This is a genomic window from Kitasatospora sp. NPDC034023 (assembly GCF_055575795.1).
Genome location: NZ_JBVIRY010000020.1, coordinates 56,622 through 111,680, shown reverse-complemented (window position 1 = coordinate 111,680; position 55,059 = coordinate 56,622). Strand labels below are relative to the sequence as shown.

General features: G+C 73.4%; 55 protein-coding genes (2 of these 55 running past the window's edge). 32 read left to right on the top strand and 23 right to left on the bottom strand.

Going from position 1 to position 55,059, the window contains the following annotated elements; all coding sequences use genetic code 11:
• Positions 1–1,363: the 5' portion of a phosphoribosyltransferase family protein gene (locus tag ACZ52R_RS25585; protein ID WP_465754219.1), read on the bottom strand. 104 nt of this gene lie to the left of the window's left edge; 1,363 of the gene's 1,467 nt are visible here — the first part of the coding sequence; it begins with the start codon at positions 1,361–1,363; its stop codon lies off the left edge, out of view.
• Positions 1,364–1,742: 379 nt separating this feature from the next.
• Between ACZ52R_RS25585 and ACZ52R_RS25580 the strand changes: the two genes are divergently transcribed.
• Genes ACZ52R_RS25580 through ACZ52R_RS25565 form a run of 4 tightly spaced genes read left to right on the top strand, consistent with a single transcriptional unit; the run spans position 1,743 to position 3,542 of the window.
• Entirely contained in the window at positions 1,743–2,165 is a 423-nt protein-coding gene (locus ACZ52R_RS25580) for a hypothetical protein (RefSeq protein ID WP_465620757.1), read from the top strand.
• Positions 2,162–2,572, top strand: a complete 411-nt coding sequence (locus ACZ52R_RS25575) for a hypothetical protein (protein WP_465620755.1) — start codon at positions 2,162–2,164, stop codon at positions 2,570–2,572. The genes ACZ52R_RS25580 and ACZ52R_RS25575 overlap by 4 nt, the downstream gene beginning before the upstream one ends.
• A 31-nt stretch (positions 2,573–2,603) precedes the next feature.
• On the top strand, positions 2,604–3,269 hold the full coding sequence (locus ACZ52R_RS25570; RefSeq protein WP_465754218.1) for a cupin domain-containing protein: 666 nt from the start codon (positions 2,604–2,606) through the stop codon (positions 3,267–3,269).
• A gap of 3 nt (positions 3,270–3,272) precedes the next feature.
• Positions 3,273–3,542 carry a hypothetical protein gene (locus ACZ52R_RS25565; protein ID WP_465620751.1) on the top strand — a complete coding sequence of 90 codons (270 nt, stop codon included), beginning with the start codon at positions 3,273–3,275 and terminating at the stop codon, positions 3,540–3,542.
• Between the two features lie 107 nt (positions 3,543–3,649).
• On the opposite strand, the gene ACZ52R_RS25560 is transcribed toward ACZ52R_RS25565, so the two are convergent.
• Positions 3,650–5,746 (bottom strand): sensor histidine kinase, encoded by a 2,097-nt coding sequence (locus ACZ52R_RS25560; RefSeq protein WP_465754217.1) that lies wholly within the window; start codon positions 5,744–5,746, stop codon positions 3,650–3,652.
• A gap of 283 nt (positions 5,747–6,029) precedes the next feature.
• On the opposite strand from ACZ52R_RS25560, the gene ACZ52R_RS25555 reads away from it, so the two are divergent.
• The gene (locus tag ACZ52R_RS25555) at positions 6,030–6,722 is read left to right on the top strand and encodes a response regulator transcription factor (protein WP_360490274.1); all 693 of its coding nucleotides are present in this window, start codon (positions 6,030–6,032) and stop codon (positions 6,720–6,722) included.
• 144 nt (positions 6,723–6,866) lie between these two features.
• Here the strand turns inward: ACZ52R_RS25555 and ACZ52R_RS25550 are convergent, their stop codons facing one another.
• Together ACZ52R_RS25550 and ACZ52R_RS25545 are read right to left on the bottom strand one after the other, a co-directional pair.
• The gene (locus ACZ52R_RS25550; protein WP_465620748.1) at positions 6,867–8,582 is read right to left on the bottom strand and encodes an acyl-CoA dehydrogenase family protein; all 1,716 of its coding nucleotides are present in this window, start codon (positions 8,580–8,582) and stop codon (positions 6,867–6,869) included.
• An 84-nt stretch (positions 8,583–8,666) separates the two neighbouring features.
• Positions 8,667–9,221 carry a PadR family transcriptional regulator gene (locus ACZ52R_RS25545; protein ID WP_465620747.1) on the bottom strand — a complete coding sequence of 185 codons (555 nt, stop codon included), beginning with the start codon at positions 9,219–9,221 and terminating at the stop codon, positions 8,667–8,669.
• 203 nt (positions 9,222–9,424) lie between these two features.
• On the opposite strand from ACZ52R_RS25545, the gene ACZ52R_RS25540 reads away from it, so the two are divergent.
• A complete protein-coding gene (locus ACZ52R_RS25540) occupies positions 9,425–9,895 on the top strand; it encodes an SPW repeat protein (RefSeq protein ID WP_360490268.1) in 471 nt (156 codons plus the stop codon).
• Positions 9,896–10,046: 151 nt separating this feature from the next.
• Here ACZ52R_RS25540 and ACZ52R_RS25535 read toward each other — a convergent pair whose 3' ends face one another.
• Both ACZ52R_RS25535 and ACZ52R_RS25530 read right to left on the bottom strand, forming a co-directional pair.
• Complete coding sequence (locus ACZ52R_RS25535; protein ID WP_465754216.1) at positions 10,047–11,453, bottom strand: class II fumarate hydratase; 1,407 nt, start codon at positions 11,451–11,453, stop codon at positions 10,047–10,049.
• A 204-nt stretch (positions 11,454–11,657) separates the two neighbouring features.
• Complete coding sequence (locus tag ACZ52R_RS25530) at positions 11,658–12,425, bottom strand: carbon-nitrogen hydrolase family protein (RefSeq protein WP_465754215.1); 768 nt, start codon at positions 12,423–12,425, stop codon at positions 11,658–11,660.
• Positions 12,426–12,675: 250 nt separating this feature from the next.
• On the opposite strand from ACZ52R_RS25530, the gene ACZ52R_RS25525 reads away from it, so the two are divergent.
• Positions 12,676–14,607, top strand: coding sequence for a cholesterol oxidase substrate-binding domain-containing protein (locus ACZ52R_RS25525; RefSeq protein ID WP_465754214.1), 1,932 nt, complete (start codon positions 12,676–12,678; stop codon positions 14,605–14,607).
• Positions 14,608–14,655: 48 nt separating this feature from the next.
• Here ACZ52R_RS25525 and ACZ52R_RS25520 read toward each other — a convergent pair whose 3' ends face one another.
• Entirely contained in the window at positions 14,656–15,246 is a 591-nt protein-coding gene (locus ACZ52R_RS25520) for a helix-turn-helix domain-containing protein (RefSeq protein ID WP_465620893.1), read from the bottom strand.
• Between the two features lie 204 nt (positions 15,247–15,450).
• Here ACZ52R_RS25520 and ACZ52R_RS25515 point away from each other — a divergent pair, with 204 nt between their 5' ends.
• The 8 genes from ACZ52R_RS25515 to ACZ52R_RS25480 all read left to right on the top strand — a co-directional run bounded on the left by ACZ52R_RS25515 (position 15,451) and on the right by ACZ52R_RS25480 (position 22,686).
• The gene (locus ACZ52R_RS25515; protein ID WP_465620743.1) at positions 15,451–16,233 is read left to right on the top strand and encodes an AzlC family ABC transporter permease; all 783 of its coding nucleotides are present in this window, start codon (positions 15,451–15,453) and stop codon (positions 16,231–16,233) included.
• Complete coding sequence (locus ACZ52R_RS25510) at positions 16,233–16,541, top strand: AzlD domain-containing protein (RefSeq protein ID WP_396287678.1); 309 nt, start codon at positions 16,233–16,235, stop codon at positions 16,539–16,541. The genes ACZ52R_RS25515 and ACZ52R_RS25510 overlap by 1 nt, the downstream gene beginning before the upstream one ends.
• Before the next feature lie 123 nt (positions 16,542–16,664).
• Positions 16,665–17,852: an acyl-CoA dehydrogenase family protein gene (locus ACZ52R_RS25505; protein ID WP_360490256.1), complete on the top strand. Its 1,188-nt coding sequence runs from the start codon at positions 16,665–16,667 to the stop codon at positions 17,850–17,852.
• A 73-nt stretch (positions 17,853–17,925) separates the two neighbouring features.
• Positions 17,926–18,300, top strand: coding sequence for an ADP-ribosylation/crystallin J1 (locus tag ACZ52R_RS25500; RefSeq protein WP_465620742.1), 375 nt, complete (start codon positions 17,926–17,928; stop codon positions 18,298–18,300).
• 50 nt (positions 18,301–18,350) lie between these two features.
• Positions 18,351–19,121: an ATP-grasp domain-containing protein gene (locus tag ACZ52R_RS25495; protein WP_465754238.1), complete on the top strand. Its 771-nt coding sequence runs from the start codon at positions 18,351–18,353 to the stop codon at positions 19,119–19,121.
• A 225-nt stretch (positions 19,122–19,346) separates the two neighbouring features.
• Positions 19,347–20,225 (top strand): alkaline phosphatase family protein, encoded by an 879-nt coding sequence (locus tag ACZ52R_RS25490; RefSeq protein ID WP_465620739.1) that lies wholly within the window; start codon positions 19,347–19,349, stop codon positions 20,223–20,225.
• 428 nt (positions 20,226–20,653) lie between these two features.
• Positions 20,654–21,136, top strand: a complete 483-nt coding sequence (locus tag ACZ52R_RS25485) for a hypothetical protein (protein ID WP_465754213.1) — start codon at positions 20,654–20,656, stop codon at positions 21,134–21,136.
• 266 nt (positions 21,137–21,402) lie between these two features.
• Complete coding sequence (locus ACZ52R_RS25480; RefSeq protein ID WP_465754212.1) at positions 21,403–22,686, top strand: multidrug effflux MFS transporter; 1,284 nt, start codon at positions 21,403–21,405, stop codon at positions 22,684–22,686.
• A 94-nt stretch (positions 22,687–22,780) separates the two neighbouring features.
• On the opposite strand, the gene ACZ52R_RS25475 is transcribed toward ACZ52R_RS25480, so the two are convergent.
• From ACZ52R_RS25475 to ACZ52R_RS25435, 9 genes are all read right to left on the bottom strand, one after another.
• A complete protein-coding gene (locus ACZ52R_RS25475) occupies positions 22,781–24,523 on the bottom strand; it encodes a glycosyl hydrolase family 18 protein (RefSeq protein ID WP_465754211.1) in 1,743 nt (580 codons plus the stop codon).
• A gap of 554 nt (positions 24,524–25,077) precedes the next feature.
• Positions 25,078–25,656, bottom strand: a complete 579-nt coding sequence (locus ACZ52R_RS25470; protein WP_465754210.1) for a hypothetical protein — start codon at positions 25,654–25,656, stop codon at positions 25,078–25,080.
• 212 nt (positions 25,657–25,868) lie between these two features.
• Positions 25,869–26,822, bottom strand: a complete 954-nt coding sequence (locus ACZ52R_RS25465) for an ABC transporter substrate-binding protein (RefSeq protein ID WP_465620730.1) — start codon at positions 26,820–26,822, stop codon at positions 25,869–25,871.
• Positions 26,823–26,872: 50 nt separating this feature from the next.
• Complete coding sequence (locus ACZ52R_RS25460; RefSeq protein ID WP_465754209.1) at positions 26,873–27,559, bottom strand: ABC transporter permease; 687 nt, start codon at positions 27,557–27,559, stop codon at positions 26,873–26,875.
• Entirely contained in the window at positions 27,556–28,224 is a 669-nt protein-coding gene (locus ACZ52R_RS25455; RefSeq protein ID WP_360490236.1) for an ABC transporter permease, read from the bottom strand. The genes ACZ52R_RS25460 and ACZ52R_RS25455 overlap by 4 nt, the downstream gene beginning before the upstream one ends.
• Positions 28,214–29,425 (bottom strand): ABC transporter ATP-binding protein, encoded by a 1,212-nt coding sequence (locus ACZ52R_RS25450; protein WP_465754208.1) that lies wholly within the window; start codon positions 29,423–29,425, stop codon positions 28,214–28,216. The genes ACZ52R_RS25455 and ACZ52R_RS25450 overlap by 11 nt, the downstream gene beginning before the upstream one ends.
• A gap of 363 nt (positions 29,426–29,788) precedes the next feature.
• On the bottom strand, positions 29,789–30,175 hold the full coding sequence (locus tag ACZ52R_RS25445; protein ID WP_465620724.1) for a rhodanese-like domain-containing protein: 387 nt from the start codon (positions 30,173–30,175) through the stop codon (positions 29,789–29,791).
• Positions 30,169–30,750: a cysteine dioxygenase gene (locus ACZ52R_RS25440; RefSeq protein ID WP_465620722.1), complete on the bottom strand. Its 582-nt coding sequence runs from the start codon at positions 30,748–30,750 to the stop codon at positions 30,169–30,171. Before ACZ52R_RS25440 ends, ACZ52R_RS25445 begins: the two co-directional genes overlap by 7 nt.
• 209 nt (positions 30,751–30,959) lie before the next feature.
• A complete protein-coding gene (locus ACZ52R_RS25435; protein WP_107054354.1) occupies positions 30,960–31,037 on the bottom strand; it encodes a putative leader peptide in 78 nt (25 codons plus the stop codon).
• Positions 31,038–31,449: 412 nt separating this feature from the next.
• Here ACZ52R_RS25435 and ACZ52R_RS25430 point away from each other — a divergent pair, with 412 nt between their 5' ends.
• The 4 genes from ACZ52R_RS25430 (at position 31,450) to ACZ52R_RS25415 (ending at position 36,508) form a co-directional block, all read left to right on the top strand.
• Entirely contained in the window at positions 31,450–32,292 is an 843-nt protein-coding gene (locus tag ACZ52R_RS25430) for a nitrilase-related carbon-nitrogen hydrolase (RefSeq protein ID WP_360490228.1), read from the top strand.
• Between the two features lie 11 nt (positions 32,293–32,303).
• Complete coding sequence (gene hydA / locus ACZ52R_RS25425; protein ID WP_465620720.1) at positions 32,304–33,734, top strand: dihydropyrimidinase; 1,431 nt, start codon at positions 32,304–32,306, stop codon at positions 33,732–33,734.
• A 173-nt stretch (positions 33,735–33,907) separates the two neighbouring features.
• Positions 33,908–34,921 (top strand): TIGR03842 family LLM class F420-dependent oxidoreductase, encoded by a 1,014-nt coding sequence (locus tag ACZ52R_RS25420; protein ID WP_360490224.1) that lies wholly within the window; start codon positions 33,908–33,910, stop codon positions 34,919–34,921.
• A 39-nt stretch (positions 34,922–34,960) separates the two neighbouring features.
• Complete coding sequence (locus ACZ52R_RS25415; RefSeq protein WP_465620718.1) at positions 34,961–36,508, top strand: NCS1 family nucleobase:cation symporter-1; 1,548 nt, start codon at positions 34,961–34,963, stop codon at positions 36,506–36,508.
• Positions 36,509–36,654: 146 nt separating this feature from the next.
• On the opposite strand, the gene ACZ52R_RS25410 is transcribed toward ACZ52R_RS25415, so the two are convergent.
• Positions 36,655–37,896 carry a glycosyltransferase gene (locus ACZ52R_RS25410; protein ID WP_465754207.1) on the bottom strand — a complete coding sequence of 414 codons (1,242 nt, stop codon included), beginning with the start codon at positions 37,894–37,896 and terminating at the stop codon, positions 36,655–36,657.
• A 199-nt stretch (positions 37,897–38,095) separates the two neighbouring features.
• On the opposite strand from ACZ52R_RS25410, the gene ACZ52R_RS25405 reads away from it, so the two are divergent.
• Complete coding sequence (locus ACZ52R_RS25405; RefSeq protein ID WP_360490218.1) at positions 38,096–38,362, top strand: GlsB/YeaQ/YmgE family stress response membrane protein; 267 nt, start codon at positions 38,096–38,098, stop codon at positions 38,360–38,362.
• Positions 38,363–38,539: 177 nt separating this feature from the next.
• Positions 38,540–38,806, top strand: a complete 267-nt coding sequence (locus ACZ52R_RS25400) for a GlsB/YeaQ/YmgE family stress response membrane protein (protein WP_360490216.1) — start codon at positions 38,540–38,542, stop codon at positions 38,804–38,806.
• A 101-nt stretch (positions 38,807–38,907) separates the two neighbouring features.
• On the opposite strand, the gene ACZ52R_RS25395 is transcribed toward ACZ52R_RS25400, so the two are convergent.
• The 4 genes from ACZ52R_RS25395 to ACZ52R_RS25380 all read right to left on the bottom strand — a co-directional run bounded on the left by ACZ52R_RS25395 (position 38,908) and on the right by ACZ52R_RS25380 (position 42,582).
• A complete protein-coding gene (locus ACZ52R_RS25395) occupies positions 38,908–39,828 on the bottom strand; it encodes an ADP-ribosylglycohydrolase family protein (RefSeq protein WP_465754206.1) in 921 nt (306 codons plus the stop codon).
• Between the two features lie 110 nt (positions 39,829–39,938).
• Positions 39,939–40,526 carry a TetR/AcrR family transcriptional regulator gene (locus ACZ52R_RS25390; RefSeq protein ID WP_465620712.1) on the bottom strand — a complete coding sequence of 196 codons (588 nt, stop codon included), beginning with the start codon at positions 40,524–40,526 and terminating at the stop codon, positions 39,939–39,941.
• A gap of 93 nt (positions 40,527–40,619) precedes the next feature.
• Positions 40,620–41,633 (bottom strand): aldo/keto reductase, encoded by a 1,014-nt coding sequence (locus ACZ52R_RS25385; protein ID WP_465754205.1) that lies wholly within the window; start codon positions 41,631–41,633, stop codon positions 40,620–40,622.
• A 118-nt stretch (positions 41,634–41,751) separates the two neighbouring features.
• Positions 41,752–42,582 (bottom strand): class I SAM-dependent methyltransferase, encoded by an 831-nt coding sequence (locus ACZ52R_RS25380; protein ID WP_465754204.1) that lies wholly within the window; start codon positions 42,580–42,582, stop codon positions 41,752–41,754.
• 260 nt (positions 42,583–42,842) lie between these two features.
• Between ACZ52R_RS25380 and ACZ52R_RS25375 the strand changes: the two genes are divergently transcribed.
• From ACZ52R_RS25375 to paaE, 8 genes are all read left to right on the top strand, one after another.
• A complete protein-coding gene (locus ACZ52R_RS25375) occupies positions 42,843–44,087 on the top strand; it encodes a sensor histidine kinase (protein WP_465754203.1) in 1,245 nt (414 codons plus the stop codon).
• A gap of 116 nt (positions 44,088–44,203) precedes the next feature.
• Positions 44,204–44,860 carry a response regulator gene (locus ACZ52R_RS25370; protein ID WP_465754202.1) on the top strand — a complete coding sequence of 219 codons (657 nt, stop codon included), beginning with the start codon at positions 44,204–44,206 and terminating at the stop codon, positions 44,858–44,860.
• Between the two features lie 757 nt (positions 44,861–45,617).
• Positions 45,618–47,042: a M20 family metallopeptidase gene (locus tag ACZ52R_RS25365; RefSeq protein WP_465620703.1), complete on the top strand. Its 1,425-nt coding sequence runs from the start codon at positions 45,618–45,620 to the stop codon at positions 47,040–47,042.
• A 312-nt stretch (positions 47,043–47,354) separates the two neighbouring features.
• Positions 47,355–48,371, top strand: coding sequence for a 1,2-phenylacetyl-CoA epoxidase subunit PaaA (paaA, locus tag ACZ52R_RS25360; RefSeq protein ID WP_360490200.1), 1,017 nt, complete (start codon positions 47,355–47,357; stop codon positions 48,369–48,371).
• On the top strand, positions 48,368–48,685 hold the full coding sequence (gene paaB, locus ACZ52R_RS25355; RefSeq protein ID WP_465662213.1) for a 1,2-phenylacetyl-CoA epoxidase subunit PaaB: 318 nt from the start codon (positions 48,368–48,370) through the stop codon (positions 48,683–48,685). The genes paaA and paaB overlap by 4 nt, the downstream gene beginning before the upstream one ends.
• A 13-nt stretch (positions 48,686–48,698) precedes the next feature.
• Positions 48,699–49,625, top strand: a complete 927-nt coding sequence (paaC, locus tag ACZ52R_RS25350; protein WP_465754201.1) for a 1,2-phenylacetyl-CoA epoxidase subunit PaaC — start codon at positions 48,699–48,701, stop codon at positions 49,623–49,625.
• A 176-nt stretch (positions 49,626–49,801) separates the two neighbouring features.
• Entirely contained in the window at positions 49,802–50,350 is a 549-nt protein-coding gene (locus ACZ52R_RS25345) for a PaaD-like zinc ribbon domain-containing protein (protein ID WP_396287677.1), read from the top strand.
• Positions 50,351–51,493: a 1,2-phenylacetyl-CoA epoxidase subunit PaaE gene (paaE, locus tag ACZ52R_RS25340; protein ID WP_360490194.1), complete on the top strand. Its 1,143-nt coding sequence runs from the start codon at positions 50,351–50,353 to the stop codon at positions 51,491–51,493.
• A gap of 68 nt (positions 51,494–51,561) precedes the next feature.
• On the opposite strand, the gene ACZ52R_RS25335 is transcribed toward paaE, so the two are convergent.
• Positions 51,562–52,773 (bottom strand): NAD(P)-binding domain-containing protein, encoded by a 1,212-nt coding sequence (locus ACZ52R_RS25335; RefSeq protein ID WP_465620697.1) that lies wholly within the window; start codon positions 52,771–52,773, stop codon positions 51,562–51,564.
• A gap of 84 nt (positions 52,774–52,857) precedes the next feature.
• Positions 52,858–53,229, bottom strand: a complete 372-nt coding sequence (locus ACZ52R_RS25330; protein WP_465620695.1) for a YbjQ family protein — start codon at positions 53,227–53,229, stop codon at positions 52,858–52,860.
• A gap of 124 nt (positions 53,230–53,353) precedes the next feature.
• Between ACZ52R_RS25330 and ACZ52R_RS25325 the strand changes: the two genes are divergently transcribed.
• The 3 genes from ACZ52R_RS25325 to ACZ52R_RS25315 all read left to right on the top strand — a co-directional run.
• The gene (locus tag ACZ52R_RS25325) at positions 53,354–54,283 is read left to right on the top strand and encodes a hypothetical protein (protein ID WP_360490188.1); all 930 of its coding nucleotides are present in this window, start codon (positions 53,354–53,356) and stop codon (positions 54,281–54,283) included.
• A gap of 98 nt (positions 54,284–54,381) precedes the next feature.
• Entirely contained in the window at positions 54,382–54,906 is a 525-nt protein-coding gene (locus ACZ52R_RS25320) for a hypothetical protein (RefSeq protein ID WP_465620693.1), read from the top strand.
• Between the two features lie 101 nt (positions 54,907–55,007).
• On the top strand, positions 55,008–55,059 hold the beginning of the coding sequence (locus ACZ52R_RS25315) for an aminoacyl-tRNA hydrolase (RefSeq protein WP_465754200.1). Its footprint extends 749 nt past the window's final position; only the first 52 of its 801 coding nucleotides appear in the window; the start codon lies at positions 55,008–55,010; its stop codon lies off the right edge, out of view.

Sequence of the window (55,059 nt, the reverse complement as noted above, 5' to 3'; positions counted from 1 at the left end):
CGGGCTCCTCGAACAGGTGGGTTGCGCGCGGCACCACCGCCAGTTCACTCTCGCAGCGCAGTCGGCGTCCGGCCTGCCGGTTGAGGTCGAGCACGGTGGTGTCCAGGGAGCCGACGACGAGCAGCGTCGGGGCGCTCACCCGGCCCAGGACCTCGGCGCTGGCGAGGTCCGGGCGGCCGCCCCGGGAGACCACGGCGCGCACGACCCGGCCCAGCTCGGCGGCGGTGTGCAGCGCGGCGGCGGCGCCGGTGCTGGCGCCGAACAGGCCCAGCGGCAGGCCCCGGGTCTCGGGCACGGCGCCGCTCTCGGGTGCCGCACTGCTCTCGGACGGGGTGCGGGACCCGGATGCGGGGCCGTCCTCGGTGTGCAGCTGCCGGGCGACGGCGGTCAGGCGGGAGCCCAGCAGTCCCACGTCGAAGACGTTGTGGCGGTCCGGCTCCTCGGCCTCGGTGAGCAGGTCGAACAGCAGCGTGGCCAGCCCGGCGCGGTTCAGGAACTCGGCGACGTACCGGTTGCGCGGGCTGTGCCGGCCGCTGCCGCTGCCGTGCGCGAAGACCACGACACCGCGCGCGCCGACCGGGACGGTCAGTCGGCCCGCGAGGCGGACCCCGCCGGCGGGCAGGACCAGCTCGCGGTCCACGCCGACGGCGGGCGGGGCGTCGCGGTCCCGGTCCTGCTCCTGCTCCTGCCCCCGGTCTCGTTCTCGGCTCCGGGCCTCGGCGAGCAGTCGCAGCACCTCCTCGTCCTCGGTCTGCGAGAAGTCGGCGTAGAACTCGCCGATCGCGAAGAACGGGGACGGCGTGTCGACGCAGACCAGCTCGTCGGCGACCTCCTCGAGACGGTCCGTCCAGTCCCGGGGCGCCACCGGCACCGCGAGCACCACCCGGGCCGCGCCGCGCGCCCGGACGATCCGGCAGGCCGCCCGGGCGGTGGACCCGGTGGCGATGCCGTCGTCCACCACGACCACCGTCCGCCCCCGCACGTCCGCGGGCGGACGGTCGCCCCGGTAGCGGCGGGCCCGGCGCTCCAACTCGGTGCGCTCGCGCCGCTCCACTGCGGCCAGCTGGTCGTCGGTGACCGAGGCGAGCCGGATGACCTGCTCGTTCAGCACCCGGACGCCGTCCTCGCCGATCGCCCCCATGCCCAGCTCGGGCTGGTAGGGCACCCCGAGCTTGCGGATCACACAGATGTCCAGCGGCGCTCCGAGCGCCAGGGCCACCACGGCGGCCACCGGCACCCCGCCCCTCGGCAGCGCCACGACGACGGTCTCGGGGCCGCCGACGTGAGCGAGGCGCGCGGCCAGCCGCCGACCCGCGTCGGTGCGGTCGGCGAAGTGGGTGAAGTGGGTTCCGGTGACGTGCATGACACGGCCTCCGGTTCCACCGTACGTCGTTCCCGGCGATTCGGGTGCGGTGGCGGACGGGGGCGTCCCGGGGCGGGACGGGGAGTGCCGCAGCGAGCCGGGAGGGGCGGTGCAGGGCCGGGAGAGGCCCCTGACCAGGGCGGGTTCGGCCCGGGACGGCCCGGGACGGGTCGGGATCCAACCGGGTTCGGCCCGGGATCCAACCGGGTTCGGCCCGGGACCCGGCCGGGAGCGGGACGGGAGGGGATCGGGATCGGGCCGGGATCCGGCCGGGAGCGGGACGGGACGGAACCCCCGTGTGGGCGGGACAGCGGGCGGCGCACCGTGGATCGCAGAGGCGGACCGGAGGGCCCGCCGACGACCGGAAGGAGCGCCCGACATGCCGGGCACCGTTATCACCGACCTGCGTCGACGCGGCGCTGTCGACCCCGGCCGTCTGCTCGCGGGACCGCTGCGCGGCGTCGGCCTGCAGCGGCTCGAACCGGGTCACAGCACCGAGGTGGCCGCCGACGGCGTCGAGCACGCGCTCTACATCACGGCCGGCTCCGGCCTCGCCGAACCGCCCGAGAACGCGGTACGGCGGGACGCCCCGCCGGCCGACGCAGAGTCGTACGACGCCGAGCCGCGTGATGCCGAGCCGCGTGACTCCGGCATCCCCCTCGTCGAGGGCACCGCCGTCGTCCTCCCGCTCGGCACCCGGACCGTCCTCACCGCCGGCACCGCCGGGATGGAGTACTTCCACGCCGTCCTGACCGTCCCCGCCGGCCGCCCCACCTCCTCGACCGGAGATGAACCCGCATGATCGTCACCACCGACACCGGCGCCGCCATGGTCGTCCTCGGCCCGAACGGCGAACGCGTACGGATCCGCTCCCTGGCCAGGCGCTCGATGCTCACCAGCGCCTGCGAGGCCTTCGACCACCTGCGGCTGAGCCCGGGCGCCCACCACGAGCTGACCGGTCGGCCCGACGCCGAGACCGTGCTGCACGTACTGCGCGGCGCCACCGTGGTCGGCCAACTGTCGGACGAGCCCGACCACCTGGCCTCCGAAGGCGATCTGCTGCTGGCCCGCCGGGGCCGCACGCTGCACCTCGAAGCCGGGCCGCTCGGCGCCGAACTGCTCTGCCTCACGCTCGCCGTCCCCCGGCACAGCGCCGGCACCCGGGCCGCCCTGGCCCGGCGCCGCGCCGCCCGCCGCGACCGGCCCTGAACCCCCACCCCTCCGTCTCAGGAGACCCCTCGTGATCGTCGTACCCGCCGCCCTCCCCTGCACCGCACCCGTCTTCCGGCGGCTGATCGACCCGGAGCAGCGGCCTTCCGTCCGCGCCGGACTGACCGTCGAGACCCTCCCGCCCGGCGTCCGGACCGACCAGCTTCCCTACGAGTCGGCGGAGTCGGTCAGCGTGGTGCTCTCCGGCCGACTGGCCGCGGCCGGCCGGACCCTCTCCCCGGGCGAGGCCCTGCACCACCGGCCCGGCAGCAGCTGCCGGCTCACCGCCGTCCGGGGCGCGCCGACCACCGTGCTCACCGTCCGGCCGACCCCGTCCCGGGGCGGCATCCCGGCCCAGCGCTGCGGCCCGGAGTCCGCCCGGGCCTGGCGGCAGGTCGAGGTGAGCACCGTCGACCTCGACCCCGGCGGCCTCTGCGGACCGTACGAGGACCGGGCGGCCGACGCCTTCCTGCTGGTCCTCTCCGGGGTCGGCGTCTTCCTCGGCGACCTCGGCGAAGTGCCGGTGTACCCCGGAGACTTGGTCTACGTCAGGGCCAAGGAGCGGTACGGCCTCCGGGCCGGGTCGCGCAAGCCGGTCACCGCCGTGCTGGGCCGGATCGGTGCCCCGGGCGCCGAACCGGGACCGGAATGGGACGCCGAGCCCATGCGCTCGGGGCGTATCCGTCCGCAGAGTTGAGACGTGACCGATCGGCCTTGGTCGGTCACCTGGAAGAACCAGGAGTACCACCTCATGGCAACGAACCCGATCACCACGGCGATCTGTGCGGCAGGCGTACTGGCGGGCGTGATCGCGGCGGCCACGGCTGTGCGCCATGCCTGCTCGTCGCCGACGCCGGCGACGGGCGGAAGCAATGCGCTGTCGCCCGGGCCGACACCGACACCGGACAGCGGCGGAGGCATCGGCTGCCAGCCCGGTACCTGCGCGCAGCCGCCCATTCCCGGTGCCTGACCGACTCCCAATGGCTGATCACAGCTGACACATGACAGCGAACAGCTGACAGATTTCAGCTTTCGAAATCTGTCAGCTGTTCGCTGTCGTCCGTCCCCTGTCCCCTGTCATCTGTGATCCGTCGCCGCCGAGCGCGGCAGCACCGCCAGGACCTGCGTGCCCCGGTCCGACGGCAGCGGCCGGATCGAGCAGTGTCCGCCGATCTCCGCCGCACGGTCCGCCATCGACCGCAGCCCCACCCCGCTGCCGTCCGCCGGCGAGTCGCCGTCCGGCCGGTACCCCACCCCGTCGTCCCGCACCGTCAACGTCAGCGCCTCGTCGTCCACCCGCACCGTCACCAGCGCCGTCCGCGCCCGGGCGTGCCGCAGCACGTTGTTGAGCGCCTCCGCCGTGATCCGGTACGCCGCGACCTCCACGGCGGCCGACAGCTCCGGCAGCGGCTCCGGCGACAGCTCCGCCGTCACGGTCAGCCCGGTCCCGCCGAAGGTGTCCGCCAACTGCCGGACCGCCCGGGTCAGCCCGAACTCGCCGAGCGGCGCCGGCCCGAGCCGGTCGGTGATCCGCCGGACCTCCTTGATCGTCATGCCCAGGCCGTCCGAGACCCCGCGCAGCGTGTCCGCGAGCCCCTCGTCCGCCGACGTGGCCGCGTTGTCCACCCGCAGCCGCAACCCGGCCAGCGCCGGTCCGAGCCCGTCGTGGATGTCCCGCCGCAGCCACCGCCGCTCCTCCTCCCGCGCGGCGACGATCTGCTCCCGGCTGGCCTGCAGGTCCTCCTGGAGCCGCAGCGAGGCGACGGCCGGGGAGGCCTGGTCGGCGAGCGAGCGCAGGATGTCGATGTCGCTGGCTTCCAGCCGCTCCTCGCCCGCCCGCAGCCCGACGGTCAACTCGCCGATCGGCAGCCCGTTGTGGACCAGCGCGAAGTCCTGGCTGCGCCCGTCCAGCCGTCCGGCCGTGGCCAGGGTGCGCAGCCCCGCCCGGGTGGTGACGGCGAGGGTGACCCCGGGCAGCCGAAGTTCCTCGGCGACCGTCGCGCACAGCGCCTCTGGCAACTGCGCCGGGTCGACCACCTGGCGCACCCGCCCAGCGAGCGTCCGCAGTACCTGGTACGGCTGCGCGCGCTCGCCGTAGTACAGCCGGTCCACCAGGGCGACGGCCCGCCGCGCCGCTCGTGGCAGGGTCGCGCCGAGCGCGTACATCAGGGCGATCAGCAGCAGGGCCGCCCCGCCGCGCCCCGGCAGCAGCCAGGTGGAGAGGACGGCGGCGGCCACCACGAACAGTCCGGTGACCCCGGTGCCCAGCAGGAGTCCGATCAGCACGCTGCGGGCCGCCCGGTCGAGCCGCCAGCCGTGGTCCCGGACGACCAGGAAGGCCACCGCGACCGCCCACACCAGACCCGAGGCGGCGAACAGCGAATAGCTGATCCAGTAGTGCTCGGTGAAGGTCCGCGAGTACATGTCCTGCATCCCGGCCCAGAGCAGGTAGGCCCCGAGCATCGCCGCCACCCGCAGCCGGTGCCGTCGCAGCTCGCCCTCGTCACCCACCCGGCGGGGTGGACGCAGCAGGCGGGTCAGCAGGACGACGGTCACGATCCCGATCAGGCATTCGCTGACCAGCAGGTCGTGTCCGCCCAGCAGGTCGGTGGCGTCGCCGAAGAAGCGCGCCGGCGGGTTGCCGGCGAGCGGGTTGGGGCGCCCGAAGGCCTTCGGCTGGGCGAGCCGCTGGGACATCTCCGGGACCACGAACAGCGCCACGGCCGCGATGTACCACCACCAGCGCCGGGTCGTCAGCCGGCCTTCGGGCAGCCAGAGCGGGAGCACGTAGAAGAGCGTCACGTTGATCGATCTGCAGAGCGCGTCGAGGGCGGCCGCGGCGCCGACGATGCCCGGGTCGGTGACCTCGACCCAGACGGGCGCGGCCGCCGTGAACTGCAGGATGTCGGTCAGGGCGTAGACCAGCATCACCCAACCGAGCGGGCTGCCCGGGCGGTGGGCGTGCAGCAGCATGCCCGCGCCCGCGGTCGGCAGGGCGTAGACCAGGATGGCGAGTTCGTCGCGCGGTAGGTGCACGTTCGGATCGCCGAGGTGCACGAGCACGTAGCAGATCCACAGCGTCGCGGCGACGAGGCAGACCGCCGTGACGACTGCCGCGGCGGTGAGTTGCCGTTGGGCCGGCGTACGGCGCCGGACGGAGGTCACCGGGGTCATGCCACCACCTCGCAGACGGGCTGGGCCGGGTGGGGGTGGACTCCGGTGGTGCGGCCCCGGCGGTACGGACTCGCGGTCGGTCGCCGGCCCGGCCGGCGGCGTGAACCACGTCAGGTCCAGTTTCGACGGCCCGGTGTCCTGGGCGCCTGAGGCAGCGGTCTCGGATCCTGTCCCTGACCGCGGTCCCGGTGCCCGGCCGGATCCGTCCCGCGCGCCCGCCACGCGGACGACTTCCGAGCATGTCACGGAAAGTAGCCGGTTCGCCGCTGGTAGTGTCGGCCGTGTGGATGAAGAACAGTCGCTGGCACCCGCGGGCCCGGTCGGGGTGCAGCCCGTCCGTGTACTGATCGTCGACGATCACCCGCTCTTCAGGGAGGGGTTGAAGGCGGCGCTGGAGAGCGCGGAGGGCGTCCTCGTGGTGGCCGAGGCGGAGCGGGTCGCCGATGTGCCGGAGACGGTCGCCCGGCACCGCCCGAGCGTGGTGATCATGGACCTCTCGCTGCCCGACGGCTCCGGGCTGGAGGCCGTCCGTCAGCTCGCCACCCAGGAGGCGCCGCCGCCGGTGCTGATGCTGACCATGTCGGACGACGACGGAAACCTGCTCGCCGCGCTCCAGGCGGGCGCGCGCGGCTACCTGGTCAAGGGGGCCGGGCGGGAGGAGGTGCTGCACGCGGTGCGGACGGTCGCCGCGGGCGGCGCGGTGTTCGGCGGCGAGGTGGCGGGACGGATCACCGCCCTGCTGGCCGGGGCCCGGATGCGCGAGGCGGGGCAGCTGTTCCCGGACCTCACCGCCCGCGAGGCGGAGGTGCTGGACCTGGTCGCGCGCGGCCTGGACAACCGGCGGATCGCCCGCGAGCTGGTGGTCGCGGAGAAGACCGTCCGCAACCACGTCACGCACATCTTCGAGAAGCTGCACGTCGCCACCCGTGCCGAGGCGGTCGCCCGGGCCCGCGACATGGGCCTCGGCGACGGCTGAGGTGACGGCTGAGGTGCCGGCTGAGGCGTGCCGGACGGCCGTGCAGCCATGCATCCGTACCCGAAAGCGGGGGTGCCGGCCCGCCGACCGGCACCCCCGGGGTCCTTCAGGTACCACGTCCGGTACTGCGTCCGGTACTGCGGCCTACGGCTGCATCTCGTACGCGCCGGAGAGCGCCTCGACCCGGTCCCACACCCGCGCGGCCCGCGCCGCGTCCGACACCGGACGGCGCACGTTCGCCAGCGCCCAGGCGGCCTGCTCCTCCGTGGCGGAGGCCTTGCCGTGCAGCTCGGTGGCGTGCGCGGAGAAGTCGCGGACCAGCGCGTCGAAGACCTGGTCCAGGACGTCGCGGCCCTCGTCGGACGCGTCCAGGCCGGTCAACTCGGCCTGCTCCAGCACCAGCTGGCCGTAGACGATCAGCGCGAACAGCTGGCCGATTTCCAGCAGGAAGTCGAGGTCCGCCTGCTGTTCCTTGCTCGGCGCGTGGCTGAGCAGCAACTCGCAGAAGCTGTCGGCCTGTTCGCGGAAGCGGGCGACGTTGGGCAGCTGCGCCTGGCGGTCGTAGGCGGTGCGCCAGTCGTGGAAGCGGATCGCGCCGAGGCCGCGGGCCGGGCCCTGGCGGAACAGGAAGGCGTCGTCGGTGGCGTCCAGGCGGGTCGGCACCGGGGCGTAATCGGCCGGGGCGAACAGGTAGTTGCCCATGAACTTGAGGATCAGCGCCAGGTTGACGTGGACGGTGCCCTCCAGCTTCGGCAGGCCGCGGATGTCCTTCGCGGCCTTGTCGAAGTACGTGTCCGCCTCGAAGCCCTTGGCCGCGATGACGTCCCACATCAGGTCGATGACCTTCTCGCCCTCGGTGGTGACCTTCATCTTGGTCATCGGGTTGAACAGCAGGTACCGGCGGTCCTCGGGCGAGGCGGTGCGGAAGTAGTCCACGGCCCGCGCGCTGAACAGCTTCATCGCGACCAGGCGGACGTACGCGTCGGTCAACTCCCGCTTGACGTGCGGGAAGTCGGTGACCCGCTTGCCGTACAGCACCCGGTTCTGGGCGTGTGTGACGGCCTCGTACATCGCGTGCTCGCAGATGCCGACCGAGGCGGTGCAGAGGTTGAACTTGCCGACGTTGACGGTGTTCAGGGCGGCGTCGAAGGCGGCCTGGCCGGTGTGCAGCACGTCCTCGGCGCGCACCGGGTAGTCCTCGAGGCGGAACTCGCTGACGTACATCTGGGCGTTCACGACGTTCTTGACCAGGTGGTACGCCTCGTGGCGGCTGTCGGCGGCGAAGAAGACGTAGCCCTCGGGGCCCTCGATGTCCGAGCGGCGGCCGAACACCGAGACCAGGCCGGCCACGTTGCCGTTGCCGATGTAGTACTTGGGGCCGGTGGCGGTGAAGCCGCCCTCGCCGTCCGGGGTGAGGATCATGTCGGTGGAGTAGATGTCGGCGCCGTGGCTGCGCTCGGAGAGGCCGAACGCCATGACGTGGCCCTCCGCCAGGAGCTTGGCGGCGCGGGCCCGGACGGCCTCGTTCTCGCTCTGCCAGACCGGGCCGAGACCCAGGATGGTGACCTGCCAGGTGTACCAGTAGCCGAGGCCGTAGAAGCCGAGGATCTCGTTCAGCTCGGCGATCCGCGCGGTGTCCCAGCGCTTGTCGGGGTCGGCCGCGGACGGGGTCAGGAACTCCGCGAACAGGCCCTCCTTCGCGGCGAATTCGAGGAAGTCGGCGTACCAGGCGCGGTCGATGTAGGTGTCGATCAGCGCCTTCTTGCCGCGGGACTCGAACCAGTCGACGGTCGCACGCAGCAGCCGGCGGGTCGGCTCGTCGAACTGTGCGGGGTCGTAGGTGCGCGGGTTGAAGAGCATCGAGAGGCTCCCGGGGGTCGAAGGGGGTGAGGGTCGCGGGGTTGCAGATCCGCCAGGACGCCAGGACGCCAGGACGCCAGGGCGTCAGGACGTCCGGTCGGCGGCGAGGCGGCGCAGGGTGACGAGCACGTCGTCGAGCCAGGCGAGTGTCATCCGCTCGTACTCGATGCCGCCGCGCAGCACCACGTGCTGCAGTTCCTGGCGGGTGTCGAGCGCGTCGAGGTCCGGGAAGTCCCGTTCTTCGCCGTGCAGATAGCGGGCGAGCAGGGCGGCGTGGCTCTCGCGGTGGCGTTCGACCTCGGAGATCAGCGCGGCCGGGTCGTCGAAGGCCGCGGCCCGGATCTTGACCGCGAGTTCGTGCCGGACGGTCTCCGGCTCGACCGGCTCCCGCAGCCAGCCGGCCAGTGCGGCCCGTCCGGCCTCCGCCGCCGAATAGACCTTCTTGTCCGGGCGCCCGTCCTGGGCGACCTCCTGCGCGGCCACCCAGTCGTCCGCCTCCATGCGCCGCAACACCCGGTAGATCTGCTGGTGGGTGGCGGTCCAGAAGCGCCCGATGGAGCGGTCGAAGCGCCGGGCCAACTCGTAGCCGGAGCCGGGCTGCTCCAGCAGCGAGACGAGGATCGCGTGCTCCAGTGCCATGACCCGCATCCTGCTATGCAACGAGTTGCATAGGCAATGGTGCCCCGCCGGGTTGAGACGCAGGTCACCGGCGTGATCGGATGGTTATCGATCATTAAGGACGATCGGGTGCAAAACGTTAGATAAGGGACAGAATGGGTACGGGGCATGCGCCTTCCGGGGGAACATGCCTCCCAGGTTCCGGACCACAGGAGGTGGTATCGGTGGCAACCCATATCCCGACGGGCATGGAGCACCATCCGGACATCGTCGAACTACGGGAACACTACGAGCGGGTCACCTCGACCCCCCGCGCCCAGGGCATCGAAGCCCTGGCCGTACTGGCCGGCCTCTTCCTGGCGGCATCGCCATGGATCGTCGGCTTCACCGCGTTCAGCACCCTGACCGTGACCTGCCTGATCGTGGGTCTGGCCTACACGGTGCTGATGGCCGGCTACGGCACGGCCTACGAACGCACCCACGCGAGGGCCTGGGCGGCCACCGCGCTCGGTGCCTGGACGATCATCTCCCCGTGGGTGGTCTCCGGTTCCGTGGCGCACGGCAAGAACATCGTCACCTGCATCATCGTCGGTGCCGTGATGTTCCTGCTCGGCCTCGCGGCGATCTCGATGGCCACCATGACCTCGAACGGAGCGGCAATGCGGCGCGGCCGGGCCGGCCGAGCCAGGGGCTGATCTTCCCCGCAGCCCGTGCCGGGGCGCGGAGGGCGCAACCGCCCACCGCGCCCCGGCGCACGTCCGCCGACGCTCCCGACGCTTCCGGCGCACCGACGCTCCCGGCATATGTCCGCCGACGGTCCCGGCCATCCGGAGCGCCCCGAGGCGGCTACGGGCGCGTCATCCGCAGTACGTCCAGCGCCTCGTCCAACTGCTCCTCGGTGAGCTTGCCCTGCTCGACGTAGCCGCGCTCCAGCACCACCTGACGGATGGTCTTGCGCTCGGCCAGCGACTGCTTGGCGACCTTGGCGGCCTCCTCGTACCCGATGTAGCGGTTCAGCGGGGTCACCACCGACGGCGAGGACTCCGCGTACTCCCGGGCCCGTTCGACGTTGGCTGTGATGCCGTCCACCGTCCGGTCGGCCAGCAGCCTGGCGCTGTTGGCCAGCAGCCGGACCGACTCCAGGACATTGCGGGCGATCACCGGGAGCATCACGTTCAGCTCGAAGTTGCCGCTCGCGCCGGCCAGCGTCACCGTGGCGTCGTTGCCGACCACCTGGGCGGCGACCATCAGCACCACCTCGGGCAGCACCGGGTTCACCTTGCCCGGCATGATCGACGAACCGGGTTGCAGGTCCGGCAGGTTGATCTCGCCGAGCCCGGTGCGCGGACCGGACCCCATCCACCGCAGGTCGTTCGCGATCTTCGTGAACCCGACGGCCACCGTGCGCAGTTGACCGCTCAGCTCGACCAGGGCGTCCCGCGCGCCCTGTGCCTCGAAGTGGTCCCGGGCCTCGGTCAGCGGCAGGTCGGTGACGCGGGCCACCTCCGCGATGACCGCCGCCGGGAACCCGGGCGGGGTGTTGATGCCGGTGCCCACCGCCGTTCCGCCGAGCGGGAGTTCGGCCACCCGGGGGAGCGTGGCCAGCAGCCGCTCCCGCCCGTGCCGCACCTGCGCCGCATAGCCGCCGAACTCCTGGCCGAGCGTGACGGGCGTGGCGTCCATCAGGTGCGTGCGGCCCGACTTGACCACCCGCGCGAACTCGGCGGCCTTGCGCTCCAGCGCCTCCGCGAGGTGCTCCAGCGCCGGGATCAGGTCGTGCGTCACGGCGGCGGTGGCGGCGATGTGGATGGAAGAGGGGAAGACGTCGTTGGACGACTGGCTCGCGTTGACGTGGTCGTTCGGGTGGACGGAGCGGCCCAGCCGCTCCCCGGCCAGGGTCGCGATCACCTCGTTGGTGTTCATGTTGGACGAGGTGCCCGAGCCGGTCTGGAACACGTCCACCGGGAACTGGTCGTCCCAGCGCCCCTCCGCGACCTCCTCGGCCGCCGACACGATCGCCGCCGCCGTCTCCTCCTCCAGGACCCCGAGACGGGCGTTCACCCGGGCCGCGGCGGCCTTGATCCGGGCCAGCGCGGCGATGTGCGCGCGCTCCAGCCGCTGGCCGGACACCGGGAAGTTCTCCACCGCCCGCTGCGTCTGCGCCTGCCACTTCGCGGCGGCCGGCACCCGGACCTCGCCCATCGAGTCGTGCTCGACCCGGAACTCCTGCGGCTTCGCCTGCTCGTCACCCATCGTGCGCTGCACCTCCTGTACGGGCCGGTCCGGCCCGGAACGGATCTCCGATCACGACAGCCCCGAGCGGGGCCCGGGTATTTCCGGCGGGGGTGATCGGGTACTCCACCGGGCTCGGGTCGATTACCGAGGCCTGCCCCGAGGCCCACCGCCGATGCCCGCCCCCGACGGCCCGCTCCCGATGCCGCGCCCGACGGCCCGCCCCTACCGCCGGGGCAGCTCGGCGCGGACCAGTTCGCCCGGGGCGGTACCGGCCTGGGCGACCAGTGCGCCGCCCGGGGCCCAGACGCCGGAGCCGCCGGAGCTGTCCGGGAACTCGCCGGTGGCCCCGGCGGAGGTGGCGAGCACGCACCACACCCCGTGGGCGGCGGCGCGTGCCCCGACGTGCCCGTCGCGGCGCTCGGCCTGGGCGGGGCCGGGCCCGTACAGGGTGGAGGCGACGTACGCGTCGATGTCGAGTGCGGCGGTCTCCTCGGCGTGCGTCGGGTCGGCGGCGTCCGCGCAGACGGCGAGGCCGAGCCGCAGGCCGTCCAGTTCCAGGACGACGGGCTTCTCGCCGGCGGTGAAGCGCTCGACCTCGGCGCCGTGCAGGCGCATCTTCCGGTAGGCGACGACGGCGCCCTCGCCGGTGACCGCCAGGGTGGCGATGGACTCGTGCCCGTCGGTCTCCCGGACCGGCGCGCCGACCAGCGCGAGGGCGCCGGTCGCGGCGCAGGCCTCGACCAGCGGCGCGAGGCGCGGGTCCGCCGGGTCGACGGCGGGCGCGGTCAGGTCGTAGCCGGTCAGTGACAGCTCGGGGAAGACCACCAACCGTGTCCCGGCCTCCCGGACGGTCCGGGCGTGCAGTTCGACGTTGTCGGCCACGGTGTCCGGGCGACCGGGGGCGGCGCAGCCGGGCTGGGCGACGGCGACGGTCAGCGGTGCGGGAGCGGGCACGGCCGAGGGCGCGGCTGCGGGCACGGGCGAGGACATGGCGGAGCTCCGGGCAGGTGGCAGGTGGGTTCCGGGTGGTCAAGATCAACCTATGTGTCCGTCGAACAGCCTGGCAACGACCGGGCCGCACTCACTCGAACGAGTGAGACATCGGGCGGACCGCTTCAAACCGGCGTACGGCGCTTCGTACGCTCCTCCAGGGCCGGAGGGAGAGACGGACAGCCGGCTCGGCCCGGACAGCCGAAGGAAGCTCGGCCCGGGGGGACCAGCGCAAGGGGTGGACGGACGGATGACCAGGGGACACGGCGCGACGGGCGACGCGGGCGCAGGCGGAGCCGGCGGTGCGACGGGCGGAGCCGGCGGCGGGCCGCACCGGGGCAGCGGCGCCGGGAGCGGCCTGACCCGGCGGCAAGTGCTCGGCGCGTCGGCCGCGCTCGGTGGCGCGGCCTGGGTCCTGCGCGGCACGGTCGGACCGGACAGCGCCGGGGCCGCCGCGCCCGTACCGCCCGGACTCCCCGGCGGCACCGAGCTCTACCAGCGGGTCTTCCAGAACTGGTCCGGCGAGATCCGTACCGACCAGCTGTGGACCTGCGCGCCCCGCACGCCCGAGGAGGTCCCGGCCCTCGCCGACTGGGCGCACGCCAACGGCTGGCGGCTGCGGGCCTCCGGCTACCGGCACACCTGGGCCCCGCTCACCGTCGCCGACCGGACCCCGGAGAGCGCCCGCGTCCTGCTGGTGGACACCAGCCGGTACCTCACCGCCGTCACCGCCGACTCGCCCAGCACCGTCCGGGTGCAGACCGGCGCCACCATGGAGGCCCTGCTCGCGCACCTGGCCGACCGCGGCCTCGGTCTGACCGCCTGTCCGGCCCCCGGCGAGATCACCGTCGGCGGCGTGCTCGCCATCGGCGGCCACGGCACCGCCGTCCCCGCCGCAGGGGAGGCGCGGCCGGACGGGCACGGCTACGGCTCGGTGAGCAACCAGGTGGTCCGGCTCACCGCCGTCGTCCTCGACCCGGCCACCGGCCGCTACGCGCTGCGCACCTTCGACCGCTCCGAGGCCGACAGCGCCGCCTTCCTGGTGCACCTGGGCCGCGCCTTCCTCACCGAGGTCGTCCTCCGGGCGGGCGCCGACCGGCCGCTGCGCTGCGTCAGCCGGCTCGACATCCCGGCGAGCGAGCTCTTCGCACCTCCGGGCGCCGGCCGGGACGGCGGGTTGCTCGGGGGACTGCTGGGCGGTGGCGGCCCGCGGACCTTCGCCGAGTTCGTGGAGCGCGACGGCCGGGCCGAGGCGATCTGGTTCGCCTACACGGACCACCCCTGGCTGAAGACCTGGACCGTCGCCCCGACCAAGCCGCTCGCCTCCCTCGCCGTCGACCACCCCTACAACTACCCCTTCTCGGACATCGTCCCGGAACCGGTGGCCCGGCTCGCCGGCCAAATCGTCGCGGGTGCCTGGGGATCGGCCCCGCTGTTCGGCCAACTCCAGTACCTGGTCGCGAAGGTGGGGCTCACCGGTGACGTCACGGACGTCCTGCTCGCCGGCGGACTGCTCCGCGGACTGCTCACCGGCGACGTGCTCACCCACCTGCTCGCGGGCGGCCTGCGCTCCGACCTCTGGGGCCCCTCGCGCACCCTGCTGCAGTACGTCCGCCCCACCACCCTGCGGGTCTCCGCCAACGGCTACGCGGTCCTCGCCCGGCGCGCCGACCTGCAGTGGGTGGTCAGCGAATTCGCCGCGTACTACCGGAAGTTGCTCGCCGAGTACCAGTCGCGGGGCGAGTACCCGGTGAACGGCGCGGTGGAGATCCGGGTCACCGGTCCGGACGACCCGGCGTACTCCGGCGTCCCCGGCGCCCGACCCCCGCTGCTGTCCGCGCTGCGCCCGCGCGCCGACCGCCCGGAGTGGGACACCGCCGTCTGGCTCGACGTCCTCGCCTTCCCCGGCACCCCCGGGCTGGAGCGCTTCGCCCGGGACCTGGAGCAGTGGCTGCTGCGCACCTTCGACGGCACCAGGGCGGGGCTGCGGGTCGAGTGGTCCAAGGGCTGGGCGTACACCGCCGACGCCGCCTGGTCCGACCCGGACCTGATCGACCGTGTCATCCCCGACAGCCTGCGCGCCGGCGGTGGGCCCGGCTGGGACGAGGCGGTCGCCGTCCTGGACCGGCACGACCCGCACCGGGTGTTCGGAAACCCGTTCCTGGACGGGCTGTTGAAGTGACCTCGGCGAATTGACGGTGTGTCAGATAGGTCGGCTGGGTCAGATGGGTCAGATGTGTTCCATCACGATCACCGCCAGGGTGTCCGGGGCCAGGGCGCGGAACACGTGCGGGGCGTCGCCCGGGTAGCTCACGTAGTCGCCCGGGCCCAGCTCGACCGGCGCCTCCGTCGGCCCGGCCAGCGCGCGTCCGGCGCCGATCATCACGTGCTCGACCGTGCCGGGCATGTGCGGGTCGGAGGCCCTGGTCTCACCCGGCTGCGCCTCGATCCGGTAGATGTCGCGCCGGGCGTTGGGCGGGCAGGAGGAGAGCACGGTGGCGGCGTAGTCGGCGCGCTCGGAGTGGGTCACCGGGCCCTCGCCGGCCCGGATCACCTTGACGACCGGGCGCGGCGGGTCGACCAGCCGGCTGAACGGCACGTTCAGTGCGACCCCGAGCGCCCAGAGCGTCTCCACGCTGGGGTTGCCCGCGCCCGACTCCAGCTGGGAGAGCGTCGACTTGGCGATGCCCGCGCGCCGGGCCAGCTCCGCCATCGACAGCCCGCTGCGCTCGCGCTCACGCCGGATGGAGGCGGCGATCTGGCCGATCAGTTCGGTTCCGGATCCGCCGGCGGCGGTGGCCGGGGTGGTCTGGTCACTCATGCTCGCCACTCACGCTTTCCTCCGGCTCCTTCGCTGCCTGCCGACAGCCGGGCTGCCGGGTTTCGGTGCGGCCCGGCGCGGCCGGTGCCGTTCATGCTGCCATGGCCGCCCTTGCCCTCGGGGGTGCCGGGCGATGGGCGTTCGGTCTGTCGGTCGTCTCGTTCGCCTTGACGAACGAGGCTTGATGGGTTCACTCTGATGGACATGCGTTCGCTACTCCGAACACTGGAGCGTGCCACCCTTCGTGACATCGCCCTGGTCTGCCTGGCCGACGCCCTCGTCGGCGCCTCCTTCGGCGCGATCAGCGTCTCCGGCGGTCTGCCCCTCTGGGTGCCGATCGCGCTCTCCGCCCTCGTGTTCGCGGGCGGCTCCCAGTTCGCGGCGGTCGGCGTGGTGCTGTCCGGCGGCGGCGTGCTCGCGGCGGTCGCCACCGGACTGGTGCTCAACGCCCGACTGCTGCCCTTCGGCTTCACCGTGGCCGACGTCCTCGACGGCTCCTGGTGGCGGCGGCTGGTCGGCGCACAGCTGATCACCGACGAGACCGCCGCCTTCGTCCTGCAGCAGAGCGAGCCTCGTCGGCGCAGGGCCGCGTTCTGGCTCTGCGGGATCGCCCTGTACGTGGTGTGGAACGTCTCGGTGCTGCTCGGCGCCGTCGCGGGCGGGCTGATCGGCGACACGGACGCGCTCGGCCTGGACGCCGCCTTCCCCGCGGTGCTGCTCGCGCTCGTGCTGCCCTCGCTCACGGACCGGCGCACCCGTACGGCGGCGGTGGTGGGCGCGGTGGTGGCGGTCGCGGCGACGCCGTTCGTACCGGCCGGGCTGCCGGTGCTGCTCGCCCTCGTCGGGCTGCTGTTCGCCGGGCGGCCGGGAGCGGGCGAGGCGCCCGCGGGGGTGCGGCCGGTGGAGGAGGCCGAGCAGGTGGAGCGAGTGAAGCGCGTGAAGCGTGTGGAGCAGGCAGAGCCGACGGCGAAGGAGACGGTCCGATGATGCCGCTGTATGCCGTGCTGCTGCTGGCAGTCGGGACGTACGCCTTCCGGCTGGCCGGGCCGCTGCTCGGCGGTCGGCTCGCCCTCTCGGAGCGGCTGCGGCACCTGCTGGCGGTTGCGGCGGCGGTGCTGCTGGTCGCCCTGGTGGCGACCGGGGCGCTGACCCAGGGGCACGGTTTCGCGGGGTGGGCCCGTCCGGCGGGCGTGCTGGTCGCGGGGGTGCTCGCGCTGCGCCGGGCGCCGTTCCCGGCGGTGGTCGTCGCGGGCGCGGCGACGACGGCGCTGCTCCGGTTGTGCGGGGTGGGGTGAGCGGGGACGGCGGCTGACAGCCACCCGGCGCCATGTCGCTTTCCTCACTCGCTCGCGCCCACCCACCGCCCGGCGGCGTGCGGAATACTCGCCGGTACTCCGCCGAGACTACAAGGAGCTTCAATGACGAAGCCGACCCGGATCGACCCGTCCGACCTGCTCGCGGTCGGCGACCTGCTCTCCGACGAGGAGCGGCTGATCCGTGACACCGTCCGCCGGTTCACCGAGGAGCGGATCCGCCCGCACATCGGCGAATGGTTCGAGCGCGGGGTCTTCCCGGCCCGTGAAATCGCCCCCGAGCTGGGCGCCCTCGGCGTGCTCGGCATGCACCTCGACGGCTACGGCTGCGCGGGCGCCGACGCGGTGGCGTACGGGGTGGCCTGCATGGAGCTGGAGGCGGCGGACTCCGGGCTGCGCAGCTTCGTCTCCGTCCAGGGTTCGCTCGCCATGCGCTCGATCCACGCCTTCGGCTCCGAGGAGCAGAAGCAGCGCTGGCTGCCCGGCATGGCCGCCGGCGAGCTGATCGGCTGCTTCGGCCTCACCGAGCCGGACTTCGGCTCGGACCCGGCGAACATGCGCACCCGGGCGGTCCGGAAGGGCGGCGAGGGCGGCGACTGGGTGCTGTCCGGCAGCAAGATGTGGATCACCAACGGCAGCATCTCCGACGTCGCCGTGGTCTGGGCGCAGACCGAGGAGGGGGTGCGCGGCTTCCTGGTCGAGCGCGGCACCCGCGGCCTGACCGCCACCGACGTGCACGGCAAGCTCTCCCTGCGCGCCTCCGTGACCAGCGAGCTCGCCTTCGACGAGGTGGTGCTGCCCGCCGACGCGGTGCTCCCCGGGGTGGTCGGCCTGCGCGGGCCGCTCTCCTCCCTCAACGAGGCCCGCTACGGCATCCTCTGGGGCACCGTCGGCGCCGCCCGCGACTGCTACACCGCCGCCCTGGACTACGCCAAGAGCCGGATCCAGTTCGACCGCCCGATCGCCGGCTTCCAGCTGACCCAGCAGAAGCTGGTCGAGATGATGCTGGAGGTCGAGAAGTCCTACCTGGTGGCGCTGCGGATCGGCCGGCTCAAGGAGGAGGGCGCCGCCCGTCCGCCGCACATCAGCTTCGGCAAGCTCAACAACGTCCGCACCGCACTGGAGATCGCCCGCAGCGCCCGGACCGTCCTCGGGGCCAACGGCATCACCACGGAGTACCCGGTGCTGCGGCACGCCAACAACCTGGAGTCGGTGCTCACCTACGAGGGCACCAGCGAGATCCACACCCTGGTCCTCGGCGAGACCATCACCGGCGAGTCCGCGTACCGCTGACGGGCCGTCCACCCGCCGTGAGCAGGAGAAATTCGGTGGCCAGGCCCGGCGCGGCCCGGCTACCTTCCCTGCCATGACCAGCCAGCCCGTCCGGACACCCCCGACCACCACCCTCTGGCGCCCCACCGGGCCCCAGGAGCTGGCGCTGGTCGAGGCCGCCGACCGGCGCGCCTGGCCGCCCCGGCTGCCCGACCAGCCGATCTTCTACCCCGTCCTCAACGAGGACTACGCGATCCGGATCGCCCGGGACTGGAACGTGCCGGCCTCCGGCGTCGGCTACGTCACCCGTTTCGAGGTCGAGACGGAGTTCCTCGCCCGCTACCCCGTGCAGCAGGCCGGCGGCCGGACGATCCTCGAACTATGGGTGCCAGCCGAGGAGTTGGACGAGTTCAACCGGCACATCGTCGGCCGCATCGAAGTGGTCCACGAGTTCCGGCCCCAGTCGTGACCCAGGCAGCCCTCGCGCAGGCGGGTACGCCGGCGGCGGCCGGCCGCGTCCTGCTCACCTCGGCCCAGCGGACCGGCACCACCGCCCTGCTCGTCGAGGCCGCCGCCCGCCGCGGCCTCGCCACCGCCGTCCTCGACGGCCCGGAGACGGTCGAGCGGCTCGCCGGGCGGCCCGTCCACTGGTACAGCGGGCCGCTCGCCGCCGCCCGGATCGCCGCGCCGCTGGGCCTGGCCCCGCTCGAACCCGCGGACGACTGGCTCGCCCGCCTCCCCGAGGAGTTCACCCGCCGCCGGATCGAGCTGACCACGCTCGCCGAGGCCTGGACACTGCGCCACCCCGCGTTCGTCAAGCCGCCTGCCGACAAGTCGCTGCCGCCCGCCGTCTACCCGGACGGCTCCCGGCTGCCGCGCACCGGCGAGCGGATCGGCCCGGACACGCCCGTCCTGGTCAGCGAGCCGGTGACCTTCGCCGCCGAGTACCGGCTGTTCGTCCGCGACGGCGAGGTGCTCACCGGCAGCCGCTACGCCCGCTTCGGCCGGCTCGACCCCGCGCCACCCACCCCCGAGGCCCTCGCCTTCGCCCGCCGCCTGCTCGCCGCCGTCGGCGACACCCTGCCCGGCGCGGTCGCCCTGGACGTCGGCCCGATCGCCGACCCGTACGACCCGGCCGAGCGGTGGGCCGTGGTCGAGGCCAACATGCCGTGGTTCGCGCACTGCTACGGCGCCGACCCGGAGCGCGTCCTGGGCGTCGTGCTGCGCGCCGCCGGACCGGCGGCCGAGCTGGCGGAGGCCGACCGCCGGTTCGTCCGGACGGCCGCCTGACGCCCGCCGGGCGTCCGGTCGGTTGTCGCGGACGCCCGCCCGGCCCCGCCTGACAGCTGCGGACCTCCGCCCGGCACGCGTGGACGCCCGCCCGACACCCGTCGGACACCCGCCGTTCGACGGTGTGATGCCGACCGGTACGGCGGCCGGTGAAGCATGGCGCGGTCGGCGGCGCCCTCGGCGGGCGCGGCCGAGTGCGCGCACGACCGAAAGGAACCCCCAGCCATGTCCGCTGTCCTGTGGCCCCGCCCCCGGGTGCTCGTCGTCGGGATCGACGGCGTCCGCCACGACTACCTGGCACAGGTGCCGATGCCGCGCCTCCAGGAGGTCGCCGAGGCCGGGTTCCTGGTGCCGGTCACCGTGGCGGACACCACGCCGACCATGTCCGGGCCGTGCTGGGCCACCATCGTGACCGGCGTCGAGCCCGCCAAACACGGCGTCTGGGGAAACCACCTGGCCGGCAACCGCCTCGACGTGTTCCCCGACTTCGCCACCCGCCTCAACCGGGGCGACCGCCGCCGTACCTTCGTCGCGGCCGGCTGGGACCCGCTGATGATCAACGAGTCCGGCGGCCCGCTCTTCCGCGCCCCCGGCCGGCTCTCCTACATCGCCCCGGCCGAGGACACCCCCGAGGCCTGGGAGGTCGTGGACGAGGAGGTCACCCGGGAGGCCGTCCACGTCCTCGGTTCCGCCGACCCCGAGGCCTCCTTCGTCTACCTCGGCGCCGTCGACGAGACCGCCCACTTCCTCGGCTGCGGCGACGAGTACCGCGCCGCCATGCGCGCCGCCGACGAGCGCCTCGGCCGCCTCCTGGACGCCGTCCGCGGCCGGGCCGAGTACGCCGAGGAGCAGTGGACCGTCATCGTCGTCACCGACCACGGCCACATCGACGCCGGCGGCCACGGCGGCCGTACGGCCGAGGAGCGGACCGCCTGGGTCGCCTGCGCCGGGCACGACATCCCGGCCGGACCGCCCACCGGCGAGATCCGCCACCCGGACGTCGCCGCCCAGGTGTACGCCTCCCTGCTGCGCCCGATCGACCCGCACTGGACCCTCGACGGCCGCCCCTTCCCGGTCGCCCGCCCGGTGCCCGCGACGGTCTGACCGCGCGAGGCCCCGCCGCCCCGCAGCCTCGCGCACTGCCCGTGATGCCCCGGGTGCAGCAGGCCCGGCTGCGGTGGGGCCGGGCTTGAGCGAGGCTCGATCGAGGCTCGATCGAGGCTCGGGCGGCGCTCGATCCGGACATGCCAGCCTGAGCGCCGGATCGGCACGGCACGTACCCGGGCCGTCGGGGCTCCGGGCCTCTACCCAAAGGCATACGCCTGAAGGTGGAGACGGTACCCCGTGGGTTGGAGGCACGATCGCGACTTGGTAGTGACGCTCCGCCTGGTCGGCACGGGCCACGATGGTTGCACCGCACGGCGGAGCGCGTCGCACGGGCCGACAGCCGACAGACGGCAGCGGACAAACGCGGCACGGTACGGGCAAGCGGTACGGGCAAGCGGCAACGGACACGGAGAGGACAGCCGGGCATGAAGGGCATCGTGAGCAAGGTCGCGCTGGGAGTCGCGGGCACCGGCATGGCCGTGGCCGTGGCGGCCGTGGCAGTCGGCCCGCGGCTGTCCGACTGGTACGACGAGCGCCACCAGGAGCAGGCTTCGTACGAGACCGGCACCCAGGCCAAGGCGGACCGTCGCTCGGTGCCGGCCTGGCTGCCCGACAACGCCTCCGGCGTGCGGTACCTGATGTCCACCACGGGCGACGACCGTCTGCTGCGCGCCACCCTCCCGGAGGGGCGGCTGCCCGTCGGCTGCACCGCCGGGCAGCCGGGAAAGGCCGCGCACCCGGTGCCGATGTCGCTCAAGGCCGGCTGGTTCCCGGACAACGTCGTGGCCAAGGCCAGCGGCACCTGCGGGCACTACAACGTGACACTGAACGGCAACCAGCTCTACGCCTGGCAGGACGGCGCGGCGATGCAGGCGGCGCTCCGTGCCGAGCACGTCGCCAAGCACTGAGCGCGCTGACCGGGAATCAGCCGTCCCGGGCAGGGATCGGCCGTCCCGGGCAGGGATCGGCCGTCCCGGGCGTGGGGCGACCGGGTGATCGAACGGCCCGCCGGGCACCGGGAGGTGCGGGCGGGCCGTCGTCGTGCGTGTCCTGGCCGGCGGGGTGCGGGGGCGGCGACCGCACGCGGGCGCGCCCCCCGCTGTCGGAACCGGACCGGGTTGCGATAGGACGGACCGCGAACGAAGCCCTCGTCACCCCGTCCGCTAGGAGAGCCATGCCCGGCCCGACCGTCGGCCCCGCCGATGACACGTCGACCGCTGCCGCCACCACACCCGCCACCGGCGCGATCACCACCGGCCAGGCCGGCACCGGTTGGGCCACGATCGCGGTCCTGGGCGGTCTCACCGCGCTCGGACCGCTCACCACCGACCTCTACCTCCCGGGTCTGCCCGCGATCGCCGACGACCTGGCCGCGGAACCGGCCGCCGTCCAGCTCACCCTCACCTTCTCGATGTTCGGGGTCGCGGCCGGGCAGATGCTCTTCGGACCGCTCAGCGACCGCTTCGGGCGCCGCCCGCCGCTGCTCGCGGGACTCGTCGCCTACACCCTGTCCAGCGTGGTGTGCGCGCTCGCGCCGAACCTGTCGGTGCTGATCGCCGCCCGCTTCGTCCAGGGCGCGGCGGGCTCCGCCGGGCTGGTGATCGGGCGGGCAGTTTCCCGGGACCGCTTCCAGGGCGTCGCGCTGCTGCGCTTCCTCGCCTCGATCGCCCTGATATCGGGGCTGGCGCCGATCCTCGCCCCGATCATCGGCGCGCAGTTGCTGCGCTTCACCTCCTGGCGCGGCACCTTCGGCGCGCTCACCGCGCTGGGCCTGCTGCTCACCCTGGCCGCGTTCGGTGCACTGCGCGAGACGCTGCCGCCGGAGAGCCGGGACGGCGGCGGGGTGGGCGCGACCCTGCGGACGATGGGACGGCTGCTGCGCAACCTGCCGTTCCTCGGGCTGGCGCTGACCAGCTCCCTCGCCTTCGGGGCGCTGTTCGGCTACATCAGCGGCTCGTCGACGGTGCTGCAGCACGTGTACCAGGTCTCGCCGCAGACCTACAGCCTGCTGTTCGGGCTGAACTCGGTGGCGATCGTGGTGATGACGCAGGTGAACGGGCGGGTGCTGGCGCCGCGTTGCACGCCGCGGTCGCTGATGCTGGGGAGCCTCGCGGTGGCGGTCGCCGCCGGGGCGGCGCTGGTGCTGCTGACGACGGTGTGGGACTTCGGGCTGGTCGGGTTCTGCGCGCCTCTGTTCGTGATGATGGGCAGCCTGGGGGTACTCCTGCCGAACACCGCCGCGCAGGCGCTCGGCCTGGTCGAGCCGCAGGTCGCGGGCACGGCGTCGGCGCTGCTCGGGACGGGCAACTTCCTGGCCGGGGCGGTGGTCGCCCCGCTGAGCAGTCTCGGCGGGCGGCCGTCCGCGGCGCTGCTGGCGGTGGTGGTCCTGGCCTGCGGGGTGCTGGCGACGGCGGCGTACCTGACGCTGTGCCGGGAACAGGCGACAGATGACAGCTGACAGATGTTGAAATCTGTCAGCTGTCATCCGTCATTCGTCATCTGTCATGCGTTATCCGGCATGCGTTATCCGGCATCGGTGATCTGTCACCCCGCTACGCGATCGAGAAGTCGTCCCCGAACACGTTGCCCTGGCCGTACCAGCCGTGCAGGTACACGGTGACGGTGCCGGAGGCGCCGGTGGTGAAGGGGACGGACAGCTTGGTCCAGCCGGAGGAGTTGGCCCAGGAGGACGCGGTGGCGCCGCCGCTGACGCCGGCGTAGGCGTAGTTGCCCTGCACCCAACCGTTCAGCGTGTAGCCGGTGTTGGGCTTCAGCGTGACGGTCTGCGAGCACTCGCCGGTCTGGCTCGCGGTGGCCGCGGCCTGCAGCGCGTGGGTGCCGGAGTGGGCCGGGGTGGAGACCACGGCGCCGCCGCTCTGGCAGGTCCACGGGGCCAGGCTGCCGGTCTCCAGGTCACCGTTGACCAGGCCGGTCGTCGAGCCGGTCCCGGTGACGGTCAGCGCGTAGGTCGCGGTGTGGGTGCCGGACGGCGCAGTGGCGGTCACGGTCAGCGGGTAGGTGCCCGCCGCCACGGCCGAGGTGGTGGTGATGGTGAGCGTGGCGCTGCTGCCGGCGGTGACGCTGCCGGGGGTGACGGTGGCGGTGACGCCGGCCGGGGCGCCGCTGACCGAGAGGTTGACGCTCTGCGCCGAGCCAGCCGTGACCGCCGTCGCGATGGTCGTCGAGGTGGACGAACCGGCCTTGACCGTCCCGGAGTTCGGGCTGGCGGCGACGGAGAAGTCGTTGCTCGCCGTCGAGCCGCTGGTGAACGGCGCGAAGATGTGGGTGAAGTCCCAGGTGTTCTGGCTGATCCCGGAGCAGGAGTCGCTGCCGGCCGTGCCCGGGCAGCCGCCGTTGTCGCGCTGCAGGGCCCAGAAGGACAGCGTGTTGATGCCCTTGGAGACCGCCCAGTTGTAGACGGTGGTGGCGTTGGCCACGGTGAAGGTCTCGGCCGGGCCGTAGTCGTCGATGCCGAGCATCTCGGTGATCCCGATCGAACCCCACAGCTGGACGGGGGTCCTGGTCGGGTAGAGCTTGGCCAGCTGGTTGTAGAGGCCCTGCGCGGAGGTCTGGGTGTCCGTCGCCATGTCGTGACTGGCGCCGTCGTAGTAGTCGAAGGTCATCATGTTGACGACGTCGATCCGCGCGTTGTTGCTGACCGCGTTCCGCAGCACCGCGAGGCCGCTGTCGGCGAGCCCGCCGGTGGTGGTCGGCAGTGTGTAGGAGAACTGGATGCTCCGCCCCTTGGTGGCGGCCCAGTCCTGGACGAGTTTGATCGCCTTGTTGCGGCGGTCGATCCCGGCGGTGTTGGTCAGCGAGTTGTCCTCGATGTCGAGGTCGATCCGGCTGATGTCGTACGTCGTGATGACCTTCTCGAAGGCGGCCGCGATCTGGTTGACGTCGGTGCAGCTGTCGGCCAGCTCGGTGCCGGTGTTGTCGGCGGTGTAGCCGCCGAAGGAGGGGATCACGTCCCCGCCGTTGGCGCGGATGGTGGCGATGTCGGAGCCGAAGGTCGAGGAGGAGACCGGCATGGCGGAGTCGCCGTTCCAGTACGGTGTGCACGAGCCCTTGGTGGCGGCCTGCAGGAACGCCATGGTCAGGTTCTTGGCGCCGGACTGCGCGGCCAGCTGGGCCGGGCTCTGACCGGTCCAGGCCTCGAAGTAGGGGGCGAAGACCCGGCTGGGGAGCGGGGTGGCGGCCTGGGCGGGACTCGTCGCGGTGGCGACCAGGCCGACCGAGGCGGCCAGCGTGGCGCAGGACGTCAGTGCGGCCTGGATGGTTCTGCGAAGACGCATGGATTCTCCAACAGACTTGGTGGGGCAGGACGTTGGCGAGGTGCGATCGGCCCGGGGCACAGCGGACCGGTGGGGTACGGCCGGGTGGCCCGGGGCGCAGCGGGATGCAGCGGGGTGGAGCGCGGTGGATATGGGGGCGTGCGGGCGTGCGGCAGCCCACCGGCTCGCGTGGACGCGGGCGGCGTGCGAGTGCGCGCGGCCGTACGGAGCGGGGGTCGAGTGGAGCAGGGCAGGGCAGTGCCTCAGCCGCCGGTGGTCACACCCCCACAGTGCATCCCGGTCGCATCGACATGCTTATGTTTGGACTAGACCACTGGTCTGTCAAGAGACCTGATAGTTCGTCATCCCACGGCCCGGGCGGTCGAAGGGTGCGCGGATCGGCCTCCGGGGAAGGGAAGTTGCCCGGAGGGAGGGCTGTCGGGCAGCGCCAGGGAGAAGCCACCGGGCGCAAAGAAGACCGTGGCCGCGCACCCGATGGGGGCGCGGCCACGGCGGCCCGGCGCTCAGGACACCGGGCGGTTCGGGGCATCGCGGCGCGGTCGCCGCGGGCGGGGTCAGCGCGATGCCGGGCAGAGCGTGGCGCGCAGTGCGTCGTTGATCTTGGCGGCGGTGTCCGGCCCGAAGCCCTGCGGGTGGTCGGACGAGGTGAACCGCTGGTTGGCCAGGTCGTCCAGCTTCCCCTTGTCCTTGGGGAACTGGTACATCGACTGGCACTGGTTGCGGGCCCGGTCCACGGCCTGGTCGGGCTTGCCGCCGACGATGGCCGGGTCGATCGCGTTCAGCGCGGCGACCAGCTTCGCGGTCAGGTCGGCGCCCGGCTTGGTGGGCAGCCCGGCGTCGGCGGGCGGGGCGGGCTTGGCCGGTGCGGGGGCTCCCGAGGCGCCGGCGTCGGGGGCGGGCGTGCCCGTCGCGCCGTCGGCGGTGGGGGCGGCCGTGCCGGGAGCGGGGGCCACCGGCGTCGAGGCGGCGTCGGTGGGTGCGGCGGTCGGGGTGGTCGGGGCGGTCGAAGCGGCGGCGGTGGGGGAGTCGGCCGCGGAGGTGGCCTTGCCCGAGCTTGATCCGGAGCTGGAGCAGGCAGCGAGGCTCACCGCGGCGAGTGCCGTGAGGGTGGCGGCGAGGAGACGAGTGCGCATGGCGCCCAGACTGTCATGTTCGCGGCGCGGAAGGGAAGGTCCCCCGGGAGGTCTCCGGGGGTCCTCCCGAGGGACCTTGGGGAGGACCCCCGGAGGTCCCTCGGGAGAGCGCGGGCCGGACCCGGGGAACGGCGGACGGCGGCCCCGGGGACCTTCCTCCCCGGGGCCGCCGTCCGTCGTGCCGGTCGGGCGTCCGTCGTGCCGGTCGGCCGTCAGCCGAGGCCGTTGGACTTCAGCCAGTCCTTGGCCACCGCCGACGGGTCCTCCTTGTCCACCGCGACCCGCTTCATCAGTGCCGTCAGCCCCGCGGTGTCGAGCTTGGCCGACACCGCGTTGAGCGCCGCCGTCGCGGTGGCGTCCACGCCCGCCTTGTTGACCAGCGGGGTGATGTTCTGCGCGCCGAAGACGTTCTTCGGGTCGGCCAGCGGGACGAGCTTGTACTGGACGATCTTCGGGTCGGTGGTGAACACGTTGCCGACCTGGATGCCGCCGTCCTTGAGCGCGTTGGCGGTGGTGTCGGCGGTGGGCTTCCACTCCTTGAAGGTCAGCCCGTAGACGTCCTTGAACTGCTGCTCGCGGCGGGACTTGAACTCCGGCGGGCCGCCGATGGTGAACTCGCCGGCCTTGGCAGCCAGGTCGGAGATGCTCTTGAGGCTGTACTTGTCGGCGGTCTCCTGGGTGACGCTGAGCGAGTCCTTGTCCTCGGCGGGGGAGGAGTCGAGGATCCCGAGCGAGGCGGGCAGCGTCGTGGTGAGCGCCGCGTTCACGTCCTGGGTGGTGACGGCGGTGGCCTTGGCGTCCAGGTAGGCGAGCAGTGCGCCGTTGTACTCGGGCAGGACGGTGAGGTTGCCGCTCTGCAGCTGCCCGTAGAGCACCTCGCGGCTGCCGATGTTGAACTTCTCCTCGACCTTGACGCCCTTGGCCTTGAGGGCCTGCGAGTAGATCGAGCCGAGCAGGACGTTCTCCGGGAAGTTCGCCGAGCCGACGACCACCGTCGACCCGGAGCCGCCCGAGCCCGAACCGCCTGAGCCGCCCGAGCCGCCTGATGACGCCGAGGCGCTCGAACCCCCGCTGAGCGGGTCGCCGCCCGAGGAGCCGCAGGCGGTGGCGCCGAGCGCGAGCGCGGCGAGCGTGCCGAGGACGACCGCGCGACGGCTTCGCTTCATTGTCGACATGGTGACAGATGTCCTTCCGAAGAGGATGGGGGAGAGGGGATTCAGCGGGCCTGGTGCTGGGCGCGCACCCCGGGCGGGAGCGCGAACCGGGCGAGCAGGGCGAAGAACAGCTGGGCGGCGACCGCGAGCAGCACCACCAGCAGCGCCCCGCCCACGGTCACGGCGTACTTGCGGGTCGCCAGCCCGTCGATGACGTAGCGGCCGAGCCCGCCGAGCCCGACGTAGGCGGCCACCGTGGCGGTCGCGATGACCTGGACGGTCGCGGTGCGCAAGCCCGCCAGCAGGGTCGGCGCGGCCGAGGGCAGGCAGACCTGCCACAGCACCTGGGGGTGGGTCAGGCCGATGCCCCGCGCGGCGTCGCGGACGTCCGGGTCGGTGCCGCGCACCCCCTCGACGGCGGCCACCAGCAGTGGCGGCGCGGCGAGCGCGACCAGCGGGAACAGGACGGCGGTGTCGCCGACCCCGGCGAGCAGCACTGCCAGCGTCACCAGCCCGAGGGTGGGCAGGGCGCGGGCGGCACCGGCCAGCGCGGTCACCACGGTGACGCCGCGCCCGGTGTAGCCGATCAGCAGCCCGAGCGGGATGGCGAGCAGCGCCGCGTACAGCACGGCCTCGCCGGAGAGCAGCAGGTGCTCAAAGACCCGGTGCACGATCGAGTCCGGGCCGCTGCGGTGGTCCGGGGCGGTGAAGAAGTCGCTCAGCCAGTTCAGCCAGTTCAGCCAGTTCACGAGCCCGCCCCCTTCTCCCGGACGGCCCAGGGTGCGAGCATCCGCCGGGCGCCCACCAGCAGCAGGTCGACCGCCAGTGCGAGGACGGCGATCAGCGCGATGCCGGCCACGATCGGGGTCGGGAAGGTGCGCTGGAAGCCGTCGATGAACAGGTAGCCGAGCCCGCCGCGCCCGACCAGCGCCCCGACACTGGCCAGCGAGATGCTGGACACCGCCGCGACCCGCAGCCCGGCGATCAGGTACGGGACGGCGGCGGGCAGTTCGACCGAGGTCAGCCGGTGCCACGGCCCGTACCCCATCGCGGTGGCGGCCTGCCGGACGGCGTCCGGGACGGCGCGCAGCCCGTCCACGGTGGTCGGCAGCAGGACGGCGAGGGCGTAGAAGGTGAGCGGGATCATCACGGTCGCCTGGGTGGCGAGCCCGGTGTACGGGATCAGCACCACGAACACGGCCAACGAGGGCAGCGCGTAGACGATGTTGAAGACGGCGGACAGCGGCTGGTAGAGCCGGGGGAAGCGGGCGCAGGCCAGGCCGAGCGGGATGGCCAGCAGCAGGCCGATGAGCACGGGGACGAGCGCGATCACGGCGTGGTCGGCGAGCAGGTGGCCGAGGTAGCCGAGGTGGTCGCCGATCCAGTACCAGCGGACGATCGGTTCATCGTCCACCGGAGGCTCCGCCCGGGGTGTCGTCGTCGGAGGTGTCTCCGTCGGAGGTGTCGCGGCCCGACGTGCCGCCGTCGGAGGTGTCGCCACCGGAGGGCTTGGCGGTGCGGACGGGTCCGTCGGCCCCGGGCCGGAGCGCGGCGAGGACGGCCTCGCGGCTCGCGGTGCCGGTGGCCCGCCCCTCGGCGTCCAGCGCGACCGCGACCCCGGCGGGGGAGAGGACGGCGGCGTCCAGCGCGGTGCGCAGGGTGTCGGTGTCCGGACGGAAGACGGCGGCCGGCTGCAGTTCGGCGGTGACGGCGTCGCGGTCGATCCAGCCGATCGGGCGGCGCTCGTCGTCCAGGGCCAACTCCCAGCCCCCGTACGTGAGTCCGTCCGGAAGTCCATCCGTGAGCCCGCCCTTGGGACCGACCTTGGGGCCGTTGCCCACCGGGCGCAGCGCGACGGCGCTGGCGGGGCGCAGGCCGAGGCCGCGCAGGCCGCGGTCGCGGCCGAGGAAGGCGGCCACGCCGTCGTCGGCGGGGGTGGTGAGCAGCGTGTGCGGGTCCGCGAGCTGGGCGATCCGGCCGTGCTCGCGCAGCACCACCACCTGGTCACCGAGTCGGACGGCCTCCTCGATGTCGTGGGTGACGAACAGCACCGTCTTGTGCAGCTCGGACTGCAGCCGCAGCAGCTCCTCTTGGAGCCCGGCGCGCACCACCGGGTCGACGGCGCTGAACGGCTCGTCCATCAGCAGCACCGGTGGGTCGGCGGCCAGGGCGCGCGCCACGCCGACCCGCTGCTGCTGGCCGCCGGACAGCTGGAACGGGTACCGCTTGGCGGTCTCGGGCGCGAGCCCGACCAGTTCGAGCAGTTCGGCGGCCCGCGCGCGGGCCTTCTTGCGGTCCCAGCCGAGCAGGCGGGGGACGGTGGCGACGTTGTCGATCACCTTGCGGTGGGGGAACAGTCCGGCCTGCTGGATCACGTACCCGATGCCGCGGCGCAGCTTGGCGGGCTCCAGCTCGGCGACGTCGGTGCCGTCCAGCAGTACTCGGCCCGAGGTGGGCTCGACCATCCGGTTGACCATGCGCAGCAGGGTGGTCTTGCCGCAGCCGGATGGTCCGACCAGGACGGTTATCCGACCGGTCGGGACCTCAAGGTCCAGGCCCTCGACGGCGACTGTGCCGTCGGGGTGGCGCTTTCCGGCGCCCTCGAATCTGATCACGGGGTGTTTCCTCGTCAGGGCGCCCCGGGGAGGCGGCGCCTGTATCGGTCGGTCGTTCGGTCGTTCGGTTGTTGGCGGTTTGTCGACAAACGGCCGGGCGGATCGGTGCTGGTGACGCTTGTCGTACCAACCGCCCGGGCGTTCTTCCGCCCGCGTGGCTGCCCCGGTTCGGACCGGCGGAAACTCTGATCAGCCTATGACCTGCATCATCTCCTGTCTCTGATTTGCCCGTGGGCGCGTACCGGGAGGCCGGGCCCGGACAGCTCGGCCTCCCGGACCGCTCAGCTCCGGCCGGCTCAGCCTCCCGACCGGTCATCAACCCTGACGGGTCGGCCGCCCTGACGGGTCGGCCGCCCTGACGGGTCAGCCGCCCTGACGGGTCGGCAGTCCGGCCGCCGCCCAGCCGACGAACCCGCCGTCCAGGTCGGTCGCCCGGTGCAACCCCAGTTCGCGGAGCGAGGCGGCGGCCAGACTGGAGGCGTAGCCCTCCGAGCAGACCACGATCACCTCGACGTCGTAGCCCGAGGCCTCGGAGATCCGGTGACTGCCCGTCGGGTCGAGCCGCCACTCCAGGACGTTGCGCTCGATGATCAGCGAGCCCGGGATCTCCCCCTCGGCCGCCCGCTGCCCCGCCGGACGGATATCCACCAGCAGCGCGCCGCCCAGCTGGGCCTGGTACGCCTCCTGGGCTCGCGGGCGGTGGACGCCCTCGCGGGCGCGCTCCACCAGGTCGTCGATCGTGGTCACCATTGTTCCGGTCCTTCCTCCGAGGTGCGGACGAGCCCTCCGGCCCGCAGGTCGTAGTGCGCCATCGCGCTCAGCGGGGGCGAGTAGGCGTGCAGGGTGACGGCCGGCCCGGGCGCGGTGTTGCGCACGTCGTGCACGTACTCGGGGCCGAAGGCGCGGGCGGTGCCGGCCGGGACCCGGCGGATCAGCAGGCCCTGGTCCGGGCCGCCGAGGGACAGCTCCTCCAGCTCGCCGAGGGCGACGGCGAACGCGCCGCGCGAGCCGCCGTGGTCGTGGAAGCCGGTGGACTGTCCGGGCAGCCAGCTGATCAGCCACACCTCGTGGTCGTCCTCGGCCACCAGACGCCGGTACCAGCGCTCCTCGGTGGAGAGGCGGACGTGGTGGATCCACTGGTCGGGCCGCTCGGCCAGCTCGCGGACGATGGTCCGCAGGGTGCTGGGGGTGAGCGGGGCGCGGTCGTCCGCCGCGGGGGAAGTGGTCGTCGGCGGCTCGGAGACGGAGACGGGGGCAGAGACGGGAACGGGAACGGGGGCGGAGAGGGAGACGGGGGCTGGGGCCGGGCTCGGGTGCAGGCTCATCAGGGCGTCCTCGGGTGCGCGGGAACGTCGGCGGGGGGTGCCCGGGTCCGGCGCCGGTCGGTGGGCGCGGGCCGATGGAGCGGCCCGGCACGCAACGGGGTGCGCCGGGAACGGGCGGAAGTCAGGACGGCGGGTGCGGGTGCGCGGCGCGGGCCCTGGCAGACGTCACAGGGCGGAAGCGGAAGCGGAACCGGCGGGGAAGTGCAGGGTCAACACGCACAGATGGAACTCGCCTGGCGTCGCAGATCGACGTGCAGGCGGCAGACCAGAGTGGCGCCGGATTCCATGTGCCGGATCCTTCCCGAGCGAACCGGACGAAGTCAAGCCGGGCCGGGGGCGGTCGTCGACCTGCCGGCGCTTGTCTCGACGCGGCCTTACCACGCAGTGGCCGAATCCATCCCTCAAGCCCCCGGTTTCAGTCGAATGAGTGTCGAATGAGTAAAGAAGCTACGTGCGGGGTAGATGAGCTTTTCATCCCACCCAGGACCGTCCGCGTGTCCGCACAACAAGATCGGCCCAGACGCGTTTCCGTCGACGTATTGTCAGGCCACCAAGGCCCGGCCTACCGTCTACAGATCGCTTTCTACGCACGTAGACCCCTGCGGATCCCCGAGCGGACCCGCGGGTGAGACCCGCCCCGTCAACCCTCATACCGCGGGTCCGACCGCACGGCCGGGCCGCGGAGTTGCGGAGGTACCCATGTCGCAGATCGTCCGTGCCGCGCTCGTCCAGACCCGTTGGACCGGCGACCAGGAGAGCATGATCGCCCTCCACGAGCGGTACGCCCGCGAGGCAGCCGGCCAGGGCGCGAAGATCATCGGCTTCCAGGAGGTCTTCAACTCCCCGTACTTCTGTCAGGTCCAGGAGCCCGAGCACTACCGCTGGGCCGAAGCCGTCCCGGACGGCCCGACCGTACGCCGGATGCAGGACCTCGCCCGCGAACTCGGGCTGGTCATCGTCGTCCCGGTCTACGAGGAGGAGCAGACCGGTGTCTACTACAACACCGCCGCCGTGATCGACGCCGACGGCAGCTACCTCGGCAAGTACCGCAAGCACCACATCCCGCAGGTCAAGGGCTTCTGGGAGAAGTACTACTTCAAGCCCGGCAACCTCGGCTGGCCGGTGTTCGACACCGCCGTCGGCAAGGTCGGCGTCTACATCTGCTACGACCGCCACTTCCCCGAGGGCTGGCGCGCCCTGGGCCTGGCCGGCGCGCAGATCGTCTACAACCCCTCCGCCACCAGCCGCGGCCTCTCCTCCTACCTCTGGCAGCTCGAACAGCCCGCCGCCGCCGTCGCCAACGAGTACTTCGTCGCCGCCATCAACCGGGTCGGCACCGAGGAGTACGGCGACAACGACTTCTACGGCACCTCCTACTTCGTGGACCCGCGCGGCCAGTTCGTCGGCGACGTCGCCTCCGACAAGGAGGAGGAACTGGTCGTCCGCGACCTCGACCTCGGCCTGATCGAACAGGTCCGCCAGCAATGGGCGTTCTACCGCGACCGCCGCCCCGACGCCTACGGACCGCTCGCCGAGGCCTGAGGAGCAGCGCGATGACCACCCGCGACCCCCAGCAGCGCACCGTCGTCCGCGGCGGCCTCGTCATCACGGCCACCGACGAACTCCACGCCGACGTCCTGATCGAGGGCGAGCGCATCGTCGCCCTCGCGGCCACCGGCAGCTCCGCCGCCGAGGCCTGGACCGCCGACACCGCCATCGACGCCACCGGCCACTACGTCATCCCGGGCGGCGTCGACGCCCACACCCACATGGAGCTGCCGTTCGGCGGCACCGCGGCCTCCGACACCTTCGAGACCGGCACCCGGGCCGCCGCCTGGGGAGGCACCACCACCATCGTCGACTTCGCCGTCCAGCCCGTCGGCGGCTCGCTGCGCGAGGGCCTGGACACCTGGCACGCCAAGGCCGACGGCAACTGCGCCATCGACTACGCCTTCCACACCATCGTCTCCGACGTCAACGACGGCGTGCTGAAGGAGATGGACGCCCTCGTCGACTCCGGCGAGTCCACCTCCTTCAAGCTCTTCATGGCCTACCCCGGCGTCTTCTACAGCGACGACGGCCGCATCCTGCGCGCCATGCAGCGCGGCGCCGCCAACGGCGGGCTGATCATGATGCACGCCGAGAACGGCATCGCCATCGACGTCCTGGTCGAACAGGCGCTCGCCGCCGGGCGCACCGCCCCCCGCTACCACGGCGAGGTCCGCCGCGAACTGCTCGAGGCCGAGGCCACCCACCGGGCGATCAAGCTCGCCCAGGTGGCCGGCAGCCCGCTCTACGTGGTGCACGTCTCCGCCGCCGCCGCCCTCGCCGAGCTCGCCCAGGCCCGCGACGCCGGGCTCAACGTCTTCGGCGAGACCTGCCCGCAGTACCTGTTCCTCTCCACCGACAACCTCGCCGAGGAGGGCGCCGACGGCTTCGAGGGCGCCAAGTACGTGTGCAGCACGCCGCTGCGGCCGCGCGAGCACCAGGAGGCGCTCTGGCGCGGGCTGCGCACCAACGACCTCCAGGTGGTCTCCACCGACCACTGCCCGTTCTGCTTCGTCGGACAGAAGGAACTCGGGCGCGGCGACTTCTCGAAGATCCCCAACGGCCTTCCGGGCGTGGAGAACCGGATGGACCTGCTCCACCAGGCCGTCGTGGACGGGCACATCAGCCGGCGCCGCTGGGTCGAGATCGCCTGCACCACGCCCGCCCGGATGTTCGGGCTGCACCCGCGCAAGGGCACCATCGCGCCGGGCGCTGACGCCGACCTCGTCGTCTACGACCCCACCGCGGTGCAGACCGTCTCCGCCGCGACCCACCACATGAACGTGGACTACTCCGCGTACGAGGGCCGCCGACTCACCGGCCGGGCGCGGACGGTGCTCTCGCGCGGCACCGTCGTGCTGGACGACGGCACCTGGCTCGGCCGGGCCGGGCACGGCACCTTCCTGCGCCGCGACACCTGCCAGTACCTGGTCTGAGCCGCACGTCGTTACCCGGGTGCCTCGGTGCCTCGGTGCCTCGGTGCCTCGCGACCTCGGTATCCCGCCACCTCGGTACCCCCTTCGACCCGCACGTCCCCTTGTCGACCAGCCGCCGCCCGGGCCCGACCGGCGGTCGGGCGGCGGTCCCACCCTTGTTCCAGGAGCCAGTTATGGACATCGGCCTCGTCCTGCAGACCGACCCGCCCGCCCGCAAGCTCATCGACCGGATGATCCGCGCCGAACAGGCCGGGTTCAGCCACGGCTGGACCTTCGACTCCTGCGTCCTGTGGCAGGAACCCTTCGTCATCTACAGCCGGATCCTCGCCGAGACCGAGCGGTTGACCGTCGGCCCGATGGTCACCAACCCCTCGACCCGCACCTGGGAGGTCACCGCCTCCCTGTTCGCCACGCTCAACGACATGTACGGCAACCGCACCGTCTGCGGGATCGGCCGCGGGGACTCCGCGATGCGGGTCGCCGGACGCCACCCCGCCACCCTCGCCCGGCTCTCCCAAGGCATGCACGCCATCAAGGAGTTGGCGGAGGGGCGCACCGTCGAGGTGGACGGCACCGAGATGCACCTGCCCTGGGTCGGCCCGGGTGCGTCGCTGCCGATCTGGATGGGCGCATACGGGCCGAAGGCGCTGGCGCTGACCGGGCGTCAGGCCGACGGGTTCATCCTGCAGTTGGCCGACCCCTACCTCACCGAGTTCATGGTCAAGGCGGTGCGGGCCGCCGCCGTCGAGGCGGGTCGGGACCCGAACTCGGTCACCATCTGCGTCGCCGCCCCCGCCTACGTCACCGCCGACGACTCGCCCGCCGCCCTCGCCCACGCCCGGGAACAGTGCCGCTGGTTCGGCGGAATGGTCGGCAACCACGTCGCCGACCTGGTCAGCCACTACGGCGAGCACTCCGACCTGGTGCCGGAGGCGCTCACCGACTACATCAAGAACCGCCAGGGCTACGACTACAGCCACCACGGCCGGGCCGGGAACCCGGACACGACCTTCGTCCCGGACGGGATCGTGGACCGCTTCTGCCTGATCGGCCCGGCCGAGACGCAGCGCGCCCGACTGGCGGAGCTCCGCTCGCTCGGCGTCGACCAGTTCGCCGTCTACGCCATGCACGACGCGATCGAGACCACCATCGACGCCTACGGGACGGACGTCATCCCCCACGTGTGATCCCGATGTGATCCCAGTTGCAGCAGACGGGAGTTGCCCATGGCCGACACCGCGACCGGCGGCGGCAGACAGTGGCAGCACCCCGACGGCCGGGTCGAACTCGACCCGGCCGTCGAGGAGTTGCCTCCCAACGGCTTCACCAGCGACGACCTGCGGCCGGTCCCGGTCGCGCGGCGCACCTGGTCCACGTACAACTTCCTCGCGCTCTGGGTCGGCATGGCCCACAACATCCCTTCGTGGACACTGGCTTCGGGCCTCGTCGCGATCGGCATGGACTGGAAGCAGGCGGTGCTGACCATCGCACTCGCCAACCTGATCGTGCTGGTTCCGATGCTGCTCACCGGGCACGCCGGCACCAAGTACGGCATCCCGTTCCCGGTGTTCGCCCGGGCCTCGTTCGGGCTGCGCGGCGCCAACCTGCCCGCGCTCGTCCGGGCGGCGGTCGCCTGCGCCTGGTTCGGCATCCAGACCTGGATCGGCGGGGAGGGCATCTTCCTGCTGGCCGGCAAGCTGTTCGGCCAGTCCTGGCGCACCGCCGGCGAGTTCGGCGGCTACCCGTGGACCCAGTGGCTCTCCTTCCTGGTGTTCTGGCTGATCGAGATGATCATCATCGCCCGGGGGATGGAAACGCTGCGGCGCTTCGAGAACTGGGCGGCGCCGTTCGTCATCGTCGGCGCGCTCGCGCTGCTGGCGTGGATCACCGTCAAGGCGGGCGGCTTCGGACCGCTGCTCGACCAGCCGTCCACGCTGGGGTGGGGCGGCGGGTTCTGGAAGGTCTTCTTCCCGGCACTGATGGGCATGATCGGGTTCTGGTCCACCCTGTCGCTCAACATCCCGGACTTCACCCGCTTCGGCGGCAGCCAGCGGGCCCAGATCCGCGGCCAGGCGCTCGGCCTGCCGACCACGATGACGCTCTTCGCGTTCCTGTCCGTCCTGGTCACCTCGGGCTCCCAGGCCGTGTACGGCGAACCGGTGTGGGACCCGATCCGGCTCGCCGCGAAGATGGAGAACCCGGTCGGCATCCTGTTCGCGCTGCTGACCGTCCTGGTCGCGACCCTGTCGGTGAACCTCGCCGCCAACGTCGTCTCGCCGGCCTACGACCTCGCCAACCTGCTGCCCCGGTTCGTCAACTTCCGTACCGGGGCGCTGATCACGGGCGTGGTCGGGATCGCGATCTTCCCGTGGCGGCTGATCTCCGACCCGCACGTCTACATCTACACCTGGCTGGGGGTGGTCGGCGGCCTGCTCGGCACGGTCGCCGGGGTCCTGATCGCGGACTACTGGCTGCTGCGCCGGACCCACCTCCGGCTCGCCGAGCTGTACCGTCCGGGCGGGGCGTACTGGTACACGGGTGGCTGGAACTGGCGGGCCGTCACGGCTCTGCTGGTGGGCGGCCTGCTGGCGGTCGGCGGTTCGTACTCCACCGTCGACGCCCACGGCGCCAAGCAGGGCCCGTTCCCGGCGGACGGCCTCATTCCCTTCCTCAAGCCACTCGCCGACTACGGCTGGGCCGTCGGCCTCGCGGCGGCGGTGATCCTCTACGTCCTCCTCAACCTCCGCCGGGGGCTGGAGGCTGGGGAGGGGTAGCGGCGGGGCGGATGACAGCGGACAGCGGATGACAGACGACAGCAGACAGCTGACAGATTTCGAAATCTGTCAGCTGTCTGCTGTTCGTTGTCTGCTGTCTGCTGCAACCCGTGACCCGTCGTGCTCCACGCGTCGTGCTCCGCCTGTCACCCGGCCGTCGCCCGCTCGACGGCGGCGAGGACCTTCGCGGCGCCGTCCTCGGCGGCGAGGGTGGTGGCGATGGCCTGGGCGCGAGTGCGGTAGCAGGGGTTGTCCAGGGTGCGGCGGAGGGCGGTGGCGAGGCGGGTGGGGGTGAGGGCCCGGAGGGGGACGGGGCCGGGGGAGACGCCGAGGGCGGCGAGCCGGGCCGACCAGAAGGGGGCGTCCAGTTGGGCGGGAACGGGGATGGTCGGGGTCCCGGAACGGAGGGCGGCGGCCGTGGTGCCGGCGCCGGCGTGGTGGACCACGGCGGCCGTGCGGGGGAACAGCCAGTCGTGCGGGGTGTCGCCGATGGTCAGGACGGTGTCCGAGTCCTCGGCGGCCAGACCGCTCCAGCCCGCCTGCAGGAGGAGGCGCACCCGGGCGGCGCGGGCGGCCGCGAGGACGGTGGCGGTGAGCCGCTCGGGGTCCGGGACGACCAGGCTGCCGAAGCCGACGAAGACCGGTGGTGGACCGGCGGCGAGGAAGCCGACGAGCCGGGCCGGAGGTCGCCAGTGCGGCTGTGCGACCGGCCACCAGTAGCCCGCCACGTCCAGTCGGGGGTGCCAGTCGGCCGGCCGGGGAACGACCGTCGGCGAGAAGCCGTGCAGGACGGGGTGGTTGCGCCGGGCCCGGGCGATGCCGAGCGGCGGCAGGCCGAGCCGGCGGCGCAGCCCGCGGACGGCCGGGACGAACAGCTGGTCGGTCGCGGCCTGGACGGCGTGTCCGGCGAGTAGGTTGCCGGGCCGGGAGAGCGATCGGGTGCCCGTGACGGCGGGCGCGAACTCGCGGGTGGGGGCGATGGGTTGGAGGAACAGCCCGATGGTGGGGATGCCGGCGGCTTCGGCGGCGGCCTGGCCGAGCGCGCTGGTGGTGCTGGTGGTCAGCAGGAGGTCGGTGCCGAGTGCGACGGCCCCGACGATGCCGTCGCCGAGCGCGGGCATGAACTTCCGGCCAAGTCGAAGGAGTTGGAGGACGACGGCCGGTCCGCTGCCGGCCTTGAGAAGTCGCCGGCCCTGCTCGGAGGCGAGTTCGGCGCGCGGGTCGACCGGCAGCGGGCGGAACTCCAGTCCGGCCGCCCGTACGGTCTCGGCGAAGGTGGTGTGGGTGGCGATGGCGACCTGGTGGCCGGCCGCCCGCAGGCGGACCCCGAGCCCGGTGAAGGGGGCCACGTCGCCGCGGGACCCGGCGGTGGCGATCAGGATGCGCATGGCCGCAGTATTGCGGCGCGGCCGGGCCGCAGGAAGGACGCCACGCGCGGCGGACGGGGGAGGGCAGCGGACGGCGACGGGCGGTGGCCGGATTCGGGCGCTGTGCCCCGCGGCATCGGAACCGGGCGGCGTGCGGTGGCGTCCTTGGGGGCAGAGCGGACGGAACGGGGCCGTCGCGCCGGGGACAGGAGGATGACGGATGGGCATCGTGGCGTGGATCGTGCTGGGCCTGCTGGCGGGAGGGCTGGCCAAGCTGCTGCTGCCGGGCAAGGACCCGGGCGGCTTGATCGTGACCACCCTGATCGGCATCGCCGGCTCCTTCGTCGGCGGCTGGATCGCGTCGCACTTCCTGCACCGGTCGATCAACGCGCACTTCTTCGACGGAGCGACCTGGGTGTCGGCGATCGGCGGCGCCCTGGTGCTGCTGATCGTCTACCGGCTGCTGTTCGGCAACTCGCGTCGCTAGGACGGCTGGTGCAGTCGTCGGCTGTTCGGAGCGGGGGCGCGGGTCGCGGGTCGTCCGGGTGGCCGATTCGAGTCGGCCGTCGCGGGTACCGGAAACCAAGCGGCGCCCTCCGGCGTCCTTCGGACCGGACCCGCTGTCTCGACGGGGCCGTCACGCCGATGACGCGAGGGGCGACTGATGAGCTGGATGGCGTGGATCGTACTGGGCCTGGTGTCGGGCACCCTGGCCAGGATGGCGATGCCGGGGAAAGGTGAGCGCGGTCTGATCGGGACCACCCTGATCGGCATCGCCGGCTCCTACGTCGGCACCTGGATCGTCTCGCACTGGATGCACGGGTCGGTGAAGGTGGGTTTCCTCGACCTGACGACCTGGGTGTCGGCGATCGGCGGCGCGGTGGTGCTGCTGTTCGGCTACGGGGTGTTCCTGCGAGTCGTCCGGCGCTGATCGGCCGAATCACCCCGATCACCCTGACCGCCCTGACCGCCCTGATCGCCCTGATCGCCCTGATCGCTCCGATCACCCCGAACGCCCGGTCGGTCCGGCCGTCAGTCGGCGTCCGCGGACACCTCGGCGACCCAGCCCGGCAGTTCCTCGCGGGCGTGCAGCCAGGTGGCCGGGACCTCGGCGAGCCCGGTGCGGGCGGCGACCACCCCGGCGGCGATCGCGCAGGTGGTGTCCTGGTCGCCCCAGCCCTCCAGGGTGCGCCAGACGGCCTCGGTCAGTGAGTCCAGGTGCCCGGCGGCGGACCAGAGGGCGAACGGGACGGTGTCCGGGGCGGAGATCAGGGCCCCGGAGCCGAGCACGGTGGCGGCGTGCCGGACGCTGGTGTGCTCGGGCAGCCGGGCGGCGATCCGCAGGCCGGAGCGGACGTCACTGTCGGGCAGCCGTCCGGCGATCTCGGTCAGCAACTCGGCCCGGCCGGGCGGGGTTTCGCCCCGGCTCCGGACGGCGAAGGCCGCCGCGAGGGCGACCGCCACCGCGCCGACGACCGCCTCCGGGTGGAAGTGCGTGGTGAGCGCCTGCAGTTCGGCCTGCCGGGCCACCGCGTCCAGGTCGTCGGCGAACCAGGCGCCCAGCGGGGCGACTCGCATCGCGGCACCGTTCCCGTACGAGCCCTGGCCCTCGAACTGGCCCGCGGTGATGGTCCGCCAGTCCCCGCCCGCCCCGATCCCGCGCAGTACCCGGTGCATCGACGGACCGTACTTGCGGCCGTACTCGCGTGCGTACTCGGCGCCGAACTCCCCGGCCAGCGCGTCCTGACGGACCTCGCCGTGGGTGGTCAGGTGGCGGACCAGCACGAGTGCCATCGCGGTGTCGTCGGTCCAGTGCCAGGGCGCGGGGCGGGTCAGGCGCGCGGCCAGCGCCGCAGGCGCCTCGTCCACCGGGACCGAGAACCAGCGGTCGCCGAAGGCGTCGCCGAGGGCGAGCCCCCGCAGGCTGTCCAGGACCGGACCGGCCGTACGCATGTCATCCTCCAGGTGAGATCAACCGTGTGCGGCAGTCTGCCGGACGGCCGAGGCGCCGACGACCGGATTTCCTCCGGGTGTCGGCGTCTCGATCACCTGTGCGTGGTGCGTCACTTGGCCTTCAGGCCGCCGAGGACGAGCTTCCACACGGCCTCGAAACGCTCGTCGGCGCCTGGAGCGGACCAGGTGGGCGCGTAGGCCGGGTCGTGGAACGGGGCGGTGGCGTCGAAGACGGCGCGGGCGGTGTTCAGGATGTGGCCGAGCTTGAACTCCTTGCTGTCCACGCCGTCCTGGAAGATCTGCGCGATCTGCTTGACCAGGGTGTCGATGTGCGCGTCGACGGTGCCGCTGGTCTCCTCGACCAGCACCATGTAGGTGGCGAACAGCTCCGGGTCGTCGAGCGCCTTCTTCCGCTTGGCCGCGAACAGTGTCGTCAGCCAGCGGTGCAGCCGCTCGGCGGCGGGGCCGCCCTCGGTGGAGATGGTGGCGAGCTGGTAGTGCGCCTGGTCGAGCCAGCGCTGGGTGACCGCCTCGCGCAGCGCCGCCTTGCTCGGAAAGTGGCGGTAGACGCTGCTGTGGCTTACGCCGAGGATGCGGGCGACGTCCACGACGGTGGCCTTGGCCGGGCCGAACCGCCGGAGGACGTCCTCCGCCGCGATCAGGATCTGCTCGGCGGTGAGTGTGGTGTCCGTGGTCACGGGGAGGTCCGTCCTTAGGGTCGTGCGATCGGTCGGTGCCGGGGTGCTCCGGCCCGCGGTGTCGGTGCTGCGGGTGTCGCAGCCCGGGGCTGGTCAGCGCTCGCTGTCCAGGTGGGCCATCTGCGCCGCAGCGTACCGGTCACCTGCGGCGGAGCCGGCGGGGACGGCCGCGTCGATGGCGGCGAGGTCGGCCTCGGTCAGGGTGACGTCGAGGGAGCCGAGGGCCTCGGCCAGACGCTCCCGGCGGCGGGCGCCGACCAGCGGGACGATGTCCTGCCCGCGCGAGGCCACCCAGGCGATGGCGACCTGGGCGACGCTCGCTCCCTTCGCGGCGGCGATCACGCGCAGCGCCTCGACCAGCGCGAGGTTGTGGGCCAGGTTCTCGCCCTGGAAGCGCGGGCTGTGGCTGCGGAAGTCGGTGCCGGCGAGGGCGCGCTCCTGGTTCCAGTGGCCGCTGAGCAGGCCGCGGGAGAGCACGCCGTACGCGGTGATGCCGATGCCGAGCTCACGGGCGGCGGGGAGGATGGCGGTCTCGATCGAGCGGGTGAGCAGGGAGTACTCGATCTGCAGGTCGCTGATCGGGTGGACGGTGGCGGCCCGGCGCAGGGTGTCGGCGCCGACCTCGGAGAGGCCGATGTGGCGGACGTAGCCGCCCTTCACCAGGTCGGCGATGGCGCCGATGGTCTCCTCGATCGGGATCGTCGGGTCGAGGCGGGCCGGTCGGTAGATGTCGACGTGGTCGGTGCGCAGGCGGCGCAGGGTGTAGGTGAGCGCGGTCTTGGTGGCGGCGGGGCTCGTGTTGTAGCCGAGCCACTGGCCGTCCGGGCCGCGCTGGGCGCCGAACTTCACGCTGATCTGCACGCTCTCGCGGTCGCGGCCGCGCAGGGCCTCGTGGATCAGCAGCTCGTTGTGGCCCATGCCGTAGAAGTCGCCGGTGTCGAGGAGGGTGAGCCCGGCGTCGAGGGCGGCGTGGACGGTGGCGATGCTCTCGGCCTCGTCGGCCGGGCCGTACATGTCGGACATGCCCATGCAGCCGAGGCCGAGGGTCGAGGTGACGGGCCCGGCGGTGCCGAGGGGGCGCTGCGCGGGGCGGGTGGTCGAGGACATGGGTACTCCAGGGGAGGCGGGGGCGGGGTGGCCCGAGTCCCACTATGGCACGACGGCGAACAGATTTCAAAATCTGTTCGCTGTCGTCTGTTATCTGAAAGTTGAAATCTGTCGATTGTCATCTGTTGGGGATTGCGGAACGCCCCGACCGGGTCGCCCAGTCCTCACGCCCGCCCGGGGAGCGGAGGAGGCGGGCCCGGGCGGGTGGCAGGTTTCGCCACACCGTGCGCTCGCCCAGCCCGTACGTCGCCTCGAACTGCCGCAGCAGTCGCACCACCGCGCGGTGGTGGGCGCCCCGGCGGGCTCCCGAGGTGAGGGTGCGCGCCGTCGTGGTGCCGAGGTACCCGAAATACGTCAGCTCGCCGCCGGGCGTCAGCAGCCGCAGGTAGAGGCCGAGGATCTCGCGGACCTGCGCGGGGTGGAAGTTGGTGAACGGCAGCCCGGACACGATCGCGTCGTACCGCTCCCCGTGCTCCGCCGGTCCGGACCCCGTCGGTGCGGCCTCCGTTGGTGCGGCCTCCGTCGGTCGGGCCCCTGTCGGCGCCGGCGGGCGGGGGCACTGCAGCTCCTCGACCCGGCAGGCCGAGAGTCGCAGCCCTACTCCGGGGCGGCGGGCGGCCAGCACCGGGTCCTCCCGCAGCCGGTCGGCGAACCGCGGGTTCGCCTCGACGACGTGCAACCGGTCTCCCGGGCGCAGCACTTGGACCAGCCGGCGGGTCACCACGCCGGTGCCGGCGCCGACCTCGAGCACCGAGATCGGCCGGTCGGGGCGGCTGGTGACCGGCACCACCAGCGCGCTCACCAGCTCCGGGCCGCTCGGGGCCAGGGCGCCGGTGTCGTGGAACGTGCGCAGGGCCTCGGCGAGGAACAGCAGGTGGTCCCGACCGGACGGTGAACAGTGTTCCGAGGGAGCAGAGTTGGTGCGTCGGTGGAGCTGGTCGTCCGTCATGTCATCGACGTTAGGAAGGGCGGGAGCGCCGCGAATCGGCCGGTCAGCGGCGCGCACCCCCGACGAAAGTCGAGGGTGCGGTTGGCCGGAAGACGGAGGCGGCCCGGAGCCGAGCGCCCCTAGCATCGAGCCCGTGTCCGTGTCCGTCCGTGTCCGCGCCCGCGTCCGCGCTTGTGCCCGACGGACCGCAGGGCGGAAGGCGGAGGCGGAGGGCGGAGGGAACGGCGAACGAACCGCGGAACGAGGAGAGGAGGAGCCCGATGCGCAGGAGCCTGCTCGGCTGGTACGGCCCGGACCGTCGGCCCTGGACCGACACGTTGCTGCTGTTCGGCCTGCTCGCCCTCGCCGCCGAGGAGTCCCTGGTCCAGTGGCTCCACGCGGACGGCCCGCTGCGCGTGCCGCGTACGGTCGTGGCCGCGCTCGCCTCGCTCTCGCTGCTCTTCGCCCGCCGTTCCCCGGTCGCCTCCGCCGTACTGCCGGTGCTCACCGCCGGGCTGTTCAACCGGGCCTTCCCCGGTCTGTTCAGCGTCTTCCACCTCGCCTACCTCGGCCGGACCGGCCCGGCGGCGGCCGGGGGCACGGTCATCGCGGTGGTCAGCGCGTCCGGCGCGCAGTCGCTGGTCGGCTGGGCCGGCACCACCGGCTCCCAACTCCTTGTCCAGGCAGCCACCTTGTCGGTCGGCCTGTGGCTGCACGGCAGACGGGTGCTGATCCGCACCCTGCACGAGCAGGTCGACGCGCTGCGCCGCGAGCGCGAGTTGCGCGCCGAACAGGCCCGGGCCACCGAACGCGCCCGGATCGCACGGGAGATGCACGACGTGCTGGCCCACCGCCTCAGCTTGCTGGTGCTGCACGCCGGCGTGCTGCGCGACCAGGCCCGGGCGGGTACCGTCGCCGCCGACCAGGACCGGCTCACCCACCGGCTCGAACTGCTGCGCACCACCGCCGCCAGCTCGCTCGACGACCTGCGGGACGTCCTGGGAGCGCTGCGCGCCGAGCCGCCGACCCGACCCGACGCCAAGGGCGAGGGCGAGGGCGAGCCGTCCCGGCCGAGCGGGGCCGGGCCCGTCGCGGGGCCCGCCCTGCGCGACCTCACCGAGCTCGTCGGCGAGGCGGTCCAGGCCGGGCAGCAGGTCGAACTGGCCACCGCCGGCGACCCGGAGACCGTCCCGACCACCCACCGGCTGGCCGTGCACCGCCTGGTCCAGGAGGCGCTGACCAACGCCCGCAAGTACGCGCCCGCCGCGCCGGTTACCGTCCGGGTCGGCTACGGGGAGCCGGCGACCACCGTCGAGGTCCGCAACGGCCCGGGTGAGGCGCCGCCGGACGGTCCGGGCACGGGCGGCGGGTACGGCCTCGTGGGGTTGAGCGAACGGGTCGGCGCGCTCGGCGGTCACTTCGACGCGGGCCCGGACGGCAGCGGCGGCTTCCGGCTCTCCGCCCGGTTACCCGGGCCGGTCCGCTCGCCGCGGCCGGTCCAGCGGCAGCAACCGATCCAGCCGTAGCGGCCCGAGCGGCCCGACCAGTTCCAGCAGCCAACACCGCAACCGACACCGCAACCGACACCGCAACCGACACCGCAACCGACACCGCAACCGACGCAGCAGCCGAAGGAGAGCGCATGATCCGTACGATGGTGGTCGACGACGACCCGCTGGTTCGCCTCGGTCTGGTCGACCTGCTCGCCCAGGACCCGGTGCTCACCGTGGTCGCCGAGGCCGCCGACGGGCTCCAGGCCGTCGAACTCGCCGGGAGTCGGCGGATCGACGTCGCGCTGATGGACATCCGGATGCCCCGGCTCGACGGCATCGCCGCCACCCGCCGCCTGCGCGAACTGCCCGACGCCCCGCGGGTGATCGCGCTCACCACCTTCGACCTGGACGAGTACGTGTACCAAGCGCTCGCCGCCGGGGCCGACGGCTTCCTGCTCAAGGACACCCCGCCCGCCGAGATCGCCCGGGCCGTGCATGTCGTCGCGGGCGGCCAGGGGATGCTGCACCCGGCGGCCGCGCGACGCCTGATCGACCGCTACCACCGTGGCGGCGCCCCCCGGTCGGTGGCCGCCCGCGGCCGGGTCGCCGGGCTCACTCCGCGCGAGACCGACGTGCTGCGCGAACTCGCCGACGGGCTTTCCAACGCCGAGATAGCGGGCGTCCTGGGGATGCGGGAGAGCACCGTCAAGGCGCACGTCAGCCGGATCCTGACCGGGCTCGGCGTCGGCAACCGGGTCCAGGCCGCGCTGCTGGCACGCGATGCCGGGCTGGTCGGGGACGGCTGAGGGCGGCGGCTGTGCCGCCCCCAGCGGCGGCGCACCGGCGGTCCCTCGGCGGTGCGGGCGGCCCTTCGGCGGCCCAGCGGCGACGGAGCGGTCGAGGACGGCGCACGGCAGGGGCTCGTCGGGGCATGACATCGACCGGTGTTCACGCGGGTATTCCCCGGATGTTCCCCCGGAGTCAGGGCGGCCGTCGGAGCGGGCTTCCCTGAGCCGTCGCGTGCTCCCGGTTCGTACCGCGGGCTGAGCCGCTGTCACCCATCCGGCGTGGAAATGCCGTGCCTTGGCGGTTTGCGCTGCCGAACCCGGGAGGCGGGTCCATGGTGGAGATGGGCGCGATCCGGCGACCGCGCCCGCGCGCCGATCCAGGCCCGCGTGCCGCGCGCCCGCCGCCGTTCCCCGACGGGTGTCCGAGGCTGGGCCCGGTACCGGCACGCTGGGAGCAGGGCCACCTCGCAGGAAGCCGAACGGTTCTTCTAGGCTCACATCTCGGCTTCCCTGCGGTGGTCGGGTCACTGCGCCCGCCGTCAGGAGGCCGCCGTCCACGGGGCTCCGGGCGGACCGGGGCCACCGGATCGAGCGAGGAGAACGCAATGCCAAGCACGCCGCCCAGCCGTTCCACCACACTTGGGCCAGACGGGCCGTTCCGGCGGGCCGTCGATCATCCCGGCCGCACGGCGCGGTCCGGCCGGGGCCGGTACCCGGGTGGGAGCGGTCGGCCGGCCCGGCCGCTGAATACCGGCGGCGGCCGCGGAGGCGAGCGTTGAGTCCCCAGATCGTCGGCTCGCCCGCCGCGCCGGATGCCGCCGCGGAACCCGACAGAACCCAGGCCTCCGTCCCCGCCGCCGCCGACGGCGAAGCCCTCGCCGCAGCCGTCACCACCACCGCGGCAGCCACCACCACCGCAGCCCCGACGCCGGGCGGCACCGCGAACCCCGCGCCTGCCGCCGTTGGCACCGCCGTTGCCGCTGTCACCGCTGCCACCGCCGCCGCCGCGAACGCCCCGGTCACCGCGGCGCTGCCCGGTCTGCCGCAGGCACTCAGCGCCCGCGCCCGTACCCTCGCCGGCGCCGTCCGACGCCGCTGCGCCGACCTGGCCCGGATCGAGTCACCCAGCGGGGACGCCCCCCGACTCGACGCCCTCGCCGAGGAGTTGGCCGCCGGCTTCCGCGCCACCGGTGCCACGGCCCGCCGCGAACCCGGTCCGGCCGGTGACCACCTCGTTCTGGAGTGGGAGGGGCGGGACGAGTCCCTGCCGCACCTGCTGATCGTCGGCCACCATGACACCGTCTGGCCGGTCGGCACCCTGGTCGACTGGCCGGTCACCGAGCAGGACGGCCTGCTGACCGGCCCCGGCGTGGTCGACATGAAGGGCGGACTCGCCATCCTGGAAGGCGCGTTGGCGCTGCTCGCGGACCTGGGGGAGCGGCCGCACCGGGCCGTGCGCCTGGTCGTGGTCTCCGACGAGGAGGTCGGCAGCCCGGACGGGCGGCGCCTGGTCGAGCGCCAACTGCGCGGCGCCGCCGCAGTGCTGGGGCTGGAGCCGCCGCACCCCGACGGCCGGCTGAAGACCGCGCGGCGCGGCAGCACGCGGGTCCGGCTCACCGTGACCGGGCGCGAGGCGCACGCGGGCAACGACGCCCACGACGGGGTGTCGGCGGTCGACGAGCTGGTGGACCAGCTTGTGGCCGTCCGCGGCCTCGCGGGCCAGCCCGGTACGGAGCTCAACGCCGGTCGGATCAGCGGTGGTTCGCGGGCCAACGTGATAGCGGGACGAGCCGAGGCCGAGCTCGGCCTGCGGTTCTCCACCGCCGAGGCGCAGCGCCGTACGCTCGACCACCTCGCCCGGCTCACCGCGCTGCGCCCGGGTGCCCGGGTGCGGACCGAGGTGCTGTCCAGCCGTCCGGCGTGGCCTGAGCGGACGGGCAACCCACTGCTGCGGCACGTGCGTTCGCTCGCCGCGGTGCTCGGGCAGCAGGTGGACGGCGCCCCGGCGGGCGGGGCGGGGGACACCAACCTGCCGGGCTCGCGGGGGCTTCCGACCCTGGACGGCTTCGGCGCGGTGGGCGCCGGGGCCCATGCCCGGCACGAGCACATCCGGCTGGACCAGCTCGCCCCCCGGATCGCCCTGCTGGCGGCGCTCCTGGCCGTACCGCTGCCGCGACTGCGCGACCGCGCGGAGGGGTGAGCGGACGGTGGGCCGCTGACGGCGGACGAGTCGCGGCCGACTGCGAACAGGTAGCCGCTGACGGCTGACTGTCGGCAGCGGGCGGTCGGCAGCCGGCGGTCGGCGGCTGGCGGCGAACAGATCACAGATCACAGATCACAGATGACGGAAGACAGATAACAGCTGACAGATTTCGAAATCTGTCAGCTGTTATCTGTTTCGCGCCTTGCCATCCCTCTGCCCCGCCGCGCAGAATGGTACCGACCGAACGGTCAGTCGGTTGGCGCCCGAGCCCGGGCAGACCGACAGCGCAGGACACGAGAGGGGACTGTGGTGACAGCAGAGGTGGCCGAGGCGGTCCCCGCGCAGACGCCGGAGGACCGGTTCGAGGCGGTCATCGCCGCCGAGCAACGGATCGAGCCCAGGGACTGGATGCCCGACGCCTACCGGGCCACCCTGATCCGGCAGATCGCCCAGCACGCCCACTCCGAGATCATCGGCATGCAGCCCGAGGGCAACTGGCTCACCCGGGCCCCCTCGCTGCGCCGCAAGGCCATCCTGCTCGCCAAGGCCCAGGACGAGGCCGGCCACGGCCTCTACCTCTACGCCGCCGCCGAGACCCTCGGCATCGACCGCGCCGAGCTCACCGAGAAGCTGATCTCCGGCCGCCAGAAGTACTCCTCGATCTTCAACTACCCGACCCTCACGTTCGCCGACGTCGGCGTGATCGGCTGGCTGGTGGACGGCGCGGCGATCTGCAACCAGGTCCCGCTCTGCCGCTGCAGCTACGGCCCGTACGCCCGCGCGATGGTGCGGATCTGCAAGGAGGAGTCCTTCCACCAGCGCCAGGGCTACGAGCTCCTGATGACGCTGATGCGCGGCACCGAGGCCCAGCGCCGGATGGTCCAGGACGCCGTGGACCGCTGGTGGTGGCCGTCGCTGATGATGTTCGGCCCCTCGGACGCGGACTCGCCGAACACCGCCCGCTCGATGGCCTGGCGGATCAAGCGGCACAGCAACGACGAGCTGCGGCAGCGCTTCGTCGACATGACCGTCCCGCAGGCCGAGCACCTGGGCGTCACCCTCCCCGACCCCGAGCTGAGCTGGAACGAGGAGCGCGGCGGCTGGGACTTCGGCGAGCCGGACTGGTCCGAGCTGAACCGGGTCATCCGCGGCCAGGGCCCCTGCAACGCCCAGCGGATCGACCGCCGCCGCGCCGCCCACGAGGACGGCGCCTGGGTCCGCGAAGCGGCCGTCGCCTACGCCGCCAAGCGCGCCGCGGAGCAGTCCGCCCGCACCGCCGAGCAGCACGCCGAACAGCACGCCACCGAACAGGAGAACGGAAAGTGACCGAGCCCAAGGCCGACTCCACGGCCGCGCCCACGGCCGGCTGGCCGCTGTACGAGGTGTTCGTGCGCCCCCGGCGCGGGCTGAACCACGTCCACGTCGGCTCGCTGCACGCGGCCGACGACCGGATGGCCCTGCTCGCCGCCCGCGACCTCTACACCCGCCGCAACGAGGGCGTCAGCCTGTGGGTGGTCCGCTCGGACGCGATCACCGCCTCCACCCCGGACGAGCGCGACCCGTTCTTCGAGCCCAGCGGCGACAAGGTCTACCGCCACCCGACCTTCTACGACATCCCCGAGGATGTCCCGCACATCTGACGGGGGAACCGCCATGCAGGACCACACCGCCACGCAGGGACACGCCGCCACCGGCGCCGACCACGACGACCACGTCTACCTCAGCCTCACCGAGGCGGCCCCCCGCCCCGAGGGCGAGGGCCGCTGGGCGTACGGGACGGGCTTCGCCGACCCGCTGCTCGGCGTGGACACCACCCTGCCCGCCGGGATCGACGGCACGGACCTGGCCGCCTACTGCCAGATGCTCGGCGACGACGCCCTGGTCCTCTCCCAGCGGCTGATCGAGTGGTGCACCCGGGCGCCCGAGCTGGAGGAGGAGGTCGCGCTCGCCAACCTGGGCCTCGACCTGCTCGGCCAGTCCCGCCTGCTGCTGACCCGGGCCGGCCAGGCGGACGGTTCCGGCCGCACCGAGGACGACCTCGCGTACTGGCGCGAGGACCGCGAGTTCCGCAACGTCCGGCTGGTGGAGACGCCGAACGGCGACTTCGCGTACTCGATCGCCCGGCTGCTGCTGTTCGCCACCGCGCGAGGCGCCCTGTACGAGGCGCTGAGCGCGCACCCCGACCCGGTGCTGGCGGCGGTCGCGGCCCGGGGCGTCAAGGAGCTGGCGTACCACCGCGAGTACGCCACCGCGTGGACCCTGCGCCTGGGCGACGGCACGCCGTACTCCGCCGAGCGGATGCAGGCCGGGCTGGACGCCGTCTGGCCGCTGCTGGAGGAGCTGTTCACGGCCCACCCGGTGGAGCTGCGGGTGGGCGTCGACCCGGCGACCCTGCGCGAACCCGTGCTGCGCTCGCTCGCGGCCGTCCTCGCCGAGGCCGGGCTGACCGTGCCGGACGTGCCGCCGCTGGCCACCGTCCTCGGCCTGGCCGGCCGGGACGGCGTGCACACCGAGGCCCTCGGCCCGCTGCTCGCCGAGCTGCAGGTGCTGGCCCGCGCACACCCGGGGGCGACGTGGTGACGGACGACGTGGTGACGGAACACGCGGTGGTGGACGACGCGCTGGTGGGCGACGTGCTGGTGGACGACGTGGTGACGGAGGACGCGGTGGTGGAAACCGTCGGCCTGGCGACCGTGGGCACCACCCGCGACCCGGCCTGGGCGGTCGCCGCGGCCGTCCCGGACCCGGAGCTGCCCATGCTCACGCTGGCCGACCTCGGCGTCCTGGCCGACGTCGAGGTGGACGGTGGCACCGGTGCGGTCACCGCCTGGCTGACCCCGACCTACTCGGGTTGCCCCGCCGTCGCCGAGATGGCCGCCGACGTGGACCGCCGCCTGCGCGCCGCCGGGTACCGGGAGGTCCGGGTGCGGCTGCGGCTGGACCCGCCGTGGTCCACCGACCTGATCACCGCCGAGGGCCGCCGCAAACTCGCCGAGGCCGGGATCGCCCCGCCGCGTCCGACCTCCGCCGTCCGCGCGGCCGGACCGGTCCTGCTCGCCCTCGGCCCGACCCGCGCCGGAGCCGAGACCCGTACCGGAGCCGAGACCCTCGCCGGAGCCGCCATCGCCGCGACCGGTACCGCAGTCGCGACCCGTACCGCAGCCGTTGCCGCGGCCCCCGTGCCGTGCCCGCTCTGCGGTGCGACGGAGACGGAGGAGCTGTCCCGCTTCGGCTCCACCGCCTGCAAGGCGCTCTGGCGCTGCCGCGCCTGCCGGGAGCCCTTCGAACGCGTCAAGGAGATCTGAATGCCCGCCGCCGTCTCGCCCGCCTCCGCCGACACCCCGGCGACCGGCATCCGCCCGGCCCGCCGCCCCACCTTCCACCGGCTGCGGATCGACCGGGTGGAGCGGCTCTGCGAGGACGCCGTGGCGGTGACCTTCGAGGTGCCGGACGAGCTGACGGAGGCGTTCGCCTTCCGCCCCGGGCAGACCCTGACGCTGCGCAAGCTGGTGGACGGCGCGGACGAGCGCCGCTCGTACTCCATCTGCGCCCCCGTCGGCGGCCCGCTGCGGATCGCCGTCCGGGAGGTGCCGGGCGGGCTGTTCTCGCGCTGGCTGGTGCGCGAGGCCCGGTCCGGCGAGGAGGTGGAGGTCCTGACGCCGTCGGGCCTCTTCACCCCCGAACTCGGCGTCCCCGCCGACCACGTGCTGCTCGCGGCCGGCTCCGGCATCACCCCGATGCTGTCGATCGCCGGCTCGGTGCTGGCCGCCGACCGCCGCTCCACCGTCACCCTGCTCTACGGCAACCGGCGCAGCGACACGGTGATGTTCGCGGACGAGCTCGCCGACCTGAAGGACCGCTACCTCGGCCGCTTCCAGCTGGTCCACGTGCTCTCCCGGGAGACCAGGGACGCCGAGCTGCTCAGCGGACGCCTGGACCCGGAGCGGGTGCGGGCGCTGCTGGCGGCGCTGGTGGATGTCGGGAGCGTCGGGCACTGGTGGCTGTGCGGCCCGTTCGGCATGGTCACCGGGGCGAAGGAGTTGCTCGCCGAGCTGGACGTCCCGGGCGAGCGGGTGCACCAGGAGCTGTTCCACGCCGAGGACGAGCCGCTCCCGGAGCGCGACGAGGACTGGGACCGCACGGACGCCTCGTCCGCCGGCGGGCCCGGTGAGCACAGCGAGGTCACCCTCGTCCTCGACGGCCGGGGCAGCGCCCTCTCCCTCCCGCGCGACCGCTCGATCCTGGACGGCGCCCAGCGCTCCCGCCCCGACCTGCCGTTCGCCTGCAAGGGCGGGGTCTGCGGCACCTGCCGCGCCCTGGTCACCGAGGGCGAGGTGGAGATGCGCCGCAACTTCGCCCTGGAGGAGAAGGAACTGGCCGCCGGTTACGTCCTCACCTGCCAGGCCCGCCCGCTCACCGACCGGGTGACGGTGGACTACGACCGCTGAGCCCCGCGGTCGGCGGGTGATCCGGCGGCGGCCGGGTGGTCAAGCGTCAGACGACGCTCCGGGGACGGTCAGACCGCCGCCGGCACGGGCTGCTCTACCGGGTCGGGCTGCATCGCCGGGCCGGGCTGTTTCGCAGGGTCGGGCTGCTCCGCAGGGTCGGGCTGCTCCGCAGGGTCGCCGAGCAGCTTGACCAGGTCGTTGACGGCCGCGCGCCCGGCCCGGTTGGCGCCGACGGTGCTGGCAGAGGGGCCGTAGCCGACCAGGTGGACGCGCGGATCGGCGGTGGCGCGGGTGCCGGTGAGCGCGATGCCGCCGCCGGGGGAGCGCAGCCCGAGCGGGGCGAGGTGACCGACCTCGGGGCGGAAGCCGGTGGCCCAGACGATCGCGTCCACCGCCAGCTCCTCGTCACCCCACGCGACTCCGCGCTCGGTGAGGCGGTCGAACATCGGCCTGCGGTGCAGCGCGCCCAGCTCCTCGGCGCGCCGGTAGGCGACGGACGGGCCCAGCCCGGTCACGCTCACCACGCTGCGCACCGGCAGCCCCTGCCGGACCCGCTCCTCGACCTTGGCGACCACCGCGCGCCCGTACTCAGGAGTGAACGGCCCTTCGTGGTAGACGGGTTCGGAGCGGGTGACCCAGACCGTCTCGCCGACCGCCGCCACCTCGGACAGCACCTGGATCGCCGAGGCGCCGCCGCCCACCACCAGGACGCGCTTGCCCGTGAACTCCTCGGGGCCGCGGTAGTCGGCGTAGTGCAGCCGGCGCCCGGCGAAGTGGCCCGGGTAGTGCGGGAGGAAGGGTCGGGTCCAGGTGCCGGTGGCGTTGATCAGCGCGCGGGTGGACCAGGCGCCGCGGTCGGTCTCCACCAGCAGCCGGGAGTCGGGGCGCTCGGACTCGGCGTGTACGGCGCGCACCGCGACCGGGCGTACGACCGGGAGCGCGTGCCGGGCCTCGTACGCCGCGAAGTACCCCGGCACCACCTCGCGTGCGGGCGCCTCGGGGTCGGCCGGCGGGAGTTCGGCGTCCGGGAGGTCGTGGAAACCGTGCACGGTGGCCATCCGCAGGGACGGTGAGCGGTGCGCCCAGGCGCCGCCGGGCTCGGCGTCGGCGTCGAGCACGACGAAGCCGCCGTCGGTGCCCGCCCGGTGGGGGGCGAAGCCGCGGCGGCGCAGGTGGTAGGCGGCGGACAGGCCCGCCTGCCCGGCGCCCACCACCAGGACGTCCACGCGCTGCGGCGCGGCGTCCGTCGCGCCGAAGGTTGTTGCACCGTAAACAGTCACGCCCGTGAAACATCGGGGGCCCGGCGACTGTTCCCGCCGTTCGTGCTTGTACCCGCTGCTCCCGTGGGCGGGCGGGACCGGGTTTCAGCCGATCGGGGAGATCAGCGCGGCGGTGCCGTAGGCGCAGACCTCGGTGCCGACGTCCGCCGCCTCCGTCACGTCGAAGCGCATCATCAGGACGGCGTTGCCGCCGCGCGCCCTGGTCTGCTCCACCAGCCGCTGCATCGCCTCGTTGCGGCTCTCGACCAGGGTCTTCGTCAGACCGCGCAGCTCGCCGCCGATCAGCGACTTCAGACCGGCACCGATCTGGCTGCCGACGTGGCGGCTGCGGACGGTCAGCCCGAAGACCTCGCCGATCACGTGATCGACCCGGAAGCCGGGGATGTCATTGGTGGTCACGACCAGGACATCGGCGTTCGGGCCCTGCCCGCCGCCGTACTCATTGATGTCAGCCATGGGACGCATCCTGCCAATGTCATGCGTCCGAGTGACCGAGGCTGGGCCGGGCGGTGGCCGAGAAGGCTGCCGGAAGCTGGGCCGGACCGGTGATCGGGCGGCCGAAAAGCCGTACCGTAGCCCCATGGGCGAGCGAAGCGATCATCCACAGGGGCCGGGCGCGGCGGAGGACTCCGGTGCGCAGGAGATCGAGGCGACGGTGGTGCTGGGCCTGCGGATCACCGACTGGCCGGCCCTGCGCGCGGCCGCGATCAGGGTCGTCGAGGAGCTGGACTTCGGGGGCATCGACCCGGCCGGCCAGCGCCGTGAACTGCTGCGCGAGGTCGCCGAGGACGCCAACGCGGCGCTCGGCGCGCTGCTGCACCCGGACCGGTTGGTGGCCGCCATCCCCGGGGTCGAGGCGATCGGCGGCACGCTGGAGATCAGCGTGACCGAGGACTTCACGCCGGACTTCGCCGAACTCTTCCCGCTGGAGAGCGACGACGAGGACGGCGGCGCGGGCGCGGACTGGACGCTCACCCCGCGCACCGCCTGCCTGCTCCACGCCCAGCTGCTCGGCCTGGCCGACGCCGCCTACGACGACCTCGACGAGCACGGGGACGAGGCGGTCGCCGACGGCGAGGACATCGACTGGACGGTCTTCGCCCGCCTGCCCCAGCGCACCTGGCGGATGCACGTGGCCTGGCGCCGGGCGATCGCCCGGGCCTTCGACGACCTGGCCGACGATCTCGCGCTCGGCGAATGGCCGCTGCCGCGCTGCCTGGCGGAGGAGATCGGGCTGCGGATGGCGCTGGTGGACGCCCGGGCACTGCTCGGTGCGCAGCCCGAGTCGGTGGCCGACATGATGGGCGACCTCCCGGCCGATCTCTACGACTACGACTGGGACGGCTGCAACGACGAGCTGTTCGGCGTCTACGGGCCCGACGACGGTGACCCCGAGCTCGGTGCGGAACAGCGGACGGAGGCGCTGCTGGCGGCCACGCACCCGGAGGGCTGGTTCCTGATGTACGAGGACGCGGAGGAGCGAGACCCGCAGCGCGGCTACCGGCGCTGACCGGAGCGGATGGGACGGCCGGGACTGGGCGCCGGACGGCCGGGGCGGGTCTGTGATCGGGTGGGGCGGGTCGCCGGCCGGGCGGCTAGGCTGCGGGCATGTCCGATGTGCCTGATATGCGTGAGGTGTCCTCGACTGGTTCCGGCCGGGCCGGCGAACCCCTGGCCGGTGGCGACGATCGGGCACTGGACCGGATCGCGCTCGGGCTGGACGGCGTACGGGCGGCCCAGCGCGGGCAGACGGCCGAGGCGCGGGCCGGCTTCGAGGCGCTCTGGGAGGAGCTCGGGGACCAGGACGTCTTCCACCGCTGCGTGCTGGCGCACTATCTGGCCGATCTTCAGGACGACCCGCAGGCCGAGCTGGAATGGGACCGGCGGGCGCTGGCCGCCGCCGACTCACTGACCGCCGAGCGCGCCCGGACCTACGAACCGGCCCTCCAGGTACGCGCCTTCTACCCCTCGCTGCACCTCAACCTGGCCTCCGACCACCTCAAGCTCGGCGAGCCAGACCTCGCGCGCGAACAGTTGGATCAGGCCGTGCGCAGCCTGGACGCGCTGCCCGAGGACGCCTACAGCGCGGGCATCCGGGCGGCCGTGGACGAGCTGCGGCAGCGGCTGCGCTGAACGGGGGCTGAACCGGGGCCGAAAGCGGGCCGAAAGGGGGCCGAAAGCGGGCCGGACGGGGTGGGCCGAGCCGGGCCGGGTGGGGCTGGCATGCTGGACGGGTGACTTCTCCGTTCGATGCCCCGGCTTCCGTTCCCCCGGTTTCCTCGCCTG

Bases quoted from the DNA above. Each gene is read 5' to 3' on its own strand.
- ACZ52R_RS25400 (WP_360490216.1), top strand. From the start codon at position 38,540: ATGAGCTGGATGGCGTGGATCGTACTGGGCCTGGTGTCGGGCACCCTG.
- ACZ52R_RS25380 (WP_465754204.1), bottom strand. From the start codon at position 42,582: ATGACGGACGACCAGCTCCACCGACGCACCAACTCTGCTCCCTCGGAA.
- ACZ52R_RS25575 (WP_465620755.1), top strand. From the start codon at position 2,162: ATGATCGTCACCACCGACACCGGCGCCGCCATGGTCGTCCTCGGCCCG.
- ACZ52R_RS25480 (WP_465754212.1), top strand. From the start codon at position 21,403: ATGCCCGGCCCGACCGTCGGCCCCGCCGATGACACGTCGACCGCTGCC.
- ACZ52R_RS25440 (WP_465620722.1), bottom strand. From the start codon at position 30,750: ATGAGCCTGCACCCGAGCCCGGCCCCAGCCCCCGTCTCCCTCTCCGCC.
- ACZ52R_RS25520 (WP_465620893.1), bottom strand. From the start codon at position 15,246: ATGAGTGACCAGACCACCCCGGCCACCGCCGCCGGCGGATCCGGAACC.
- ACZ52R_RS25415 (WP_465620718.1), top strand. From the start codon at position 34,961: ATGGCCGACACCGCGACCGGCGGCGGCAGACAGTGGCAGCACCCCGAC.
- ACZ52R_RS25510 (WP_396287678.1), top strand. From the start codon at position 16,233: ATGCCGCTGTATGCCGTGCTGCTGCTGGCAGTCGGGACGTACGCCTTC.
- ACZ52R_RS25550 (WP_465620748.1), bottom strand. From the start codon at position 8,582: ATGCTCTTCAACCCGCGCACCTACGACCCCGCACAGTTCGACGAGCCG.
- paaC (WP_465754201.1), top strand. From the start codon at position 48,699: ATGCAGGACCACACCGCCACGCAGGGACACGCCGCCACCGGCGCCGAC.
- ACZ52R_RS25410 (WP_465754207.1), bottom strand. From the start codon at position 37,896: ATGCGCATCCTGATCGCCACCGCCGGGTCCCGCGGCGACGTGGCCCCC.
- paaE (WP_360490194.1), top strand. From the start codon at position 50,351: ATGCCCGCCGCCGTCTCGCCCGCCTCCGCCGACACCCCGGCGACCGGC.
- ACZ52R_RS25375 (WP_465754203.1), top strand. From the start codon at position 42,843: ATGCGCAGGAGCCTGCTCGGCTGGTACGGCCCGGACCGTCGGCCCTGG.
- ACZ52R_RS25505 (WP_360490256.1), top strand. From the start codon at position 16,665: ATGACGAAGCCGACCCGGATCGACCCGTCCGACCTGCTCGCGGTCGGC.
- ACZ52R_RS25500 (WP_465620742.1), top strand. From the start codon at position 17,926: ATGACCAGCCAGCCCGTCCGGACACCCCCGACCACCACCCTCTGGCGC.
- ACZ52R_RS25370 (WP_465754202.1), top strand. From the start codon at position 44,204: ATGATCCGTACGATGGTGGTCGACGACGACCCGCTGGTTCGCCTCGGT.
- ACZ52R_RS25435 (WP_107054354.1), bottom strand. From the start codon at position 31,037: ATGGAATCCGGCGCCACTCTGGTCTGCCGCCTGCACGTCGATCTGCGA.
- ACZ52R_RS25320 (WP_465620693.1), top strand. From the start codon at position 54,382: ATGTCCGATGTGCCTGATATGCGTGAGGTGTCCTCGACTGGTTCCGGC.
- ACZ52R_RS25470 (WP_465754210.1), bottom strand. From the start codon at position 25,656: ATGCGCACTCGTCTCCTCGCCGCCACCCTCACGGCACTCGCCGCGGTG.
- ACZ52R_RS25445 (WP_465620724.1), bottom strand. From the start codon at position 30,175: ATGGTGACCACGATCGACGACCTGGTGGAGCGCGCCCGCGAGGGCGTC.
- ACZ52R_RS25490 (WP_465620739.1), top strand. From the start codon at position 19,347: ATGTCCGCTGTCCTGTGGCCCCGCCCCCGGGTGCTCGTCGTCGGGATC.
- ACZ52R_RS25405 (WP_360490218.1), top strand. From the start codon at position 38,096: ATGGGCATCGTGGCGTGGATCGTGCTGGGCCTGCTGGCGGGAGGGCTG.
- ACZ52R_RS25385 (WP_465754205.1), bottom strand. From the start codon at position 41,633: ATGTCCTCGACCACCCGCCCCGCGCAGCGCCCCCTCGGCACCGCCGGG.
- ACZ52R_RS25580 (WP_465620757.1), top strand. From the start codon at position 1,743: ATGCCGGGCACCGTTATCACCGACCTGCGTCGACGCGGCGCTGTCGAC.
- ACZ52R_RS25535 (WP_465754216.1), bottom strand. From the start codon at position 11,453: ATGGGTGACGAGCAGGCGAAGCCGCAGGAGTTCCGGGTCGAGCACGAC.
- hydA (WP_465620720.1), top strand. From the start codon at position 32,304: ATGACCACCCGCGACCCCCAGCAGCGCACCGTCGTCCGCGGCGGCCTC.
- ACZ52R_RS25485 (WP_465754213.1), top strand. From the start codon at position 20,654: ATGAAGGGCATCGTGAGCAAGGTCGCGCTGGGAGTCGCGGGCACCGGC.
- ACZ52R_RS25430 (WP_360490228.1), top strand. From the start codon at position 31,450: ATGTCGCAGATCGTCCGTGCCGCGCTCGTCCAGACCCGTTGGACCGGC.
- ACZ52R_RS25525 (WP_465754214.1), top strand. From the start codon at position 12,676: ATGACCAGGGGACACGGCGCGACGGGCGACGCGGGCGCAGGCGGAGCC.
- ACZ52R_RS25530 (WP_465754215.1), bottom strand. From the start codon at position 12,425: ATGTCCTCGCCCGTGCCCGCAGCCGCGCCCTCGGCCGTGCCCGCTCCC.
- ACZ52R_RS25395 (WP_465754206.1), bottom strand. From the start codon at position 39,828: ATGCGTACGGCCGGTCCGGTCCTGGACAGCCTGCGGGGGCTCGCCCTC.
- ACZ52R_RS25560 (WP_465754217.1), bottom strand. From the start codon at position 5,746: ATGACCCCGGTGACCTCCGTCCGGCGCCGTACGCCGGCCCAACGGCAA.
- ACZ52R_RS25325 (WP_360490188.1), top strand. From the start codon at position 53,354: ATGGGCGAGCGAAGCGATCATCCACAGGGGCCGGGCGCGGCGGAGGAC.
- ACZ52R_RS25420 (WP_360490224.1), top strand. From the start codon at position 33,908: ATGGACATCGGCCTCGTCCTGCAGACCGACCCGCCCGCCCGCAAGCTC.
- ACZ52R_RS25515 (WP_465620743.1), top strand. From the start codon at position 15,451: ATGCGTTCGCTACTCCGAACACTGGAGCGTGCCACCCTTCGTGACATC.
- ACZ52R_RS25345 (WP_396287677.1), top strand. From the start codon at position 49,802: ATGCTCACGCTGGCCGACCTCGGCGTCCTGGCCGACGTCGAGGTGGAC.
- ACZ52R_RS25475 (WP_465754211.1), bottom strand. From the start codon at position 24,523: ATGCGTCTTCGCAGAACCATCCAGGCCGCACTGACGTCCTGCGCCACG.
- ACZ52R_RS25545 (WP_465620747.1), bottom strand. From the start codon at position 9,221: ATGGCACTGGAGCACGCGATCCTCGTCTCGCTGCTGGAGCAGCCCGGC.
- ACZ52R_RS25330 (WP_465620695.1), bottom strand. From the start codon at position 53,229: ATGGCTGACATCAATGAGTACGGCGGCGGGCAGGGCCCGAACGCCGAT.
- ACZ52R_RS25465 (WP_465620730.1), bottom strand. From the start codon at position 26,822: ATGAAGCGAAGCCGTCGCGCGGTCGTCCTCGGCACGCTCGCCGCGCTC.